The organism is Ramlibacter albus (assembly GCF_014297445.1).
Lineage (GTDB): Bacteria > Pseudomonadota > Gammaproteobacteria > Burkholderiales > Burkholderiaceae_C > Ramlibacter > Ramlibacter albus.
On record NZ_JACORU010000018.1, the window covers coordinates 1 to 55612 of the forward strand.

A 55612-nucleotide genomic window follows, 5' to 3' on the forward strand; every position below is an offset into this window, starting at 1 on the left:
CACCGCGTCGTGCGTTCGTCGCAAGCGACGCCCGCCGCCGTGGACATCTCTGCACCGTTGGCAACCCGCACGGAATCCACTTAAAAATCGGGGAAAGCTGTTCAGACAAGCGGAGCCACTTCTCTGCGTGGGACGGACAGGAGCGGTTGGCTCGGGTGTTGGTGGATCACGCGATGGCAGACGATGCCGGCTCCGTCGAGTACGTTAGTGCGGCGGGGCGCGCGTTCTTCGTCGGCTCAGTGGCGCGCGTATTCACGCCTGGCTGCAAACATGACACGGTGTTAGTGCTGGAGGGCAGCGGAGGCGGCGGTAAATCTAGCTTTTTTCGCGTGCTCGCTGATGCAGTGTTGCCGGGACTGTTCTCTGACTCCGTGGGCGACCTGAGTAATCCTCAGTCTGTCGTGGAGGCGACTGGCGGCCGGTGGATCGTGGAGATTGCCGAACTTGCGGGCATCAGGCGTGCCGCCGACGTAGAGGCACTGAAGGCAAGCATTACACGGCAAGAGGACACAGTGCGCCGGCCCTATGCGCCGCTGCCTGTGACTGTCCCCCGCCGCTTTGTTCTGGCAGCGACAACAAACCGGAGCGAGTACCTGCACGATCCGAGCGGGGCACTGATGCGGCGGTTCTGGCCGGTGCGGACGCTTGCAACAGAGACGAATCCGATCGACTTGGCTAACCTCGCAGCGGCAGCCCCACAGCTGTGGGGCGAGGCGGTGCGCCTCTTTCAAGCTGGCGCACGTTGGTGGATCGATCAGGTCGCGGACGCGACGGCGTTTGCACAGTGGGCGCGTTGCCGTAACGACCGACGCGAGTCGGACCCGATGGAGGATGGAATCATCGAGGCGCTCATGGGGCTTGCGGAGACCTACGCCTCCGACCTACAGGGATTCCCCCTCACAGAGATTGCCAAGAAGGCAAATGACTTCGCAGCTCTGGACGGAAACCCCGCTGCCATATCTCGGCTAGCCTCACTGCTTCGCACACTCGGGCTCGAAAGTCGAAAGGACAGCGCTGGGCGCAAGCGATGGCACTTTACGAGCGCCAGCCTACGCGACTTCTTGGAGCGCCGTGCATCTCTGCGCGAAGCGGCCGGAGCCGTACGGACACGTACGGACCCCCCCGTGCATCCTTTGAAGCAAGCAAAGGAGTGTGTGGGCACACAAGTCGGAACGAGGGAGCCCATACGGATTGGGCGTCCGTACCCCTCCGTCACCATTCCGGGAAAGGTGGATGCAAATGCCTGACGCTTTCTCAGAGCCGGCCCAAGTGCGGCTGGCAGGCGTGCAAACGGTAGCGGCTCTCGCTGAGCGCGAGGGGTGGATGGATGCCGATGAGTACGCTATCAAGTTCGCTGAGGCGCTGTGCAGCAACGGCGTATCGCTGGACGCGCAGAGGGAAAGACTTGCGGCTCTCGTGAACGTTGCGAGCGCCACTGCCGGCGACGAGTTGTCCGCCGAGGAACTCGGGAAGCACTACATCATCCTCGATGCGCTGTTTCGGAGATTGATTGTGGACGCCATGAACGTTGCGGGTGACAGTCGGAAACTGGATGCGAGCGACAAGCTGCTCACGGGAGCACTGAAGGCGCAGAGGGCGGCGCTAGCGTGCCTATCCGCGCTCAAGATGATCCGTGAAAGTGCCACGCTGCAGCCGCCGGTGCGGCCCCGTTCCGCGCGAGCGCTGCCAGCCCCTGACAATGGCAAGCAAACTGATGGCGAGTGACAGCCGCCGAACTGACGCAGTGCGAGCGGCGCTGCAGGTGCACAGGCCGTGGGAGCGGTCCACGGGGCCCCGCTCGGTGCGTGGCAAGCGGCGCGTGTCGTCCAACGGTATCTCCCATGGCGCACAGTCCCTTGCCTTCACGCTGGCATGCCGGTACGCTGACACTCTGACCCTAAAGCTTGATCAGGGAGGAATGCAATGACTCGCACACATACAGCCTTCGTGGTTGTCTCTCTTCTTGCAACCGGCCACACGTTCGCTCGGCCCGTCACGTGCCACGAAGAAGCCGGCACGATGCAGCACATCTGCTACGACCCAGCGAACATCAGGCATAACGGGAACGTGCGAGCCTCTCCGATTCTGATGGGCGGGCCGGCTGGCGTCGAAAGGACCTCGTTCGTGCTCGTCACCGACTGCGAGAAGGGAGTCATCACAATGCAGGACCGCCGAGGGGTAAACGTCGGCGGAGGTCTCACGAACAGCTCCAGCGCGTCCGGCCGCGCTCTCGCGCGGTGGATGTGCGACGAAAAGAAGACTCGCTTCGACAAGAGCCTTCGACAATTCTGAGATGCGCTACTGGATGCGACCGAACATTTCGGGACTGCACCTCATTGCCCGAGCGACCTGGATTGCGCCGCACTTTTTGGGGTGCATAAAAACCGTACCCGTCAAACGCAGTGCGCAGTCGGCGGAGGTAACGGAGAGGTAATTGGCACAATGAGGGGCTTCGAGCTAGAGGTTTCCCCTTTCAAAGTACCCGTTTTTCTGGCGGAGCAGGAGGGATTCGAACCCTCGATACGGTGAAACCGTATACCGGATTTCGAGTCCGGCGCATTCGACCACTCTGCCACCGCTCCTGATTCGGTTCGCGTGGTGCGAAGCCCGGTATTCTAGCGCAGTCAGCCGTCCGCCCGCAGGCCCAGCCGTTCGATCACCTGCTTCCAGCGCTGCCGTTCCTGCTTCAGCCGCGCCGCCGCCTGCTCCGGCGTGTTCGGCACGAACTCCAGGTCCGCGGCCAGCATCTTCTCGCGCACGTCCGGCTGCTGCAGCACGCGGCCGATCGCGGTGTTGAGCTGGCGGATCACTTGCGGCGGCGTGCCCTTGGGCGCCAGCAGCACCTCGCCGAACGAAACTTCGTAGTTGGCGATGCCCGCTTCGGCCATGGTGGGCACATCGGGTGCGATCGGCGAGCGGCGCGCGGAGGTCACCGCCAGCGCCTGCAGCTTGCCGGCCTTGACGTGCGGCATCACGACGGCGGTGGCGAGGAAGCCGCATGGCACCACGCCGGCCATCACGTCCTGCGCCGCCGGGCCGGGCCCGCGATACGGCACATGCGTCATCTGCACGCCGGTCGCGGCGGCAAAGAGCTCCGCGGCGAGATGCCCCGGCACGCCGTGCCCGCCCGACGCATACGACATGCGCTGCGCGCGCGCCAGGGCAACGAGGTCGCCCACGGACTTCACCGGCACCGACGGGTTGCACACGAGCGTCTGCGCCGCATTCGCGAGGTACAGCACGGGCGCGAGGTCGGTGTCCGCGCTGAAGTTCGTCTTGTACAGCGAGGGGTTCGCGGTGACGACCGTGTCGACGGTCGCGAGCAAGGTGTAGCCGTCGGGTGCGGCGCGCGAGACGGCTTCGGCGGCCACATTGCCGCCCGCGCCGGGCTTGTTGTCGACGATGAGGGGCTGCTTGAATTCGGCGGCGAACTTCTCGCCCACCAGCCGCATGATGAAGTCGTTGGGCGTGCCCGGCGGGAAAGCGGGCACCGCCGTCACGGGACGCGTGGGGTAATCGTTCGCAAGCGCCATGGCGCACAGCGCGGTGCAGGCCAACGCAGGTAGCCAACGGGTGAACAAGGCACGCATCGCTTCGCTCCTCGCGGCCGCGGCAGGGGCAGCCGACGGGCCGAGTTGAGCAGATCGCGCCCCCATGCGTAAGATGCACGCGGCATTGCAGCCATAACCGGGAGCTATGTCATGCGGCTCAACCAGGTTCGCGATTTCGTCGCTGTCGTGGATGCCGGCAGCATCTCCGCCGCCGCGCGCGCTCTCGGCGTCTCGCAGCCGGGCCTGACCAAGAGCCTCGGCGCGCTCGAGGCGGAGCTCAACGCACCGCTGCTGCAACGCGGCCCGCGCGGCGTGGGGCTCACGCGCTATGGCCGCGCGTTCTACGCGCGCGCACGCGCCGCGCATACGGAGCTGGAGAAAGCGCGCCAGGAGCTCGTGCACCTGACGGGCGAGCGCACCGGCCAGCTTTCCATCGGCTTCGGGCCGCTGGCCGCGGCGCTTGTGGTGCCCGCCGCGGTGTCGCGCTTCCACCAGCAGTACCCGCGCGTGGAAGTGCGGCTGATCGAGGGCTTCGCGCACGTGCTCATCCCGCTGGTGCGCGACGAGACGCTCGACCTGATGGTGGGGCCGCGCCTGCCGGGTCACCAGGCCGAACCCGCGTTGAAGTTCCGCCCCGTGTTCCACAACGAGCAGATCGTCGTGTCGCGGCGCGGCCACCCGCTCGCGGGCGCCGCGACGGCGCAGCAACTGGCGGAAGCGCATTGGGTGAGCTTCGAACCGCGCCCCGTGCACGATCGCATGCTGGCGGGCCTCGGGCTGGCGGGCGCGCGCGAGATGATCCAGTGCGAGTCGCTGAACGTGCTGGTGGCGCTGCTCGCCACGTCGGACATGCTGGCCATCGCCTCGCGCCGCATCCTGGCGCTGCCGCAGTCCGGCAAGGCCTTGCAGGAGATCCGGATCGCGGAGCGCGTGCCCTCGATGACGACGGGCCTCTACATGCGGGCCGACTCGCCGCCCACGCCGCCGGCCGCCGCAATGTCGAAGCTGCTGCTGGAGATCGGCCGCGGCCTCGCGGCGCGTTAACCCAGCTGGGTGAGCCCGCCCATGTAGGGCCGCAGCGCCTCGGGCACCGTCACGGAGCCGTCGGCGTTCTGGTAGTTCTCCAGCACGGCCACGAGCGTGCGGCCCACGGCGAGACCGGAACCGTTGAGCGTGTGGACGAGCTCGTTCTTGCCCTGCGCGTTCTTGAACCGCGCCTGCAACCGGCGCGCCTGGAAGGCCTCGCAGTTCGACACGGAGCTGATCTCGCGATACGTGTCCTGCGCGGGCAGCCACACCTCGAGGTCATAGGTTTTCGCGGCGCCAAAGCCCATGTCGCCGGTGCACAGCAGCACCACGCGGTACGGCAGGCCCAGCTTCCGCAGCACGGCCTCGGCATTGGTCACCATCTCGTCGAGCGCCTCGTAGCTCTTGTCGGGATGCGTGATGCGCACCATCTCGACTTTGTCGAACTGGTGCTGGCGGATCATGCCGCGGATGTCCTTGCCGCCGCTGCCCGCCTCCGAGCGGAAGCAAGGCGTGTGGGCCGTCAGCTTGAGCGGCAGCTGCGACTCGGCGACCACCTCGCCGCGCACGAAGTTCGTGAGCGTCACTTCGCTCGTGGGGATGAGGTACAGCGCCTTCTTCTCCTCATCGCCCAGGCCGCTTTGCCCGCCCTTGCTCACGGCGAACAGGTCTTCCTCGAACTTCGGCAGCTGGCCCGTGCCGCGCAGCGTGTCCTCGTTGGCGATGTAGGGCGTGTAGCACTCGGTATAACCGTGCTCCTGCGTCTGCACGTCCAGCATGAACTGCGCGAGCGCGCGATGCAGGCGCGCGACCTGGCCCTTCATCACCGTGAAGCGCGCGCCGGCAAGCTTCACGCCCAGCTCGAAGTCCAGGCCCAGCGGCGTGCCGATGTCCACGTGGTCCTTCACCGCGAAATCGAACTTGCGCGGCTCGCCCCACTTGCGCACTTCCACGTTGCCCTTTTCGTCCTCGCCCACGGGCACGCTCTCGTGCGGCAGGTTGGGCACGGCCAGCAGCAGCTTCTCCATCTCGGGCAGGATCTGGTCCAGCCGCGCGGCGGATTGCTCCAGCTCGGTCTTCAGCTTCGCGACCTGCGCCATCACCTCGTCGGCGCTCTGGCCCTTGGCCTTGAGCTGGCCGATCTGCCTGGAGAGGGAGTTGCGCTGCGCCTGCAGCTCTTCGGTGCGGGTCTGGATGGTCTTGCGCTCGGCTTCGAGCGCGCGGAAGGCCGCCACGTCCAGGTACTCCTGGGGCGACCTCCTCGTGTTGAGGCGCGCGACCACCGAGTCGAGGTCCTTGCGCAGCAGGTTGATGTCGAGCATAGGGGCCCATTTTATTCGGGGGGCCGCAGCAGGCGCTCGAGATAGGCCTCCTTCGCCGCGCATCGAGGCGTGCCCCAGCACGGCTTCACCGTCTTTACCGGCACGCCGTCGAGCGACAGCGTGATCTCCCACGGCCGCTTCATCAGCCGCACGTGCACGTACTTGGCGAAGGCTTCGGCGAAGTCGTCGGCGGGGCGCGTGGCGGCGTAAAGCGTCGGGAAGTTCGTGTTCTCCAGCGCGTCGTAGGTGGCCTTCATCTCCGACGCTTCCAGTTTCGCGCCGAGGTAGTACACGAGGCGCTGGCGCTGCGCAAAGTCGTGCCCGCCATAGGGGCGGTAGTCGTTGGCGCGGCGGTCCACCGTCCACGTGAGGTCGAAGAACGGCCACGCGCGGTCCGCATGCGCTTCGCGCGCCGGCTTCCAGAACGGCGGGTGCGCGTCGCTGCCCATCGACAGGACGTGGCCGAGCTCGTGCAGCAGGATGTACTGGATGGCGCCCTTGCGGTCGTCCGCGCCGTCTTCCGCGATGCGCGCCTTCAGCTGCCATGCGGGGGCGGGCTTGAAGGGCGTGTTCTCCTTCCAGGTGGCCCACGCGTTGGCCGTGTGGCGCGCGAGCAGCTCGGCATCCAGCAGCACGAGCCCGCCCGCCGGCGTGCCGTCGGCGTTGAACACGATGTCCGCGAAGCCCGTGCCGCCGAGGTCGCCGACGAGGAAGATGCCGAAGAGCTTCGCGTCGAGCGCCTGCACCACCTGCGGCGGCAACTCGCGCACGGCGTCCTGAAGGTCGCGCATGAAGGCGGCGTCCGCGGCGGGAGCGCGCGGCTTCTCGGGGAAGCCCTGGACGATGTTCTCCAGCAGCATGTACTCGAGCAGCACGTCGGGTGCGGCACGCACGCGCTCGATCAAGGGCCGCGCGCGGTCGGCCGCCCATGTCTGCGCCTTGTGCGCGCGGTGTTCGTGGATCACGCGCACGCGGCAGTCGCGGTCGCCGGGGTTGCAACCGTAGGCCGCGAACGGGTCCTTCTCCTGGGCCTGCGCACACAGGCACGCCAAGCCCAGCAAGACTGCGCAGAGCCGCGACGTGAGGCTCATGGCTGCGGCTGGCGTGCGTAGCTGGCGGTGAGCGCCTCCCAGACGTGCCCGTCCGGCTCGCCCCAGTAGACCATGCGGCCGCCGTAGGCCGTGTTCACCTGCATGTCGGCGGGGCCGTGCGGCAGGCTGCGATAAGGAATCTCGAGTTGCTTCAGGCGCGCGAGGATGACGTCGAACGCTTCGTCGTCCACGCGAAAGCAGTAGTGCAGGACGGGAAAGCCCGTGTCGTGCTGGTCGAAGTCGAGCGTGAGTCCGTCGCTCACGAACACCGGCGAGAACGGGCCGACACCGGTTTCGGCCCAAGGCACGCCCAGGATCTGCGCGAGGCGCTTCGCCGACGCGACACGGTCGCGCGCGGGAACGATGAGGTGGTCGATCTCGATGGGCATGGCGTCAACCCACGCACTTGCTGCGCTCGTACCACCGCGGCAGCAGGGCGAGGAACTCGTCCATTCTGGCAGGGTTGGCGGGCTGCACCACTTCGCCGTCGGGCGCGTTCGTGAAAAATCGCTCGCCGTCGATGGCGAGGTAGCCCACCGGCTTGCCTTGGGCGCGGAAGGTCAGAACCACGGTGCCGCACGAGCTGTGCTCCACCTTCTCCGCGGCCCATGCCGTCTGCCGCAGCGCATTGGCGAGCGTCCACGCACGTTGCACCGCTTGCGCGTCCGTGAGCTCCCCGCCCGGTTCGGGCTTGCCGTACTGCGTGATGACGATGCGGTCGGCGGGCGGCAGCGGCTCCAGCTTGCGCTCGGCGCTGCAGGCGCAGAGCGCTGCAGCGAGCAGCAGCGCGGCCGCTCTCACGGGTCCGCCGGCAGCATCTGCGGGTTCCAGGCGACCTCCCACAGGTGGCCGTCGGGGTCCTGGAAGTACCCAGCGTAGCCGCCCCAGAACGTGTCCTGCGCAGGCTTGGCGATGCGGGCACCGGCGCGTTTCGCTTCTTCCATCACCTCGTCCACCTGCTCTTTCGTGCGCACGTTGTGCGCGAGCGAGAACTCCGTGGCGCTTTGCGGGCCCAAGGCCACGCCCGCGTCTTTCGCGAGGCTGGTGCGTGGCCAGAGTGCCAGCCGCAAGCCGCCGTCGAGGTCGAAGAAGGCGACCGCGCCGTTCTCGAACTCCTTGCCGACGATGCCCTGCGTCGCGAGCCCCAAGCCGTCGCGATAGAACGCCACCGAACGCCCGAGGTCGGACACACCCAGGGTGATGAGCGTGATGCGCGGTTTCATCTACTCGAGCACGAGAACCAACCTCTTGCCCAGTGCAGCGGCAGCGCGGTCGAGTGTCTTGAGCGACGGCCAATGGGTCGGATCCTCCAGCCGTTTCACAGCCGGCCACGAGGTCTCCAGTGCGCGGGCAAGCTCCGACAAGCTGCGTTCCCCGCGTGCAAGGCGCAGCAACATCGCCGCTTGTGTCTTTGCATCCGGCGCGATGTACTGGGCACCCTTCACCTTCTGGCTCGGCGCAGGAACGTCCTTTGCCTCGTCAAGGCGCCAGGCCAGCATCGCCGAGAGCACTTCCCCCGCATTGAAAAGCGCCTCTTCCCTCGTCTGACCTTCCGTGAATGTGTCCGGAAGGTCGACAAACTGCACAAGAAAACTGTCGTCTTCCTGTTGCTCCACGGTGGCGGGGTAGCGGATTTCCACGGTAATGCCTCACTTCACTTCAACTTGAAACCCGACTGGCGCTGGATGAGCGCGAGCAGGCCGACTCCGATGTCTCGCGAGCCATGCACTGGCACCGGCACGGCCTGGGCACCCTTCACCATGATGTGGTGGCTGCCATGGATGCGGTCGAGCTTCCACCCAGCCGCCTTGAGCCTCGCGATGACCTCCTTGCCTGTCATCAAGCTTCATGATAGATCAAAATCGATCTATCTTCCACAGCACATCAGGGCCTCGCAAAGGCGATCGCATCCACGGCTGTGGCGTGGTGGTACCTCAGCTGCCATCCGGCGGGGCTGCGCTGCCAGAGCGAACACCGCTTCGCGGCTCTCGTGCGAGTACCGTCCGGCCCGGATTCGTCGGTGTCGAAGTGCAGCAGCGCGACCGAGTCGCAGACGAGCTCGACCTTGTGGTTGATGGCGCGCACTTCATGGATAGATGCCCGGCCGGACAGGTACTCGAGGACATGCTGCCGCGAGTAGGCGATGCCGGAGCGGCCGATCTCGTGGAAGTCGGGATGCAACACTTCTTCCAGCCGTGCGACCGTGCACAGTTGGCCGGGGTGGTGGATTTGCGCCTCGAGCGCGGCCAGCGTCGTGCACAGGTCCTGCTGTGGTGCCGTGTTGAGCACCGCCTCGATGGCGTGCCCGTCGGGGTCGAAGACGAACGCGGCGAAGTAATGCGGGCCGTAGTGCTCGCGCAACCGGGGCTCGCCGTTGTCGCGGCCGCCATGCGCAAGTGCCGCGGCGTGGAAGTTCACGACAGCTTCGCGGGACGGCGCGGCGAACGCCGCATGGAAACCGTCATCCGAATGAGGTGTTCGCCCGGGGCGCAGCTTCAGCGCCAGCTTGTCGCCACCGCCCGGTGGGCCGTACCCGACGCCCGTGGCCACGGTCCACACGCGCACGAATCCCAGCGGCGCGAGCGCAGCGTCGTAGAAGCGTCCGGCGCGGTCGAGGTCGGCCACGCCGAGCGAGATGTGGTGAAGCGGTGCCATCGATGCCCTCATTGCCCGAACGCGAAACGCACGGCCGCGAGCGACAGCGCGAACAGGTAGCCGTAGCCGAACTTGTCGAGCCGTATCAGTTCCTGGCGCTTGCGCTCGCGCAGCGCCCCCACCAGGCACATCGTCAGGCCCACTGCGACAGGCGCCAGCAGCAGGTAGCCGATGCGGCCCGCATGCGTGCGCATGAACAGCTCGGGGAACACGAGCAGGCTCAAGCCCCCTGCGGCCGCCCCGAGCACGATGTAGCCGATCCAGGCGAAGAGGCGGCTGGGCTTCTCCTGGAAGGGCCGCTTGAAAGCATGAAGGCCGACCTCTGCAAGGAGTTCGATCACCGCGCCAAGAAGGAACTCGCCGAAGAATTCCAGCAGGAGTTCGATGAGGAATTCAGCCATGCGGCAGGGTCACGCGATCCGTCGCACGTCGCCATTGCCCGGCGTTGCACTCTCGTGGAACAGGTCGAACAGGAACTGCTCGATCTCGCCTTCCTCGATGAAGTCCGGCACGACGAAGCCGGCCGGGCTGCGCTTGCCGTCCGCGCCGATCGCGTAGGCCTGCCACTGCGTGCCTTCGCGCTGGATGGCGTAGATGCGGCCGAACACGTTGAAACGCAGCGTGTTCATCGGCGCCCTGCCGGGTCAGCGGCCGCGGCGCTTGTGGCGCAGGAGGAGATAGCCATAGATCGCTGCATTGAGGGTGATGACAACGGCCGCCAGGATCAACTGCACATCGCGCGTCAGGCCGGGTGGGTAGATTATGGGCAACAGGTAGCGCTCGACAAAGCTTTCGCTGTAGCCACCAACGCCACCCAGGGCGCGGAAGTGGTTCTAGCATCGGACACGGCTACGCGCGAAACGCCGCTTCAGCAGCAGTCGCGACGGAGTTCACGCGGCCCGGGTAGGAGAGCCACTTCATCGCCGTGTTCAGGTCGTCGACGAACGATCGCGCCTCCAGCACCCGTCCCTTGCCGAGGTCGAGGTCTCGCGTGGTGTGGGCGTCGCTGACCAGCGTGAGGTCGAAGCCTCTCTCCAGCGCACCGTAGGCCGTGGCGCGGATGCACCAGTTCGTTGCCGCGCCGGCAAGGAAGATCCGGGCCACGTCGAGCTTCTCCAGCAACGCGGGCAGCTCGGTGTCTTCGAAAGCGGAGTTGTGCTGTTTGTAGATCCGCGCTTCCCCGGGTGCCGGCTGCAGTTCGGGCACCCACTCCCATTCGGGAGAGCCGCGCCTGAGATCGTCGTCCTCGTGCTGCACCCAGATGACCGGCACGCCGGCTTCGCGCGCGCGGCGCACAGCCAGCGCCACGTTGTTCACGACACGGTCGCGCTCCCACGCGGTTGCGACCACGCCGACCTGGACATCGACCACCAGAAGAACCGCATTCGTCATCGCGAGTCCTTTCCAAAACCATGGTCCTCGTGCCACTGCGCGAGCGACATGCTCGGGTAGTGGTCGAAGCGCGGGTCGCCCGGATTGCCTTCCACCTTGACCCAAGGCGCCTTGGAGCCGACGAGGCAGTGCACGTTCTCCAGCGGGACCGGCAGCGGGGTGTCGATCGCGCCGGCGTGCGGGTGCACGAGCTCGGGCCACCGCGGGTCCCACACCCACAACGCGCTGCCGCAACCCGTGCAGAAGTAGCGGCGAGCCGGGCTGAGATGCGTGCCCTTGCCTCCTTCTTTCGGCAAGCGCGCGCGATAGATGCCCAGGAACTTCTTGCCCATGACCTTCATGCTGCGCGCGACGCCGCCAAGGTTGATGGCATAGCCGCCAGTACCGGCCGTCTTGCGGCAGACCGTGCAGTAGCAGCGCATGAACGGCACCGGTTCATCCGAGTCGAGGGTGAACTTGACCTTGGCGCAATGGCACGAGCCCTTGAGTTTCATGCGGTCACTCCAGCTTTCGCGCAGCACCATCGATGCGGCGGCACGCCTCCACCAGCTTGTCCAGCGACGTGGCGAACGAGACGCGGAAATACGGCGACAACCCATAGCCCGTGCCCTCCGGCACGGCCACGCCGGATTCGAGCAGGTACGCGCCGACGTCCACATCGGTCTTCAGCTCCTGCCCGTTCGGCGTGCGCCGCCCGATCCAGCCGGCGCAGGAGATGTAGATGTAGAACGCGCCATCGGGCCGGGTGCAAGAGAGGCCGGGGATTGCTTCGAGCAACGGCAACACCTTGTCGCGCCGCAGCTGGAACTCGGTGCAGCGCTGCGCAACGATGTCCTGTGGCCCGTTGAGTGCGGCAACGGCCGCGGCCTGGCTGATGGACGAAGGATTCAAGGAGCACTGCGCCTGCATGCGCGCCATCGCGCGAACGAGGTTGGCGGGTCCCGCGCCGTAGCCGAGACGCCAGCCCGTCATCGCATACGTCTTGGACGCGCCATTGACGATGAGCGTGCGGTCCGCGAGTTGCGGCGCAGCCTGTGCGAAGGAAACGAACGGGCGCCCGTCGAACACGATGTGCTCGTACATGTCGTCCGCCAGGATCCACACGTGTGGATGCCGCTCCAGCACGCCCGCGAGTTCGCGCAGCTCATCGCCCGTGTACACCGCGCCCGTCGGGTTGGAGGGTGAATTGAGCATCAGCCATTTCGTGCGCGGCGTGATCGCCTCTTGCAGCTGCGCGGGCGTTACCTTGAACCCGTTGGCGGGCCCGGTGCGCACCCACACGGGCACGCCCTCGGCGAACTCGGTCATGATCGCGTACGCGACCCACGAAGGCGCGGGGATGATCACTTCGTCGCCTGCGTCGACGGTGGCCATCAGCGCGTTGTACAGCACCTGCTTGCCGCCCGCGCTGGCGGAGATGTTCTCCGGCTTGAACGCGAGCCCGTTCTCGCGCCGGAACTTGGCGACGATCGCCTCCTTCAGCTCCGGCGTGCCGTCCACGGGCGTATAGCGCGTCTGCCCGTCACGCATCGCGCGGTGAGCGGCTTCGATGACGTGGTCCGGCGTCGCGAAATCCGGTTCGCCCTGCGATAGGCCGATGATGTCCACGCCCGCCGCACGCAGCTCGCGCGTGCGCTGCGCGGACGCCGCGGATGCCGAGATGCGGGCCCGCTCGACGCGTGCGGAAAGGAACGCCACCTAGTTCACCACGATGTTGGCTTCGCGGACGACCTTGGACCACTTCGCCCGCTCCCTGGCGATGTGCTCCGCGAAGGCTTCGGGCGTGCCGCCCACCGCCTCGGCGCCCTGCTCAGCGAGCTTCTGCTTCATCTCGGGCGTCGCGAGGATCGTGTTGATCTCGCGGTTGAGACGCGCCACCACTTCGGGCGGCGTGCCGGCAGGCGCCGCGATGCCGCTCCAGGAGAGCGACTCGTAACCGGGCACGCCGGACTCGGCCACCGTCTTCACGTCGGGCAGTGCGGGCGTGCGCTGGGTGCCGGTGACGGCCAGCACACGCAGCTTGCCACCCTTGATGTGGCCGACGGCGCCCGGCATGTTCTCGAACATCATCGACACGCGTCCCGAGATCACGTCCGGCATGGCCTGCCCGCTGCCCTTGTACGGGATGTGCAGCAGCTCGGTGCCAGTCATCAGGCGGAACAGCTCGGCCGACATGTGCGTCGACGAGCCGGAGCCCGACGATGCGAACGATACCTTGGCGGGCGCCGCCTTCGCGGCTGCCACGACGTCCGCCACGCTCTTGAACGGCGAGTCGGTGGGCACGACCAGCACGTTGGTGATCGATGCGATGTAGATCACGGGCTTCAGGTCTTTCGCCGGGTCGTAGCTCAGGTTCTTGTACATCGAGTCGTTGATCGCCATCACGCCGGTGGTGGCCATGAGCAGCGTGTAGCCGTCGGGCGGGGACTTCGCGACGGCGTCGGCACCGATGTTGCCGCCCGCGCCGGGGCGGTTGTCGATGACGACGGGTTGGCCGAGCGCGGTGGCGAGGCGGTCGCCGACCAGCCGCGCGAAGATGTCCGTCGAGCCGCCGGGCGCGAACGGGACGACGATGCGCAACCCCTTCGAGGGCCACGTCTGCGAGTGGGCGGGGAGCGCGGCGGCAAAGAGGGCGATGCCGAGCGCGGCGAGGAGTCGGGGGTACATCTTGGGATCTCCTGGTGCTGATGCGCGGGCCAGTATCCGCGCACCCCCGCCCGCGCGGCAGCGGGGTTGCCCTAGGAGTCGACGCGCACGAACTCCACCGTGCCCGAGTGCTGCGGCACCGACACGAATGCATTCAGCGGCCACGAGTGCAGGCAGGCCAGCGTCGTCGGGCCATTCGGCGCGCCCGATTTCCACGACACCGTCATCGTGTTGCCGGAGCGCACGACCTTCGTGATGGTGGGGATGTAGCAGCGGATGCCGGTGCCGAGCGAAACGCCGACGATCATCGAAGTGCTGAAGTCGTACGTGGGCGAGTCGGTCGTGGTTTGCCCCAGCTGCGGCGCCGGCGACCAGGCGGCGGAAAGCTCCCCCTGGTTGCGGAACACGTAGGTCGCAGGCGCGTAGGCGCCGTTGATGCGCGAGACGGCATCGGTCGAGGCGACCGGCTCGGCATCGGGCCCACCTCCGCCGCAGCCCGCCACCAGGGCAGCGCAGAAAACGAGGGGAGAAAGTACGCGGGTCAATCCTGGGTTCATCGGTCCTCCTTGCCTACTTTGCCATCACCGCGGCGTCCGCGCGCAGTTCGCCCTCGGCGCTCTGCTGCAACGCCCACATGTCCGCATAGCGCCCGCCACGCGCCAGCAGCTGCTGGTGCGTGCCGCGCTCGATGATGCGGCCCAGTTCCATCACGAGGATCTCGTGCGCATCCACCACGGTGGACAAGCGATGCGCGATCACGAGGGTCGTCTTGTGCTCGGCCACGCTCTTGAGCTCCGCCTGGATCGCGCGCTCGTTGGCGCTGTCCAGCGCGCTCGTGGCCTCGTCGAAGATCAGGATGGGCGGGTCCTTGAGCAGCGTGCGAGCAATCGCCACGCGCTGCTTCTCGCCGCCGGAGAGCTTCAAGCCCCGCTCACCCACCATCGTCTGGTAACCGCGCGGCGTGCTCATGATGAAGTCGTGGATGCGGGCCGCACGCGCGGCGTCAACCACTTCGTCGTGCGTGCAGCCGGGTCGGCCGTACGCGATGTTGTATTCGACGGTGTCGTTGAACAGCACCGTGTCCTGCGGCACGATGCCGATGGCCTGCCGCACGCTTGCCTGCGTCACGTCGCGGATGTCGTGGCCGCCGATGGTGACGTGCCCTTGCTGCACGTCGTAGAAGCGGTACAGCAGCCGCGCCAGCGTGGACTTGCCGCTGCCCGACGGGCCCACCACCGCCACCGTCTTGCCGGCGGGGATCTCGAAGGTCACGTCGTGCAGGATCGGCCGCGCGGCCTCGTAAGCGAAATTCACATGCTCGAAGCGCACCGTCGAGTCCGCCACCGGCAGCGGCTGCGCGTCGGGCTTGTCCGCCACCTCGCGCTCCTTCTCCATCAGCGTGAACATCTTGTCCAGGTCCGTGAGGCTCTGCTTGATCTCGCGGTACAGCACGCCGAGGAAGTTCAGCGGGATGTACAGCTGGATCATGAAGGCGTTGACCATCACAAGGTCGCCCAGCGTCATGCGCCCGTCGATCACGCCCTGCGTGGCGCGCCACAGCATGGCGACCAGGCCGATGGCGATCACAAGCTGCTGCCCCGTGTTCAGCAGCGACAGCGTGGTCTGGCTCTTCAGGCGCGCGCGGCGCAGCCGCTCCAGGCTCTCGTCGTAACGTCGCGCCTCGGAGCCCTCGTTGTTGAAGTACTTGACCGTCTCGTAATTCAGCAGCGAGTCGATGGCCTTGGTGTGCGCGGCCGAATCGAATTCGTTGGCCTCGCGGCGGAACTTCGTGCGCCACTCGGTCACGCTCACCGTGTACGTGACGTAGATGACGAGCGCGCCGATGGTGATCCACGCGAACCACGCGTCGAACTTCACCGCCAGGATCGTGAGCACCAGCGTCACCTCGATGATCGTGGGAACGATGCTGTAGAGCGAATATGAAATCAGCGACTCGATGCCGCGCACGCCGCGCTCGATGTCGCGCGTCATGCCGCCGGTCTGCCGCTCCAGGTGGAAGCGCAGGCTCAGCGCATGCAGGTGCTTGAAGGTCTCCAGCGCGATGGCGCGCGCCGCGCCCTGCGTGGCCTTGGCGAAGACCAGCTCGCGCAGCTCGGTGAAGAGGGTCGTCGACAACCGCAGCAGGCCGTAGGCCAGCAACAGACCGGCCGGCACCACCATCATGGCCATGGCCGTGCCGGCCTTGACGTCCATCGCGTCCACCAGCTCCTTGAGCAGCAGCGGCACGCCCACGTTGGCCAGCTTGGCGCCCACCATGAAGGCGAGCGCGGCCACGACGCGCCACTTGTATTGCCACAGGTAGGGGAACAGGCGCTTGAGCGTCGCCCAGTCGGACCGGGGGCCGGTGTGCAGGGGTGCTGGAGGTGATGGGTCGCCGCCGCGGCGCATGGGGGAGAATCCGTGGGTACTGTTTGAGAGGATTGTGCCCATGTCCGCCATCGCCCAGCTGCCCCCGCCCCCATTGCCCTCGGACAAGGAACTGGTTCTCAAGGTCATCCCCATGCCGGCGGACACCAACGGCAACGGCGACATCTTCGGCGGCTGGGTCATGGCGCAGGTGGACCTGGCCGGCTCGGTGATCCCGGCGCGGCACGTGCAGGGGCGAATGGCCACCGTGGCGGTGAACCAGTTCATCTTCAAGCAGCCGGTGCGCGTGGGCGACATCCTGAGCTTCTTCTCGCACGTCACGCGGATCGGCAACACCTCGATCACGGTCGACGTGGAGGTTTACGCGGAGCGCTTTCGCGCGCAGGGGCAGTTCGTCAAGGTGACGCAGGCGTCGCTCACCTACGTCGCCATCGACGACGACGGCAAGCCGCGGCCGATCCCGAAGAGCTGACGCGCCCCCGGGCAAGGGCGCGCGCTCGTTCAGGCGCCCTCGACCCGCACGCCCGCGACGCCGTCGGCCACGGAGAACCGCTGAAAGGGTCGCACGGGTGACGCGGCATCGGCCACGTCGTCCACGGCGCGGAACTCGACGCGGCAACGCTCGCTGGCGATGTCGGCCACGGCGTAGCCGCGGCGGTCCGCGCGCCCCCAGCGCAGGTGCGGGTTGTTGGCCAGCATGCGCTGGACCGTCTCCGCGCGCGGCCCTTCGGACGTGATCGCGCCGCCCACGAACTCGCTCGCCACCGCCGGGCCGCCCGGCTCGCGCACGACGTCGGCCGCCCAGAAGGCGTGCACGTCGCCGCTCGCCACGACCACGTTCGACGGCCGGTGCCGCGCCAGCGCGTCCAGCAGGCGCGTGCGCGCCGCCGGGTAGCCGTCCCAGCCGTCCATCCAGTACGCCGGCGCGTCGCGCGTGCCGCGGTTGGTGGGTGTGAGCAGCGTGGGTTGGCCCAGCACCGTCCATTTCGCGGGACGCGCCTGCAATTGCTGATCGATCCACGCCTCCTGCGCCGCGCCGAAGAAGGTGCGCGCGGCGTCCTGCCTCTGCGCGCAATCCACCAGCGGCTGTGCGCTGGTTCCCGGCAGGCACACGTGCGGCGAGCGGTGCTGCCGGCCGTCGAGCACCAGCAGGTCCACCTGGTCGCCGAAACGGTAGCTCGCGTGGATGGTGGCCATGCCGTTGCGCGGCCGCATGCTCGCGGGCACGGGCATGTGCTCGTACCACGCCTGGTAAGCGGCCGCGCGGACCTTCATGAAGCGCGCCGGCTCCTGCATGCGTTGCGAACGGTCGCCGGTGTAGTCGTTGGCGACTTCATGGTCGTCCCAGGTGACGACCCACGGGAAAGCGGCATGCGCCGCCTGCAGGTGTGCGTCGCCCTTGTAGAGCGCATAACGATCGCGGAACTCGTGGAGTTCGGTCGGGATCCCGGTTTCGTGGCGGCGCACACGCCGGACGCCCCACGACGACTCGTAGATGTAGTCGCCCAGGTGCAGCACGAAGTCCAGCTGCTGCGTGGCCATGTCGCGGTAGGCCGTGAACCAGCCTTGTTCGTAGTGTTGGCACGAAGCGAACGCGAACCGCACCGGTGCGTTGCTGCCGGCGGCGGGCGCGGTCCGGGTGCGGCCGGCGGGGCTGCGCGCACCCAGCGCGGTGAATCGGTACCAGTAGTCACGCGCGGGTTGCAGCCCGGAGAGCTCCACGCGCGCCGAATGCGCCTCGTCGGCCGACGCCCGCACGCTGCCGCTCGCCACGACTTGCCGGAAGCCTTCGTCCGCCGCGAGTTCCCATTGCACCGGCACCGCCGCATCGCCCATGCCGCCGCCTGCGAGCGGCTCCAACGCCAGGCGCGTCCACAACACGACGCCGTCCGGGCGCGGGCAACCCGAGGCCACGCCGAGCGTGAACGGGTTGCGGTCCCGCCGCGGCTGCGCATGCAGCACGAGCGCGGGGCACGCCAGCATCGCCGCGCCGCCCGCGAGCAGCCGCCGCCGTGCGCCGCGCATGCCGCTGCTCATCGCCCGGCGCGGCGCGCCCCCAGGCACAGGTCCGGGCGGTCGGTGGTGATCTGGCGCACCGGCATCTTCATCCAGTGCGCGATCTCGCCGGGCTCGTTGATCACCCACACGCCCAGGCGCTCGCTGCCGAGCGCGCGCAGGCACTGGTTCCACGTGGCGGCAAGCAGCACCTTCTGCACGGCGACGATGCAACCGGGGATGGCGTTGTAGCGCTCCAGCGCGCGCGTGATGCCGCCCAGCATCTCCGCGCTGCGGTGGTCGAGCGAGGCGAGCACGCGGCCTTGCGGCCACTCCCGCCGCACCTGCTCCAGCACCTCGGGCACGAAGCAGGTGAGGATGCTGCGGTCGGCCACGCCGGCGTCGTGCAGCTTGCGCACGAGGCGCGCGATGGCGCCGTCCGGCAATTCGCCGGCCGCATTGGTCTTGATCTCCACGTGCAGTTCCATGCGCGTCGGGCGGAAGAAGTCGAGCACGGCATCGAGTGTAGGCACGCTCTCGCCCGAGGGGGCATCCACCGCGCTCTGGCCGCGGCGCAGCCGCGCGCTCAGGACAGTGACGGCATCGAGGTCCTTCACCGCGCCGCGCGCGTCGGTGGTGCGGTCCAGCAGCGGGTCGTGCAGCACGACGGCCGTGCCGTCGCGTGTTTCGTGCACGTCGAACTCCACCGCGTCCGCGCCGAGTTCGATCAGCTTGCGAAACCCGAAGAGGCTGTTCTCCGGCCACAGTTCCCGCGCGCCGCGGTGTCCCACGATGATCATGCTTGCGTGCTCCTTGTCGGTTTCACTTGCTGCTGTCCACCAGGCCCTTCACGAACGACCGCTGCAGCACCACGACCACCACCACCGGCGGCAGCATCGTCAGCAGCGCGGCCGCCATGGCCACGTTCCACGCGGGCTGCGTGTCGGATTTCGGGATGAGGTGCGTCAGGCCGATCACCGCCGTGCCCATCTCCGGCTCGGTCGTGAAGAGCAGCGGCCACAGGTACTGGTTCCATCCGTACAGGAACAGGATGATCGCCAGCGCCACCATGTTCGAGCGCGACAGCGGCAGCAGCACCGTGAAGAAGAAGTGCATCGGGCTCGCGCCGTCCAGGCGTGCCGCCTCGCACAACTCGTCGGGCACGGTCAGGAAGAACTGGCGGAACAGGAACGTGGCCGAAGCCGAGGCCACCAGCGGCAGGATCAGCCCCGGGTAGGTGTTGACCATGTTCCATTCGAGGTGCACGTCCAGGTGCGCGAGGTCGGCGATCCACTGCAACGGCAGGGCCGCATTGGCGACCGCCTCGTACGTCGGCGAGATGCGGACCTCGATCGGCAGCATCAGCGACACGAAGATCAGCCAGAACGCCGCCATGCGGAACGGGAAGCGGAAGTACGTGATGGCGAACGCCGACAGCATCGACACCGCGATCTTGCCCACGGTGATGCCCACGGCTACCACGAACGAGTTGAAGAAGAGGCGCTGGAAGTTGGCCTTGCTCCAGGCCGTGCCCACGTTCGCGAGGAACTCGCCGCCCGGCAGCCAGGGCAGCGGCACCTGCAGCACCTCCTCGATGGTGAGGGAGCTCGCCACGAACGCCAGCCAGAGCGGCACGCAAACGGCCGCGACGCCCGCCAGCAGGAGGGCGTGGCAAATGCCGTTCAGGATGGGGGTGCGCTCGACCATCTTCAGGAGTCGTAGTTGACCTTGCGCTCGACGTAGCGGAACTGCAGCAGCGTGAGCAGCAGCGCGAACGTCATCAGGATCACCGACTGCGCGGCCGACGAGCCCAGGTCCAGGTTGACGAAGCCGTCGGTGAACACCTTGTAGACCAGCACGTTGGTGGCCCCCGCGGGCCCGCCTTTCGTGACGGCATGCACAATGGCGAACACCTCGAAGAAGCCGTACACGAAGTTCATCACCGCCAGGAAGAACACCGTCGGCCCGAGCAGGGGCAGCCCCACGCTGAAGAACCGCCGCAGCGGTCCCGCGCCGTCCACCGCGGCCGCCTCGATCAGCGACGACGGGATGGCCAGCAGCCCGGCCAGCAGGAAGATGTAGTCATAGCAGATGTGCTTCCACGACGCGGCCAGCACGACGAGCACCATCGCGTCGGTGCCGTTGCGGTTGGGGTCCCACGCCAGCCCCATGTCCTGCATGACGTGGGCGAGCGGCCCCACGGCGGGGTTGAAGAGGAAGGCCCACAGGATGCCCGCGATGACCGGCGCGATCGCGTAGGGCAAGAGGATGATCGCCTTGTACAGCTCGCGCCCGCGGATGATGCGGTCCGATGCGAATGCGAGCACCAGCGCGACGGCGATGGTGAGCACGTTCTGCGCGAGCGTGAACACCACCGTCACCTTCACGGACTCGCGGTACGACTCGCTCGCGAGGAGCTGGCGGAAGTTGTCGAGGCCGGCGAAATGGACGGTGTTGCCGAACGGGTCGGACAGCAGGAAGGCCTGCGTCAGCGCGCGCAGCGACGGGATGAAGAAGAAGAACAGCAGGATGCCCAGCTGCGGCAGCAGCAGCAGCACGGGCAGGCGCACGCCGCGGAAGTGCGCGCGCTTCAGGCCTGCTTCTTCTCCCATGTCGTTACTTTCAGTACTTGCCCTTGTTCAGCTTCTCGTACTGCCGCAGGATCTCGTTGCCGCGCGAGACGGCCGCGTCCATCGCCTCCTGCGGCGTCTTCTTGCCGGCCAGCACGGCCTCGAACTCCTCGCGCTGGGCGAACATGGTCTGCGTGAAGTTGCCGAAGTGGAACCCGGTGGAGTTCTCGGTCGGCGTGCCGCGGCCCAGCTGCAGGATGGCGATCTCGCGGGTCGGGTGGTCCTTGTAGTAGCCCTGGATCTTGGCGATCTGGTAGGCCTTGTCGGTGAGCGGCACGTAGCCCGTCACCTTGTGCCACCAAAGCTGCGTCTCAGGCTTGGCCAGGAAGGCGAGGAAGGCGGCGACGCCTTCGTACTCCTGCGGCTTGCCGCCCTTGAGCACCCACAGCGCCGCGCCGCCGATGGTGCTGTTCTTCGGCTGCCTGCCCTGCTCCCACGGCAGGTAGGTGGCGCTCCAGTCGATCTTGGAATTGCGCTCGATGCTGCCGTGCGCCGCGGTCGAGGCGAAGAACGTGGAGCACCGCCCGGACGTGAAGAGCTGCTCGGGGCTGAAGCCCTGGCCGGCAATCTGCATCAGGCCGTCGTCGACCCATTTCTTGATGCGCGCGACCTGCTGGACCACGCCGGTCTTGTTGTAGACGAACTCGGTGTTCAGGCCCTTGTAGCCGTTGGCCTGCGTGGCATAGGGAAAGTCGTTGATCGCGCTGTAGTTCTCGAACAGGCTCCAGTGGTAGTCCCCCGCCAGGGCCGAGCCGCACTGCGAGATGCCCTTCTGCTTGATCGCATAGAGCTGCTTCTCGAGGTCCTGCCACGTCTGCGCGGGCCCGTTGGGGAAGCCGGCTTTCGCGAAGTGCTCCTTGTTGTACCAGAGGATCGGCGAGGACGAGTTGAAGGGCATCGCCATCAGCTTGCCCTTGTAGCTGTAGAAGCCGGCGACGGGCCGCACGAAGTCGTTCCAGTCCACCTGCTGGCCGCGCTGCGTCATGAAGTCCTGCACCGGCAGCGTGGCGTCGGACAGCAGCATGGTCATGAAGCCGCGCTCGTAGATCTGCACGAGCTGCGGCGCGCGCTTGGCGCGGTACGCGGCGATTGCGGCGTTGATCACCTCGTCGTAGTTGCCCTTGTTGGTGGCCACCACCTGGTACTTGGTCTGCGACGAGTTGAAGTTCTTCACCAGCTCGTCGACGCGCTCGCCGAGCGTGCCGCCCATGGCGTGCCACCACTGCACCTGGATGGGTTGCGCGGCCGCGGGCAGCGCGTTCAGGCCGAGCAGCGCCGCGCAGGCGCCGGCCGTCAGCAAACGTCGGAATGCATTCATGGTCTGTCTCCTTGGGCAAGGTTGCTTGAAATCGCGGGCGTGTGTCGCCACGTCGGGGGTTGAACGGTCCAGAAGCCCTGCGGGCCGCACAGCTCGCCGACGGCGCGGTCGAGCCAGCCCAGGTCTTCCAGCAAGTCGAGCAGCGTGTAGCGGCGCCGGATGAGGCGCGCACGGCGGTAGTCGGCGGCCAGCGTCGCCACGTCGAGGCCGAGGTCGTGCGGATGCGTGGGCGCGCCGAGCGTCGCGAGGCGGCGTTGCATCTCGCGCGCGGGCACGAGGCGCGAGGCCAGAGACTGGCGCAACCCGGGCCACGCCGACATGAAGCGCTGCACGCGCGCGCTGCGGCTGCCGATCGCGCGTTTCGCAGTCATCTCGGTGCGTGCGGCGGCGGCGACTTCGCCGTCGCCCAGCGCTGCGGTGATTTCGCGGTCGAGCGCGGCAGCGTCGTCGTAGTCGGGTGCATGGGCGGACTCGAGTTCCTGCGCGGTGCGCGCCAGCAGCCACTCGTAAAGCGCAAGCATCGCCACGCAGCCGACGCCGACGCACGCGCCGTGCGCCGCTGCTTCGCCGTCCACCTGCAGGCCTTCCATCTCCCACAGGTGCGAGAACTGGTGGTCGCTGCCGCTGGCGGGGCGCGAGTTGCCGTGCGCCTGCATCGCGAAGCCGCTCACGAGCAGGCCGGCGAGCAGCGCGGCCAGCGCCTGCGGGTCGGCCGCGGCCAGGCGTTCCGGCCGTCCCAGCCATTCGGGCAAATGATCCTGCACGAGGTCGAACGGCCCGCGGTTGATCGCTTCCACGCCCAGCGCGTCGGCCAGCACCCAGTCGGCGCCTGCCACCACCTTGCCCGCAAGGTCGCCATAGCCCCAGCCCACCATGCGTGCGGGCGCGGACGCGAGCACCGCGGGGTCGGCGAGGATCGCCACGGGCGGCGGGCATGCGAGCGTGCGCTTGAAGCCGCCCTCCAGCAACGCGGCGCCGGACGCGGCGTAGCCGTCCATCGATGCGGCGGTCGCCACGCAGACATAAGGCCGGCCCGCGATCGCGGCGGCATATTTGACGAGGTCGTTGACGACGCCGGACCCGACGGCCACGGGCGTCGCGCCTGTCTGCGCCAGCCGCGCCGCGACCAGTTGCGCCGCCTCCGCGCGCGGCTTCAGGCGCGGCTCGGCGTCGAACAGCAACGGGCTCGCCGTGCCCTGGCCTTGCGCCTGCAGCGCCTCGTGCACGTCACGGCCCGCGGCCTCCCACGTTTTGCGGTCGGCCACCACGAGCCAGCGCGCCCCCGGTGCCACGCGGGCCGCAACGGCCGGCACCGCCGCCGCGGCGCCCGGCCCCACCACCACTTCACGGGTCACGGCCGCATCGCGAAGCGCGGCTTCCAGGATCGTCATCAAAACAAGTGTATCGCACGGAAAACAAATGTCTAGTAGCATCATCCGCGCGGGGGAAGCACGAATGGACGACGAGGAAGCCGCGGTACGCGCGGCGTGGCTCTATTACATGGAGGGCCTCACGCAGGACCGCGTGGCAGGCCGGCTGGGCACCACGCGCCTGCGCGTGAACCGCCTGCTGGGCGAGGCGCGCACGAGCGGGCTGGTGGGCATCACCATCAACTCGCGGCTGGCAAGCTGCCTGGCCCTGGAGGACGAACTCAAGCGCGCCTGGGGGCTGGCGGATGCGGTGATCGTGCCGACGCCGCAGGACGCGGCGCAGTTGCCGCTGCAGCTCGGGCGCGCCACCGGCGAGTTCCTCTCGCGGCACCTGGAGACGCACCGCGTGCGCCGCATCGGCGTGGGCTGGGGCGCGACGCTGCGCGAGACCATCCGCTTCGTGAAGGCGGGCCAATGGCCGCAGCTGCACGTGAGCTCGATGATGGGCGGGCTGACGCATGGCCTGGAGATCAACACGTTCGAGACCGCCAGCGCGCTCGCGGCGCGGCTGGGCGCGAGCTGCAGCTACCTCGCGGCGCCGCTGTATGCGGGCTCGCCGAAGTCGCGCGACCTGCTGGTGGCGCAGGACGTGTTCAAGGAGTCGTTCGCGGGGATGGCGGCCAACGACGTCGCGCTGCTGAGCGTGGGCGATTTGAGCGACAAGTCGCTGCTGATCCGGTACGGGCTGCCGCGGGACGTGACCGTGGCGAGCCTGAAGCGCGCGCATGCGGTCGGCGACATCCTCGGGCGGTTCATCGACGCGGACGGCCGGCCGGTGGACCACCCCCTCAGCCAGCGTGCGATCTCGCCGCCGCTGGAGACGCTGGCGAAGATACCGACGGTGATCGTCACCTCCGGGGGCGACAACAAGGCGGGCGTGATCGCGGCGGTGCTGCGCGGGAAACTGGCGTCGGTGCTGGTGTGCGACGAGAAGACGGCGGCGGGGGCGTTGAAGCTGGCTGGCGGGTAGGCAGACATGGATGCCGGGTCGAGCCCGGCATGACAGCTCTCAGAACTTCCCGTGGCGTCCCTCGCCCGACGCGAAGCGCGTCGCGCCCTGCAAACCGTCCGCGATGCGGTGCTTGCTGCGCTGCCACTCCGTCACCAGCGCGCGCTGGAACGGCTGGTCCCATTGCTCGTAGGCGTTCATGCGGTCGGCGAGCATCGTGGCCTGCGGAAACTTCGTGAGCTGCTGCGCGAGCTCGAGGGCGGCCTCGCGCACCGAGCCCTTGGGCACGACGCGGTTCGCAAGGCCCATCTGCAACGCCTCGGCCGACTCCACCTTGCGGCCCGTGAGGATCAGGTCGAGCGCGCGTGAGAGCCCGACCAGCCGCGGCAACCGCACCGTGCCGCCGTCGATCAGTGGCACGCCGAAGCGGCGGCAGTAGACGCCGAAATACGCGTCTTCCTCCATCACGCGCATGTCGCACCACAGGGCCAGCTCCATGCCGCCGGCCACGGCGGCGCCGCTCACTGCTGCAATGACGGGCTTGGAAAGCAGCAGGCGCGAGGGGCCCATCGGCCCCAGCGGGTTCTCGTCGAGTTCGTCGAAGTCCAGCTGCGAAATGGCCGGCACGCCGCCCTCGCTTTGCGCCATGCGCGCACCATATTGCAGGTCCCAGCCGGCGCAGAAGTGCCCGTTTGCGCCGTGGAACACCGCCACGCGCGCATCGGCGTCCGCGTCGAACGCGAGGAACGCCCGGTACAAGGCCCGCGCGGTCTCCGCGTCCACGGCATTGCGCACATCGGGGCGGTCGAGTGTCACGACCGTGACCGCGCCGAGCTTGTCCACCGTCACGGCTGGCGTTTCCATGCCCGGCATTACACCCGAAACCACCGCCACCGGTCGAGTTCGCGACAGCCATTACGGGGCAACCCTGTATTTGATCCGGCCCCTCGCCGATATAACGAAAGCCCCCTACTTCGAGGCAACGCGTGCAATTCCTCCAACTGTTGATCAGCGGCGTGGCGCAGGGCTGCATCTACGGCCTGATCGCGCTGGGCTTCGTGCTGATCTACAAGGCCACCGAGACGGTGAGCTTCGCGCAGGGCGAACTCATGATGCTCGGCTCGTTCTTCGGCTTGGCGGCCATGACGATGATGGGCTTCCCCTTCTGGGTGGCGGTGATCAGCGCCATCGCCGCCATGGCGCTGTTCGGGCTGCTGCTGGAAACGATCGTCATCCGCCCGATCCTGGGGCAGCCGGCTTTCTCGATCGTGATGCTCACGGTGGGCATCGGCTACGTGGCGCGCGGCCTCATCACGATGATCCCGGGCATCGGCACCGACACGCACACGCTGCCCGTGCCGTACAAGGACCAGGTGTGGAACGCCGGCGGCCTCGTGCTCAACGTGGAGCAGATGGTGGTGATCGGGGCGACCACGGCCTTGTGCGCGCTGCTCTATGTCGTCTTCAAGTACAGCAAGGTCGGCATCGCGATGCAGGCCGCGTCGCAGAACCAGCTGGCGGCCTATTACATGGGCATCCCGGTGAAGCGGCTCAACAGCGTCGTGTGGGGGCTCGCCGCATCCGTCGCGGCAATCGCCGGGCTGCTGCTGGCGCCGATCACGTTCGTGCACGCGAACATGGGCTTCATCGGGTTGAAGGCTTTCCCCGCGGCGGTGGTGGGTGGCTTCGGCAGCTTGCCCGGCGCGATCGTCGGCGGGCTGGTGATCGGCACCGTGGAATCGCTCTCGGGCTTCTACCTGCCTGAAGGGTTCAAGGACGTTGCCGCGTACGTGGTCGTGTTGATCATGCTGATGGTCAAGCCCAACGGTCTCTTCGGCGAGAAGCTCCGGAAGAAGGTATGAGATTCATCTTCAAGACCGACTACGACCAGGACATCCGCCTGGCCAAGCATGGTGGCCACGTCTTCTGGTACGGCCTGCTCGGTGTGGTGCTGCTGGCCGCGCCCTGGGTGTTCGGGCAGTACGCGCTGTCGCAGCTCACGTTCGTGCTGATCTACTCCATCGTCGGGCTGGGGCTGATGCTGCTGGCCGGCTTCACGGGGCTCTTCTCGCTCGGGCACGCGGCTTTCCTCGGCGTGGGCGCGTACACGCAGGCGTACTTCACGTCCAAGGGCATGCCGTTCCCGCTGGCGATGGTGGTCGCGACGGTGCTGTCTGCGGCAGTGGGCATCGTGGTGGGGCTGCCGGCGCTGCGCGTCAAGGGCATCTACCTCGGCATGGCCACGCTGGCGTTCGGCTTCATCGTGGAGGAAGTGCTGGCGCGCTGGGAGTCGGTGACCAAGGGCAATGCCGGCATGAGCGTGAGCAAGCCCTCGATGTTCGGCTGGAGCCTGTCCAGCGACACCGAGTTCTACTACCTGTGCCTTGTGGTCACGGCAGCCGCCACGCTCGCGATCCTCAACCTGCTGCGCTCGCCGACGGGCCGCGCCTTCGTCGCGATCCGCGACAGCGAGATCTCCGCGCAGAGCATGGGCATCCACCTCGCGCGCTACAAGACGCTGTCGTTCGCGCTCTCCGCCGCGCTCGCGGGGCTGGGCGGCTCGCTCTACGCGCACAAGCTGTCCTTCATCTCGCCGGACCAGTTCAACATCCTGCAGTCGATCGACCTGCTGCTGATGGTGGTCATCGGCGGGCTCGGCTCGGTGCACGGCGCCTTCCTGGGCGCGATCTTCATCATCTCGATGCCGCAGCTGATCGCGGTGGTGAAGGACTACCTGCCACCCACCATCGGCCAGGCCGCGGGCCTGCAGGCCGTGGTGTACGGCAGCGTGCTCATCGCCTTCGTGATGTTCGAGCCGATGGGCATCTACGGCCGCTGGCTGAAGATGCGCACCTACCTGCAGCTCTTCCCGTTCTACCGCAAGGGCTTGTTCAAGCGGCAGAAGTCCTTCCAGAAATCGGACCGGTTGAAATGACGACCCCCACGCTTGCCACTTCGTGTGCTGCGCTGCCCCCCGAGGGGGCTCGGGGCTGCCTTGGGGCGGCCCTGCGGAGCCCCGCATGAACGACCCCCTGCTCACCGCGAAGAACATCAGCGTGCGCTTCGGCGGCGTGCTGGCCGTCAACGACGTCAGCTTCGACGTGAAGCGCGGCGAGGTGTTCACCCTCATCGGCCCCAACGGCGCGGGCAAGACGACGGTGTTCAACCTCATCAGCCGCATCTACAACCCCACGCAGGGCAGCATCACATACGAGGGCGAAGAGCTCACGGCCCTGCCACCGCACCGTATCGCGCGCGTGGGCATCGCCCGCACCTTCCAGAACATCGAGCTGTTCGAGCACGCCACCGTGCTGCACAACCTGCTGATCGGCCGCCATACGCACCGCAGCACGGGGCTGTTCGCCGAGATGTTCTTCACCGGCAAGGTGCGCGCGGCCGAACGCGCGCACCGCGAGAAGGTGGAACAGGTGATCGACCTGCTGAACCTGCAGAAGGCACGCGACCTGCTCGTGGCCGGCCTGCCGTACGGCGTGCGCAAGGTGGTGGAGCTGGCGCGGGCACTGTGCACGGAGCCCAAGCTGCTGCTGCTGGACGAGCCCTCCTCCGGCCTGAACGTGGAAGAGACCGACGACATGGCGTTCTGGATCCAGGACATCAAGCACGAGCTGGGCGTCACCGTGCTGATGGTGGAGCACGACATGACGCTGGTCTCCAAGGTGAGCGACCGCGTGCTCGCCATGAACCAGGGCGAGGTGATCGCAATGGGCACGCCGCGCGAAGTGCAGTCGCACCCGGCGGTGATCGAGGCTTACCTCGGCACCGTCGACGACGTGTCGTCGCTGCGCAGGGAGTTGGCGGCATGACGACGAACCCTCCCGCGGTGTCGGACCAGCCGGTTCTGAAGCTGCTCAACGTCGAGAGCGCCTACGGCCCGATCAAGGCCATCCGCGGCGTGAGCCTGCAGGTGCGGCGCGGCGAGATCGCCACCGTGCTGGGTTCCAACGGCGCGGGCAAGACCACCATCCTCAAGACGATCAGCGGCATCATCGACCCGCGCAAGGGCAGCATCGAGTTCAAGGGCGAGGAGATCACCGCCAACGACCCGGCGCACATCGTGCAGCAGGGGCTGGTGCACGTGCCCGAGGGGCGCGAGGTGTTCCCGCTGCTGTCGGTGCACGACAACCTGCTGATGGGCGCCTACACGCGCAAGGACCGCGACGGTGTCGCGCAGGACATGGAGGCGGTGTACCGCTACTTCCCCATCCTGAAGGAGCGCGCCTCGCAGGACGCCGGCCTGCTCTCCGGCGGGCAGCAGCAGATGCTGGCGATCTCGCGCGCCATCATGGCCGCCCCCGACCTGATCCTCCTCGACGAACCGAGCCTCGGCTTGAGTCCCAAGCTCACGAAGGAAATCTTCGAGATCGTGGTGCGCATCAACCGCGAGCGCGGCACCACCATCCTGCTCGTGGAGCAGAACGCCAACATGGCGCTCAACGCCAGCGACTACGGCTACGTGCTGGAGAACGGCCGCATCGTGATGGAAGACACCTGCGCGCGGCTGCGCGAGAAGGAAGACATCAAGGAGTTCTACCTGGGCATGAAGGAGGCGGGCGTGCGCGGCGACCGCCGCTGGAAGAAGAAGAAGACGTGGAGGTAGCGCGATGAGTAACCTTTGGGAAGCGGGCGAGATCACCAACACGGCGGGCGAGCAGGGCGTGCCGGGCGACACGGTGCCCAAGATGTTCTGGAACGGCGTGGGCAAGCGCGGCGCGAAGGTATGCATGCGCCAGAAGGTGCTGGGCATCTGGCGCAGCTGGAGCTGGGACGATGTGGGCACGATCGTGTCCGAGGTTGCAGGCGGCCTGATGGCGCTGGGCTTCAACGAGCGCGAGACAGCGTCGATCCTCTCCAACACGCGCGCGGAGTGGGCCTGGGCGGACCTCGCGATCCTCTCGTGCAACGGCGTGACGAACGGCATCTATCCCACCGACGCCGCTTCGCAGGTGCACTACCTGTGCGAGGACTCCGGCACGCACTTCCTGTTCGTGGAAGACGAGGAGCAGCTCGACAAGGCGCTGGAGATCCGCGAGCAGCTGCCGCAACTGCGCAAGGTGATCGTCTTCGACATGAAGGGCCTGCGCGACCTCGACGACCCCGACGTCCTCAGCCTCGAGAAGCTGCGCGAGCTGGGGCGCGAGTTCAATGCGAAGAACCCCGGCGAGATGAAGCGGCGTGTGGAGGCGAGCAAGCCACAGAACCTGGCGCTGCTGGTCTACACCTCCGGCACCACGGGCAAGCCCAAGGGCGCGATGCACAGCCACGCGGGCATCGTGTACCAGCTGGCCGCCTACCCCGACCTGATCCCGGCGGAAGAAGGCGGCGACCGCATGTGCTTCCTGCCGCTGTGCCACATCGCCGAGCGCATGTTCGGCGAGTACGTGCCGCTGTACGTGGGCATCACCATCAACTTCGTCGAGAACCCCGAGACGGTGCCCGAGGACGTGCGTGAGATCCAGCCGACGGTGCTGTTCGCCGTGCCGCGCGTGTGGGAGAAGTTCTATTCGGGCGTGATGATCGGCATCAAGGAAGCGAGCCGGTTGCAGCAGGCGGCCTACGCGTGGGGCATCAGCGTGGGCCTGCAGATCGCGGAGAAGACGCTTGCGGGTGAGCCGGTGGATGGGTTCCTGAAATTCAAGTTCCGCGTTGCGCGAGCGATTGCGCTCGATAACGTGCGCAAGCTGGTCGGCATCAACCGCGCGCGTTTCCTGCTCACGGGCGCCGCGCCGATCTCACCCGACCTCGTGAAGTGGTACATGGCGCTGGGCGTGCCGATGCTGGAAGCGTGGGGCATGACCGAGACCTGCGGCGGCAGCACCTGCGTGCCGCCCACCAAGCTGAAGATCGGCAGCATCGGCCCTGCGGGCAACCACAACCAGATGCGCATCGACCCCGAGACGGGCGAGATCCAGGTGAAGGGGCCCAACATCTTCATGGGGTACTTGAACCAGCCCGAGAAGACGAAGGAGACCTTCACCGAGGACGGCTGGCTGCGCACCGGCGACGTGGGCGCGGTGGACGCGGACGGCTTCTACCGCATCACCGACCGCATGAAGGACATCATCATCACGGCGGGCGGCAAGAACATCACGCCGAGCGAATTCGAGAACGAGCTGAAGTTCTCGCCGTACATCACCGACGCGGTGGTCATCGGCGACCGGCGCCCGTACCTCACGGTCATCATCATGATCGACCAGGAGAACGTCGAGAAGTTCGCGCAGGACCACGACGTGCCCTTCTCCAACTATGCGAGCCTTACGCGCGCCCCGGAGGTGCAGGCGCTGATCCAGCAGGAGATCGACAGGGTGAACAAGAAGTTCGCCCGCGTGGAGCAGGTCAAGAAGTTCTTCCTGCTCGACACGCAGCTCTCCGCGGAAGACGAGGAGCTGACGCCGACGATGAAGCTGAAACGGCAACTCGTCCAGAAGAAATACCTGCCGCAGATTGAAGCGATGTATTCGTAGCTACCCTAGGTCCGTCGCATCCGCGACCAGCAGTCGCGTAAGTGAATGTGACGGCCGGCGCATCCCGAAAGAATCCGGGCTCCCCCCGACATCCATTCCTTCCGGAGACGTCATGAAGCTGAAACTCGCCTTCCTTGCAGTACTGGCCAGCTGCGGCCTCGCCCACGCCCAGAGCCCCGCGCCGGGCGTGACCAAGAACGAGATCGTGCTGGGCACCATCCAGGACCTCTCCGGCCCGCTCGCCGCCTACGGCAAGCAGATCCGCATGGGCATGCAGATGCGCGTGGAAGAGGCTAACGAGCTCGGCGGCGTGGGCGGCCGCAAGATCAAGCTGCTCGTCGAGGACGACGGCTACGACCCGCGCAAGGCCGTGCTCGCCGCGCAGAAGATGATGGCGCAGGACAACGGTATCTTCGCGATGGTGGGCCACCTGGGCACCGCGCAGAACATCGCGGCGCTGCCTTCGCAGATGGAGAAGAACGTCATCAACTTCTTCCCCATCGCGGCCGCGCGCGAAATGTACGAGCCGCTGCACAAGCTCAAGTTCGCCAACGCGTCCACCTACTACGACCAGATGCGCATCGGCGCCGTGCGCATGGTGAAGGACCGCAACATCGCGCGCGCCTGCATCATCTACCAGGACGACGACTTCGGCCTCGAAGTGCTCAAGGGCACCGAGGACGGCCTGAAGACCATCGGCAAGCAGCTCACCGAGAAGACCAGCTACAAGCGCGGCGCCACCGACTTCTCCTCGCAGGTCGCGAAGATGAAGGCGGCCAACTGCGAGCTGGTGGTGCTGGGCACCATCATCCGCGAGACCGTGGGCACGATGGCCGAAGCGAAGAAGAACGGCTTCAACCCCGTGTTCCTCGGCTCGAGCGCCGTCTACACCGACCTCATCCCGAAACTGGGCGGCAAGCTCGCGGACGGCCTGTACGCCACGATGACGGCGCAGCACCCGTACCTCGACGCCGCCGAGCAGCCGGTGCGCTTCTGGGCCAACAAGTACAAGACCAAGTACAACGAGGAGCCGACGGTGTTCTCCGTGTACGGCTACGGCGCGATGGACGCGTTCGTGAAGACCGCCTTCAAGACCGGCCCGCAGCTGACGACCGATACCTTCGTCAGGACGCTGGAGGGCATGACCTTCAACCGCGACATGTTCGGTACCGCCGAACTCACGTTTAGCGCCACCAAGCACCTGGGCAACCAGTTCTCCCGCCTGTCGCAGGTGCAGGACGGCCGCTGGAAGGTGGTGTCCGACTACGTCGCCTTCTCCGGCCTCAAGCCGGTGCAGAAGAAGGACGGCAAGTGGGTGGTCGAATCCGAGTTCTTCCGGGACGGCGCGAGTCACTAAGGGTTAAACCTTCCTTGACACTGCGGGCCGCCCGCGAAGAATGCCCTGTGCCTCATTGCACAAGGAGTGTTCGCGAATGAAAACACGGCTCGCCCTCTTCGCCACCCTCGCCTTCGCAGCGGGGGCCCTCCACGCCCAGTCGCAGGGCGTCACCAAGAACGAGATCCTGATCGGCAGCATCCAGGACCTGTCGGGTCCGGTTGCCGCCTACGGCAAGCACTACCGGCAGGGCATGCTGCTGCGCGTGGACGAGCTCAACGAGCAGCAAGGCGGCATCAACGGCCGCAAGCTGCGCGTGCTGGTCGAGGACAACGGCTACGACCCCAAGCGCGCGGTGCTGGCGACGCAGAAACTCGTGAACCAGGACAAGGTATTCGCGATCGTGGGGCACATCGGCACGGCGATGAACAACGCGTCGATGCCGATCCAGTTCGAGAAGAACGTCATCAACTTCTTCCCGCTCACGGCGGCGCGCGAGATGTACGAGCCCTTCCACAAGCTCAAGTTCTCCGCGGGTACCAGCTATTACGACCAGGTGCGCACGACGCTGCCCAAGCTGGCCAAGGAGAAGAACGCGAAGAAGGTCTGCGCGCTTTACCAGGACGACGACTTCGGCCTCGAAGTGCTGCGCGGCGCGGAGGACGGTGCGAAGGCCGCCGGCATGACCGTGGCGGAGAAGACCACCTACAAGCGCGGTGCCACCGACTTCTCGTCGCAGGTGGCCAGGCTCAAGTCGTCCAACTGCGACATGGTGGTGCTGGGCACCATCATCCGCGAGACCATCGGCACCATCGCCGAAGGGCGCAAGACCGGCTACAACCCCACGTGGCTGGGCACCAGCGCCGCGTACACCGACCTCATCCACAAGCTGGGCGGCAAGGCGGTGGAAGGTCTGTACGCCGGCATGTCGGTGCAGCACCCGTACCTCGATGAAGCCTCGCAGCCCATCCGCTTCTGGGCGCAGAAGTACGTGACCAAGTACGGCGAGGAGCCCAGCGTGTTCTCGGTGTACGGCTACACCTCGACCGACGCGTTCATCCGTGCCGCGCAGAAGGCCGGCACCAATCTCACCACGGAGAGCTTCATCAAGGCGATGGAGTCCATCGTGTTGCCGCCGGACATGTTCGGCTCGGCGGAAGGCAAGTTCGGGCCCAACAAGCACTTCGGCACCGACCAGAGCCGGCTGTCGCAGATCGTGGATGGGAAGTGGAAGGTGATTGCTGATTACGGCAAGCACTGAAAAACAACAGCCGATACTTCTGTCTCGGGCGGGTGACTGAGCTCACCCGCCACGAGTGAATCAAGCGCTTCTTGCCGCAAACCGGCGGGGCCGCCTGTTAGAACTAACAGTGCACAGCTCGCCCCAATGAAGTTAACGTCCCACCCGGATCGAAACCGAGGGGGGACCTACCGATGCCGACGATGCTTCTGGCGCGCATTCGCGCGTTCATGAGCAGTACCGTGGCTGCGCTTCTTGCAGTTGCGTTTTTCTTCTTGCCTTCGCTGCCGGCGCATGCGTCCGGGCAAGTGGAGATTCTTTCGAAGTGCCCCGCGTCCTGGTGGGCGGCGTCGCAGCGGTTCACCGCGAGTTGCACCAAGGAAGCCGCGTGCATCAAGTACAGCGGCACGCGCACCTTCCAAGGCATCTACGTGGCGATGTCGGGCAACCAGTACTGCGAGTACACCGACGGGTACAGGGTGACCCTGAGCGGCCTGTACCCGGAGCGCGGCGACATCTCCTGCCCGGCGAACGCGACGCTCAGCTACACGACCTGGGGGCAGTACCCCGTGTGCACCTGCGACGACCCGTACTTCACGGTCGACGGGATCAGTTGCACGACGCCTACGCCGCGCACCGTTGCATCGAACGGTGGAAGGACCGTCAAGGTCGGCGACGGGCCGGTGGTCTTCGCGGCCAAGGTGATGCAGGGCACGCCCAAGGCTGGGGTGATGGTGCTGCTGTACCCGCATGCGGGCAACTTCGGCGGCTTCACCTTCGAGAGTACGCCGTATACGGATGCGAACGGGGAGGTGCGCATCAAGTATTCGTCGACGTGGGACCTGGTGGGCGCGACACGCGAGGCGGTGCTGTCCATCGCCTGTGAAGGCTGCACGAACCGCGCTTTGGTCAAGATGACGGTACTCGGCAGGCCTGCCTTGCAGGCGCAGATGTGCCACCGCACCGAATTCCCGATCGAGCTCACGAGCGGGACGAAACTGCTGGAAGAAGCCGACTTGCAGGATGCAGCGCTGCATCCGCTGGAGTTCACGCGGCACTATGCGAGCCGCTGGGACGAGCTGCCTGCGGCGGGCCTTGGAACGCACTGGAGCCATAACCACGCGCACCGCGTGGCGCTGGGAACCGAGTGGCGCACGGTCCTCTTCGGTGACGGGACATCGAGCCGTTTCCGCAATGCAGCCGTCCCTGCCGGCGCAGTCGCGAACTGGTCCTGCCCCTCCGGCGTGGACTGCCCGCCGCCAGCTGTAGTGACCTCAGCGCCTGCCACTTGGCAGGCCGACGGCAACGCGGACTCGATGACCGACGAGGGCGATCGCATCGTCGTGAGGCGCCTGCACGACGGAACCGTTTACGAGTTCGAGAAGGCCACTGGGCGCCTGCTGGTGATGCGTGGCAGCAACGGCTGGGCCTATACCTACGGTTATACGGGCGGCCAGCTTGCGCGCGTGAGCAATGCGTTTGGCAGGTCGATGACGTTCGACTGGGATGCGGCCGGGCGGCTCGTTCGTGTCGTCGGGGCGGACGGCAACAGCGTGTCTTTCGGCTTCGACAGCGCCGCACGCCTGGCGCAGGCGACGCACAGTATGGGCACGAGCCGGGCGTACCTCTATGAGGACACCCGCTGGCCGAACGCTGTGACAGGTCTCGTGGACGAGCGCAGCCAACGGTGGGGCAACTACGCGTACGACGCGAGCGGCCGGGCAGCGGTGAGTGAACTGGCGAGCGGCGTGCACCGGCGCAGCGTGGCCTATGGCGAGCAGTCCACTGCCGTCAGCGATGCGCTCGGCACCACGCGCACCTACCAGTACTCGCGGATGACAGGCGCGGCCAGCGGTTTGGCGCTCACGCAGTCGAGCACGCTGGGCGTCGCAGGCGAGAGCGTTGCGCAGCGCACGCTGGACGTCAACAGCCTTGTGGTGAGCGAAACCGACTTCCTCGGCATCACGACCCTCTTCACCTGGGATGGGACGCGCCGCCTGCAGACGGCGCAGACCCGCGCTGCCAACCGGCCCGAAGCGCAGACGACGCAGACCGAGTGGCATCCGACGCTGCGTCGGCCTGTGCGCGTAACGGAGCCGGGTCGCACGTCAGAGTCGACTTGGGACGCCCTGGGCAACCTGCTCACTCGTACCGTGACCGACACCGCAACAGGCGAAGTGCGCACGTGGCGCTGGACCTACGCCGCGAACAACCTGCCCACGTCCATGACCGACTCGGAAGGCGCCACCTGGCAGTACGCGTACGACAGCTTGGGCAACCGCATTCGCGAGAAAGACCCGCTCGGGCTGGAAACGGTCTACACGCATGACGCGGGCGGCCGCGTGCTGACACAGACCGACCCCAGCGGCCTCGTCACGCGCTACACCTATGACGGTCGCGGCCGATTGCTCACTCAGGTGCGCGGCAGCGACTCAAGCAGCTTCACATACACACTCACGGGGCAACTCGCCAGCGCCACGCTGCCGAACGGCTACCAGGTGCAGTACACGTACGACGCCGCGCAGCGCCTCGTGGGTGCCACGGACAACCAGGGTGGCGTCATCGCGTATACCTTGGATGCCGAAGGCAATGCCGTGCGGCAGGACGTCAAGGATGCCGCTGGCAACATTGCGCTGACGACCTCACGCGTCATCAATGCGCTGAACCAGGTGGTTGCCATCCAAGGCGCCGCCGGTCAAAACACCCAGCTGTCTTACGACGCCAATGGCGAGCGCGTTGCGCAGACCGACCCGCTGAACCAGACGACGCGGCAGTCGCTCGACGGCCTGCGCCGGATCTCCTCCACGACATTTGCAGACAACGAGTCGGCCTTGCAGTCGTGGAACGCGCTGGACCAGCTCACCGAGGTGACCGACCCGAAGAAGGTCAAGACCTCGTACGCCGTGAACGCGTTCGGCGAAGTCACGCGCGAGAGCAGCCCGGACATCGGCACGGTCACCTTGAAGCGGGATCGCCGGGGCGACGTGGTCGAAAGCCGCGACGCGAAAGGACAGGTCACCCAGATTGAGCGCGATGTGCTCGGGCGTCCCGTTGTGATCCGCTACCACGCGCGCAGCACGGTGCGCATCACTTACGACACCGCTGGCTTCATCTCCAAGATCGAAGACAGCTCGGGCCGCACCTTGTACACGCGGGACTTGCATGGCCGCGTGCTGGACAAGACGACCTTCACAAACGACAACCCCAGCAATCCGAGCTCCTACCGAGTTGCCTACAGCTACACGAACGGTGACCTCACCGGGATGGTGTACCCCAGCGGCCTGAAGGTGATGTTCAAGCGCACGGCCGGGCGCATCACCGGTATCGACGTGCTGGAGCCTGGCAAGAGCAAGGCGTGGGTGACCCTCGTCAGCAACCTGAAGCACACGCCGCTCGGCCAGCCGAAATCGTGGGACTGGTTCAACGGCGCGAAGGCGAACCGCACCTTCGACCAGGACAGTCGCATGACCTCCAACGAGTTCGCGCGCTACTCGTACGACGCGGCCGGAAGGATGGTCGGAATCACCCAGGACTTGTGGGCGAGCCGCAGCGTGGTCGTCGGCACGACAACCGTCTCCGAGCTGTACACCGTGCCAATCACGTGGACGGCAGGCTACGACCGGCGTAACCGGCTCACGAGCTTCGAGCGCGCGGGCGCGAAGAGTGTCTACACCTACGACCCCAACTCGAACCGGCTCACCGCGATCGAGACGCAGGGCAGCGACGTGGACCTCGAAGGCACGTTTGATGCGCCGAACCTCGCCCAAAGCGCGAACCAGACGCTGAAGATCGACCCGGGCAGCAACAGGTTGCTCGGGTTCAGGCAGACGCTGACGAAGATGCTGAACGATCAAATTCTTTCCGCGACGGACTCGACGGTCAATTACAGCGTCGACGAGAACGGGGCAATGACCAACGATGGGCTGCGCAACTTCGTTTACGACGACGTGGGTCGCCTCGCGCAAGTTCAGATTCAGAAAAACGGAGAGGCTGCCGCTGTTCGATACCTCTACAACGGGCTTGGACAGCGTGTGTTCAAGAGTGAGCCTGAGGTGGTGCAAACGCTTCCGAGTGAGGATGCGCTCGGCAACACGTTTGTGAACTGGTTGCGCAAGAACTTCGGGTGGTTGTTCGCCAGAGGTAATGGCGCCAAGTCCACGCTCGGCAAGTCGTTCGTTTACGGAGACGGCGCAATCCCGAGTTGGGCGGTGGTCGGCGAGTACGACAACGGGACCGCTGAATCAAGGGGCAATACAGAGTACATCTGGCTCCCAACGGCCGAGGGCGCCATGCCAGTGGGCTTCTACAAGAACGGAAAGCTGTACGCAGTTCACACTGATCATCTCGGAACCCCGCGGCAGGTCAGGGATGCGACCCGTCTAGTGGTCTGGCAGTGGTCGTACAGTGGATTCGGCGCCAACACGCCTGCCGGAATACTCGCCTTTACAGTCGGAAGCGGGCTGCGGGCTACGCTGCCTGCTGTCGAACTCAATCTAAGGTTCGACGGCCAGTATTTCGATTCAGAGTCCGGACTCATCGCAAACGACTTTCGTCCCTATGACGCTCGAGTCCGGGGCGGGTACATCCAACCTGACCCCGTGGGGCTCGATGGCGGACTGAATCGCTACCCGTACGCGGGATCAAATCCGCACGAATTCAATGACCCCCTTGGGCTCACACGACGGGGCGGCTCGCTCCAGTCGTATCAGCAGAACCTTCTCAACGCACAAGCGCGCGTCCTGATTCGAGAGTTGGGCAGCTATGGCTACTCCTACACTTCGATCTCTGCACCAAACAGTGGCTACTCGGCACAAAATATCGCGCAGCTATCCACCATCCTCCGAACACTTCAATCGGCGCAGCAGTGTCGCAGGTACGGTGTCAATGCGCCTCCGGTGAGAATTCAGGGCCAATGGACGAATCGGGATCTCCTGGACGGCTTGCGCGGCGTGCCGCCCCGGAGTCTGGGTCGGCCGGACCTCCATCACGCAGACCAGATGCCAGGCTCCGCGATTCACGAGGTCTTGCCATCGGTCCATCGGGGGAACACGACGCTGCACCCGAACACGTTCAACCAAGGAGTAACCCCTGAAATGCGCAACCAGGACCGGCAACTTCATTGGTGGTACAGGGCGCAGGAACAAGGCGCGCATCAAAAATTCCCCGGAATGCTCTACGATTAGCACATGAACTTGCAAGAGTTCCGAACCTTCGACGCTGAGGCCCGACGCGCCAAACCCAAGCTATTCATGCTGCCGGCTTCTGAGCCGCGGGCAAGCGATGCCGATATCGTGCTTGTCGAGTCCGAGATCGGTGTGCGCCTGCCGGAAAGTTACCGAGAGTTTCTCAAGGAGTTCGGCGGCGGAGACTTTGGGCTTGTGACAGTTCTGTCCGCGAATTCGGACAGTGAGTGGTACCTGCCATTCAAGATGAGCGAGTACGGCTCGTATCTGCCAGGAGGCGTGATACCGTTTTGTGATGACTTCACCGGTGGGCTCTATGTCTTCAAGCATGACGGAGTCCGTGGTCAAGAGCGGGTGCACTATTGGACCCACGAGACGGGCGTGACAGAGACCGAGTTCGACAACGTCTTCGGTTTTCTGGCTCGGTTTGGTTACGGCGATAGCTAAGCGCAAGATGACGAAGATTCCGAAAAGTTTCGAAGCCGTTTTGCGACTGCAGGGCCCCAAACGATTCGAGCACTTCGTGAAGGTCGTCGCTGATCGCGAGCAGGCTTGGGGACTCTTTCAAGACGGGTGGGCACTCGCGGCTGACGATGAAGGCTTCTCAGTGTTTCCGCTTTGGCCGGCTGCCGAGTATGCAGAACTTTGCGCGAGAGATGAGTGGAGGAACTATGCCCCCAAGCCTGTATCTGTCGAGGTTCTGATGGGAGAGCTCCTCCCACGTCTCGAGAGGGAAAAGGTACTGCCTGGCGTCTTCTACACCCCTGAGAACAAGGGTGTGACGATCAGGTCGGAAGAGCTTGCGGCGGCGCTCGAAGCAGAGTTGTCGAAGTATTAGAAGTGCACTGAGTTCCTCTTCCCGAGCTTGGCAGCGGCACTGTGCGTGCTCCAAACCCGAAGGCGCAGCCCGCCGTGGCACCCCTCGTGTAACCTCCGGGCCAATGACCGGCCCCAACCCCCTCAAAGACCCCGAACTCGAATTCAAGTCGCTGCTGGTCCTTGTCCTGGCCGCGACCCTGCTTTTCGCGCTCATCCTCTGGCCCTTCTTCGGCGCCGTCTGCTGGGCCGTATTCATCGCCATCGTGTTCTGGCCACTGCAGCAGCGCGTGCTGCGCAACGCGCGGGGCCGCCGCAGCATGGCCGCGCTGGCGACGCTGATGATCGTGCTCATCATCGTGATCCTGCCGCTGTCGCTGGTGGCCGCCACGGTCGCGGATGAGGCATCGGTAGTGGTGGCCAAGCTGCGCTCGGGCGAGCTCAACCCGGCCGAGTACTTCGCCCGCATCGTGCAGGCGCTGCCTGCATGGGCACAGGCCATCGTGCAACGGTTGGGCATCACGGAGTTCGGCCTGCTGCAGCAGAAGGTGCTGGCGGCGCTGGGTACGAGCGGGCAGGCGCTGACGGCGCGGGCGTTCAGCATCGGGCAGGTCACGCTGGACTTCCTCGTGGGCTTCTTCGTGATGCTGTATGTGCTGTTCTTCATGCTGCGCGACGGCGACACGCTGTCGCAGGCAATCGCCAAACGCATGCCACTGCGGCAGGAACACACGGACCGGCTGCTCACGCAGTTCGCCACGGTCGTGCGCGCGACCGTGAAGGGCAACGTGCTGGTCGCGCTGGTGCAGGGTGCGCTCGGCGCGCTGGCCTTCCTCGTGCTGGGCGTGACGGGTGCCGTGCTCTGGGGCGCGGTGATGGCGCTGCTGTCGCTGCTGCCTGCCGTAGGTGCCGCACTCGTGTGGGGGCCCGTGGCGCTCTACTTCGTCGTCACCGGTTCCCTGGTCAAGGGCATCGGCCTCACCGTGTGGGGCGTGCTGGTGATCGGCCTCGTGGACAACGTGCTGCGGCCCATCCTGGTCGGCAAGGACACCCGCATGCCCGACTACCTGGTACTCATCGCCACTCTGGGCGGCCTGGCGGTGTTCGGGTTGAACGGGTTCGTGATCGGGCCGGTGATCGCGGCCGTGTTCCTGGTCAGCTGGGACATGCTGGCCAGCGCACGCCAGGAACGAATTTAGCAAACAGTCGTTTGTTATACTGCGCGGCATGGCCACCGCGCGCTCACCCCATGCCGACAGCCGCCTGCCCCGCGTGCTCGACGAAGCCGCGCGCCTGTTCCGCACGAAGGGCTACGAGGCCACGTCGGTGCGCGACATCGCCAAGGCGGCGGGCATCCTGCCCGGCTCGCTGTACTCGCACTTCGCCACCAAGGAAGACCTGCTCGCCGCCGTGTACCTGCGCGGTGTGGAGCAGGTGACCGTGGCGGTGCAAGCCGCCATCGACAGGCATGACGACCCGTGGGACCGGCTGGAGGCAGCGTGCATCGCGCACCTCGAAGCCATCCTGCGCGACGACGACTACGCCCAGGTGGTGGTGCGCGTGCGCCCGTCCGACGGCGGCAGCGCGCAACCGCGCCTCGTGGAACTGCGCAACCGCTACGAGTCGCTGTGGGTGGACCTGGTGAAGGCCCTGCCGCTCGCACGCGGCACAGACCGTGGTGCGTATCGGCTGATGCTGGTCGGCGCATTGAACTACTCGCAGACTTGGTACCGCGCGGATGGCCGCCTGAACCCGCGCGCCCTCGCCCGCAAATTCATTGGCTTGCTCAAGCAGTCGCAGGAGGAAATGTCATGACCCCCACGCTCCACACTACGTGTTCCGCTGCCCCCAGAGGGGGCGTCGGCCTCCTTCGGGCGGCCGTGCGGAGGCCGGCATGATCCCGAAAGTCCTCGTCACCAAGATCGGCTTCGACGGCCACGACCGCGGCAGCCGCATCGTCGCGGCCGGCCTGCGCGACGCCGGCATGGAAGTGATCTACACGCCGCCGTGGCAGGAGATCGCCGCGGTGGTGAAGCTGGCGATGGAGGAAGACGTCGACGTGATTGGCATCTCCTCGCTCGCCACCGACCACCTGATCGTGCCCAAGCTGATGACCGCGCTCACGCAGGCCGGCATCGGCGACGTGGGCGTGGTGGTGGGCGGCATCGTGCCGGACGCCGACGAGCAGATGCTGCTGGAGGCCGGCGTGGCGCGCGTGTTCCACCCCGGCTCGACGATGGCCGAGATCGCCGCCTTCGTGCGCGAGCTGGCGCAGCAGGTGCGCGCGCAGCGGCAGGACGCGTGAAGGAGGCCTACCGATGAACAAGCCGACCGAGCCCAAGCTGTTCTCGTATGCGGCGGCGTACGAGGCATGGCAGCGCGAGTATTCGCAGGCGCTGCCGAACGACCGGCAGGTGACCAACCGCTCGGGAATCCCCATCCAGCCGCTCTACACCGGCGCCGGCGCCGAAGCACTCGGGCTGCCCGGCCAGCCACCCTACACGCGCGGCATCTACGCCACCATGCACCGCGGCCGCACGTGGACGCAACGGCAGCTGATCGGCCTGGGCACGCCCGCCGAATACAACCAGCGGCTGCGCCGCATCCTGGACCAGGGCGCGACGGCGATCTCGCTCATCCCGTGCAACTCGGTGTACCGCGGCTACGACATGGACGAGAGCCACATCGAGCTGCTGGGCACTTGCGGCACGGTGATCAACACGGCGGACCACATGGACGAGTCGCTCGCCGGCGTGGACCTCGCGCGCACGTCCTGCGCGCAGAACGACCCCTCGCCGTTCACGCTGCTGGCCTTCATGCTTGTAGCCGCGAAAAGGCGCGGCGTGGACTGGCGCGACGTGAGCGGCACCTCCAACCAGAGCGACTACCTCTCGCACTACGTCGCCAACCACATGTTCTTCCGCCTCGCGCTGCCGGGCGCGCGGCGCGTGCTGGGCGACCACATCGAGTTCTGCAACCAGCACGTGCCGAAGTGGAACCCGATGTCGGTGGTGGGCCAGCACATGCAGCAGGCCGGCGCGACGCCCGCGGAGGCGGTGGCCTTCACGCTCTCGACCGCCATCCAGAATGCGCGCGACTGCATCGACCGCGGCATGGCGCCCGACGATTTCCTGCCGCGGTTCACCTTTTTCTTCGACATCTCCATTTCTTTCTTCGAGGAGGTGGCGAAGTTCCGCGCTGCGCGGCGCATCTGGGCACGCGTGTCCCGCGAGACGCTGGGCGCGAAGGACCCGAAGTCGTGGCGCCTCAAGTTCCACGCGCAGACCTCGGGCGTGGACCTCACGCGGCAGCAGCCGCTGAACAACATCGCGCGCACCACGGTGCAGGCCATGGCCGGCATCTTCGGCGGGCTGCAATCGCTGCACACGGATGCGTACGACGAAGCGCTGTCGGTGCCCAGCGAGTACGGCGCGCGCATCGCGATCGCCACGCAGAACATCCTGCGCGAGGAGGCGCACCTCACCGACGTGATCGACCCGCTGGGCGGCAGCTATTACGTGGAGACGCTCACGGACCAGATGGAGGCCGAGATCCTGCGCGTGATGAAGGTCGTGGAGGACGCGGGCGGCATGTACAAGGCCGTCGAAAGCGGTCTCGTGCAGCGCATGATCGGCGAGTCGGCCGCGCGCTTCCAGCGCAAGGTGGACAGCGGCGAGCAGACCGTGGTGGGCGTGAATCGCTACCAGGTGGAAGAGGACGCGAGCGCGCGGCCGATCAACGTGCGGCCGGAGCGCGAGGCGATGGAGGCTTTCATCGGCTCGTTCCGGCAATACAAGGCGCAACGTTCGCAGGGCGATGTGCAGCGCGCGCTGGATGCCTTGGCGCGGGCCGCGAACTCGAAGGACGAGAACGTGTTCGGCCGGGTGATCGACGCGGCCGAGGCCGGGTGCACGCACGGCGAAATCTGCGGGCTGCTGCGCCGCGAGCTCGGGTTCGGGCACGTCCAGGGGATCGTGTGAGCGTCGACCGGCTGGCCCTCGCGCGCACGCTCAGCCGCATCGAGCGCGGTGACGCCGTCGCTTTCGATACGCAGTCGCTGGGGCGCGCGCATGTCGTCGGCATCACGGGCGCACCGGGTGCCGGGAAGTCGACGCTCGTCAATCTGCTGCTCGGCGAATGGCTCTCTCGCGGACGGAAGACCGGCGTACTCGCCGTCGACCCTTCGAGCCCGATCACCGGCGGTGCCGTGCTGGGCGACCGCGTGCGCATGGGCGAGCATGGGGCGCATGGCGACGTGTTCATCCGCTCGGTCGCTTCGCGCGGACATCTCGGCGGGCTGGCCCAAGGCACTCGCACGATGGTGGATGCGCTCGACGCCGCCGGCTTCGACGTCGTGCTCGTGGAGACGGTGGGCGCCGGCCAATCCGAAGTCGAGATCGTCGAAGTGGCGGACACGCGCATCGTCGCGTGCCCGCCGGGGCTGGGCGACGACGTGCAGTCCATCAAGGCGGGCATCCTCGAGATCGCGGACATCCTGGTGGTGACCAAATCCGACTTGCCGAGCGCGGACCGCACGATGCGCGACTTGCGGGACATGCTCCACCTGCGCGCTGCGGCGCCTGAAGGCGCCTGGAAAGTGCCGGTGCTCGGCACCAGCACGCAGGACAAGCTCGGCGTGCCCGAGCTGGCGGACCGCATCGCCGCGCATGCGCAGGCAGCGGGGCGCGGGCGCAGGCTGACCGCCGTGGACCCGGTCGCGGGCCACGTGCACGCACTCTGGGCACGCGACCCGTTCGCGCAAAGCCTCGGCGTGCGCCTGCGCGGAGCGGGGAGCGGCACGGCGACTGTGGCGCTCACGCTGCAGCCTTCGCACATCAATTTCAACGGCACGTGCCACGGCGGCGTCACCTTCTCGCTGGCGGACACCGCCTTCGGGCTGGCCTCCAACTCGCACGGCGTCATCGCGGCCGGCATCGACGCGCACATCACCTACCAGAACCCCGCTACGACCGGCGACACCCTTGTGGCCCGCGCCGTGGAAGTGTCGCGATCGAAAAAGCTGGCCGTCTACCGCGTGGACGTCACCCGCGAAAGCGACGGCGCTGCGCTGTGCAGCTTCACGGGCACCGTGTACCGCACCGAGCGCCCGAACTGATCTAACTCAATATCCGCCGGCCGCGCCCTGCCCAGAATGGGCGCATGGTCCGGCTTGCCCTTGCCTTCATCGCCACCTGCCTGCTCGCCGGCCATGCGCTGGCGGCGGACGTCCACGTCCTGGTGAGCGTGGCCTTCAAGCCCGTTGTCGTTGCCGTGGCGCCTGGCTTCGAGAAGCGCACCGGGCACAAGGTGAAGTTCGTGGAGGACGACGACTTCGACCTGGCCCTTCTGCCGGAGGTCGAGCTGGAGCGGCTGGGCAAGGACGGGGTTGTGGCCGACGGGTCGATCACCCGCCTCGCGCGCGAGTCGCGCGTGTTCTACGCGGGCGCGCTGTCCACCAATGCGGTGAACTCGAATGCGGCCTTGTCGCTGCTGATCCTGCTGTCCAGCGAAGAGACGCAGGCGATCCTCAAGAGCAAAGGGCTGTCGGCGCCCTGAGCCGGTTCAGGACACGATGTAAGCCGCGGCCCCCGTCGCGAGCAGTTCACCGTCGGCGCCGTGGAACTCCATCCGCGTGTTCGCCACGCGAGAACCCAGGCGCATCACCTGCGCCTTCAACTCGAAGCGCTCGCCGATCGCGGCGCGCAGGTAGTCGACGCGCAGGTCGATGGTGCCCAGCCGCCCGAAGCGGTGCAGGCGCTGCTCGGGCGTTTCGTCCATGTGCTTGGCGCCGATGGCGGCCATGCAGGCGAGGCCCGCCATCGCGTCGAGCCCCGCGCTGATCACGCCGCCGTGCAGCCGGTTGTAGGCGAAATGGCCGACCAGCTCCTGCTTCATGTCGATGTGGCCGGTGACGCCCTCCGGGTGCAACCTGTCGATCTTCAGGCCCAGCACGGTGTTGAAGACGACGCGCTCCTCGAAGATCTTCTTGAGGCCTGCGACGAACTCCGGCTCGAAGAACTGCTTGCCGCTCATAGCGCCAGCTGCCTCGCGGCAAGCTCCTTCATGATCTCTTCGGCGCCGCCGCCGATCATCATCACCTTCACCTCGCGGTAGATGCGCTCGCACTTGGTCCCGCGCATGAAGCCCATGCCGCCGAGGATCTGCACGGCCTGGTCGGCACAGAACTGCATCGTCTGCGTCGAGTGGTTCTTCAGCATGCACACGTCGGCCACCAGATTGGGGTCGGATTCCAGTTTCCCGCCTTCGGCGCGCTCACTCACATCGGCAAGCCACGCCTCGGTGGAGCGGATGCGCATCTGCATGTCGACGAGCTTGTGGCGAATGACCTGTTTCTCGACGAGAGCCGTGCCGAAGGTCTTGCGTTGCCGCGACCAGTCCAGCGCCTCGTCGTAGCAGCACTGCGCGAAGCCCAGCGCCATCGCCGACATCGCGAGCCGCTCGCCGTTGAAGTTGGTCATGATGATCTTGAAGCCTGCGCCCTCTTCGGCCAGCAGGTACTTCGCGGGCACGCGCACGTTGTCGAAGCGGATGTGCGCCGTGTCGGATGCGAGCCAGCCCATCTTGTCCAGGCGCGTGCGCGAGATGCCGGGCGCGTCGCCGGGCACGAGGATCATCGAAATGCCCGACGCGCCCTTGCTCTCACCCGTGCGCACCGCCACCGTGAGCCAGTCGGCGCGCACGCCCGACGTGATGAAGGTCTTCTCGCCGTTCAGGACATAGTGGTCGCCTTCGCGGCGCGCGGTGGTCCGCAGGCTGGCGACGTCCGAGCCACCACCGGGCTCCGTGATGCACAGCGCCGCGATCTTCTCGCCGCGCAGCACGGGCGGAATAGCCTCGCGCTTCACCTCGTCACGCCCGTAGCGCAGCACGGGCGGCAGCCCGATGTTGTGCGACTGCAGGCTGGCCATCACGCCGCCGCTGCCGCCGAAACGCGCGAGCGTGACCGAGACCGCGGTGCGCAAGGCATGCGAAACGGGCGTGCCGCCGTACGCCTCCGGGTAGCCGAGCCCCTGCAGGCCGAGGGCTGCCGCCTCGCGGTACAGCTCGCGTGGGAATTCACCGGCCTCGTCCCACTTCGTGGCATTCGGCGCGATGCGCTCCAGCGCGAAGCGCTTCACGGCGGCAGTGATCGCCTCGATGTCGGCGCGCGCATCGTCGTTCATGCCGCGGCCTCGAAGCTCACGAGCACCTGCGAGGTCGCGGCCTGCTGGCCGGCCTTCACGTGGATGGCCTTGACGACGCCGTCGCGCGCGGCCGAGAGGGCATGTTCCAGCTTCATGGATTCGATGACCAGCAGTGTGTCGCCTTTCGCGACGCGCGTGCCTGCTTCGGCCTTGATCGCGATCACCTTTCCGTTGAATGGGGCACGCAGTTCGTTCGACCCGGCGCCGCCTGCTGCGCCACGCGATGGGTCGAACGACGCGTCCTCGACGAAGAGGTCCACGGGGCCAGCCTGCACGTGCCAGCGGCCATCGGCCACGCGCATCGCTTGTGCATCGCCCGCCGCCAGCTGCGACTCGCTCAGTCGCACATCGACGAGCTGGTCGCGGTGCCGCAGCCGGGCCGGGCGTACGAAAGGGCTGGCGAGGTGGGACGCCGCACCGCGCGGGAATACGACAGCCGCTGCGCATTGCGGCAACACCCGCGATTCCTCACGCGCGATCGCCGCGCGGATCTCGTCGCCATGGCCTACAAGGAAGGGAATCAGCGCACGCCCCTCGCGGAAGACCGGGTGCCGCAAGCACGCCGCCAGGAATTGCCGGTTGTTCGGCAAGCCCAGCAGCACCGTGCGGTCCAGCGCCTGCGCGAGCCTGTCGATCGCCTGGTTGCGCGTCGGCGCGTGGGCGACGAGCTTGCCCAGCATCGAGTCGTAGTACGGCGGCACGTCGAGCCCTGCTTCGATCGCATGGTCGAACCGCACGCTGCCGGGCTCCCGAAACCGCATCACTCGGCCGGTGTGCGGGATGAACTGCTCGTCTTCGGCGCACAGCCGCACCTCGATCGCATGCCCGTTGAAGGCGACTTGCTCCTGCGCGAGCGGCAACGGTTCGCCGCGCGCGATGCGAAGCTGCCATTCGACGAGGTCCAGGCCCGTCACGGCCTCGGTGACCGGGTGCTCCACCTGCAGGCGTGTGTTCATCTCCATCAGGAAGAAGTCGCCGCCCTCCACGAGGAATTCGACCGTGCCCGCGCCCACGTAGCCTGCCGACTGGGCCAGCTCCACCGCGCAGCGGCCCATGCGTTCGCGCATGGCTGCATCGACAGCAGGGCTCGGCGTCTCCTCGATGATCTTCTGGTGGCGGCGCTGAACGGAACAGTCCCGCTCGCCGAGGTGGATGCAGTGCCCGTGCGAATCGGCGAACACCTGCACTTCGACGTGGCGCGGGGCGAGCAACGCGCGTTCGAGCAGGAGCTCGCCGGAGCCGAACGCCGACTGCGCTTCCGACCGGGCGCTTTGCAACGCGCTTGGGAGCTGCGCGGGCTCTTGCACGAGCCGCATGCCGCGGCCGCCGCCACCTGCTGCCGCCTTCACCATGACCGGAAAGCCGATGCGCCTGGCCTCCGCCGCGAAACGCTCGTCGGACTGGTCCTCGCCCTGGTAACCGTGCAGGCAAGGAACACCGCGCGCTTGCGCGAGCTGCTTCGCGCGCGACTTGCTGCCCAACGCGCGGATCGCACTCGCCGGCGGCCCCACCCACGTGAGCCCCGCATCCACCACGGCCTGCGCGAACTCGGCGTTCTCGCTCAGGAATCCATACCCGGGGTGTACGGCATCCGCACCCGTCTCGCGTGCAGCGGCCAGCAACTTGTCGATGCGCAAATAGGTGTCGGCCGACGCATCGCCATGCAGCGGCACCGCCACCGTCGCCTCGCGAACGTGCAGCGCACGCGCATCGGCATCCGAATACACCGCCACCGTCTCGATCCCGAGCCGGTGCGCCGTGCGGATCACACGCCGCGCGATCTCGCCGCGGTTGGCGATGAGCAGCCGCTTCATTCGCGCGTGGGCCGCTTGGCGATGCCCATGGTCTTGGCGAGGATGCCGAGCATCACTTCGTCCGCGCCGCCGCCGATGGAAGCGAGCCGGCCGTCGCGGTACATCCGCGAGACGCGGTTCTCCCAGGTGAAGCCCATGCCGCCCCAGAACTGCAGGCAGGTGTCCGGCACTTCGCGGTTCAGGCGGCCGGCCTTGAGCTTGGCCATGGAGGCGAGCTCCAGCACGTCCTCGCCCTTCACGTACAGGTCGCAGGCGCGGTAGGTGAGCGCGCGCAGCGCCTCCACTTCGGTCTTCAGCTCCGCGAGCTTGAACTGCACCCACTGCTGGTCCGCGAGCGAAGCGCCGAACATCTTGCGCTCCTGCGCCCAGTCGATGGTGAGCTGGATGCAGTGGTTCAACGTATGCAGCGAGCGCGCGGCGGCCCACAGGCGCTCCTCCTGGAACTGCTGCATCTGGTAGATGAAGCCCTGCCCCTCGGCGCCGATGCGGTAACGCTGCGGCACGCGGACCTCGTCGAAGTAGATCAGGCCCGTGTCGGACGAGTGCATGCCGATCTTGCGGATCTTCTTCGCCACCTCGATGCCCTTGGTGAGCTTGCCTTTGGGGCCGTCGCGCATCGGCACGATGACGAGCGACTTGTTCTTGTGCACCGGGCCTTCGCCCGTGTTGACCAGCATGCACATCCAGTCGGCCTGCAGGCTGTTGGTGATCCACATCTTCTGGCCGGTGATGATGTAGTCGTCGCCGTCCTTCACCGCCTTGCTCTTGATGCCGGAGACGTCGCTGCCCGCGGCCGGCTCGCTCACGCCGATGCAGGCGACCATGTCGCCCGCGATGGCCGGGGCGAGAAACTGCCGTTTCAGCTCGTCGCTGCCGAATCGTGCGAGCGCGGGCGTCGCCATGTCGGTTTGCACGCCGATGGCCATGGGGACGCCGCCGCAGTTGATGTGGCCCAGCGCCTCGGCCATCGCCATCGACCAGGAGTAGTCGAGCCCGGCGCCGCCGTATTCCTCGGGCTTGCACAGGCCCAGCAGCCCCAGCTGGCCCAGGCGCTTGAAGACCTGGTGCGCGGGGAACATCTCGGCCTCTTCCCACTCGTCGACGTGCGGGTTGACCTCTTCCTCGATGAAGCGCTTGAGCGTCTTCTGCATCTCCAGGTGTTCGTGGGTGTATTCCATTACATCCTCGCTACGCCAAATTGCATGGCATTGGTTTGCTTCAACTCCGCTTCGCGGATCGTGTCCAGGCAGAACGCGAGCACCGCGCGGGTGTCGCGCGGGTCGATCACGCCGTCGTCCAGCAGCAGGCCGGACGTGTAGAACGCGTCGGCCTGCGCCTCGAACATCGAGACGATCTTGTCGAACTGCTTCTTCGATTGCTCGGGGTCCGGCGTGATGCCTTTGCGCGCGAGGCCGGCCTCGGTGACGATCTGCATCGTGCGAGCGGCCTGCTCGCCACCCATCACGGCCGTCTTGGCGCTCGGCCACGAGAACAGGAAGCGCGGCGCGTAGCCGCGGCCGCACATGCCGTAGTTGCCGGCACCGAACGATGCACCGCACTGGATGGTGAGCTGCGGCACGGTGGCGTTTGTCACCGCCTGGATCATCTTGCTGCCGTGCTTGATCATGCCGCCCTGCTCGCTCTCCTTGCCCACCATGTAGCCGGTGGTGTTCTGCAGGTAGATGATCGGCTGGCCGAGCTGGCACATGTACTGGATGAAGTGCGTGGCCTTGTTGGCGCCGGCCACGTCGATCGGGCCGTTGTTGGTGATGAAGCCGACGCTGTGGCCCGCGATCGCGCCTTGCGAGCAGACGGTCTGCGCGCCGTAGAGCGGCTTGAATTCGAGATGCGTCTGGTCGACGAGGCACGCGATGACGTCGCGCATGTCGACCGGCTCGCGCAGGTTGAGCGGCATCACGCCCAATAAATTGGAATCTGACCCCAATTTCTTGTTGTCATGCCGGGCTTGGCCCGGCATCCATGACAGCCTGCAAACGACGTCGCGGGCGATGCCCAGGGCGTGCCGGTCGTCCTCGGCGAGGTACTCGCCGAGGCCCGAGACGGCGGTGTGCATCTCCGCGCCGCCGAGCTCTTCTTCGGTCGCAACCTCTCCGGTGGCGGCCTTGAGCAAAGGCGGGCCGGCGAGGAAGGCGCGGGAGCGGCCACGCACCATGATCACGATATCGCTCAGGCCCGGCATGTACGCGCCGCCGGCAGTTCCGGAGCCATGCTGAACGCTGATCACCGGGATGCCCGCGGCCGACAGCCGCGCGAGGTTGCGGAACAGCCCGCCGCCACGCACGAAGGTCTGCACCGTGTAGCGCATCAGGTTGGCGCCGGCGCTCTCGACGAGGTGGATGAAGGGCAGCTTGTTCTGCAGGGCGATCTCCTGCATGCGCAGCATCTTGTCCAGGCCCATCGGCTGCACGGCGCCCGCGTCGATGCCGGAGTCGTCCGCGACGATCATGCAGCGCGTGCCGGACACGAACCCGATGCCGGCGATGCTGCCGCCGCCGGGCACGGATTGCGGCTCCTCCTTCGTGTCCTGCAGGTAGCCGGCCAGCGTGCCCAGCGGCAGGTAGGGCGCGCCGGGGTCGAGCAGCAAGGCGACACGCTCGCGCGGCAGCAGCTGGCCGCGCTTGTCGAAGACGGGCTTGGCCTCGGCCGACTTCGCCGCTGCGCGCTCTTCCAAGGCACGCAGCTGCGCGATGCGCGCGAGCATGGCCTCGCTGCGGCCCCCTGCGCTCACTCGAACACCTTCGGCATCTTGTAGCGATGGAAGCCGTCGAAAGGCTTCACCGCCTCGCGCTGCCGCGCGTCCTCGGGCGCTGAGATTTGTCCCCAGCCCATGCGAACCTGCGGCCGCGCGCCGTCCACGCGCAGCACGGTGCCGCTGATGAAGGAAGCAGCGGGAGTCAGCAGGAAAACGATGGCCGCCGAGGTCTCCGCCTCGTTGCCGAAGCGCCCCAGCGGCACCGTCTTGTGCATCTCGCGCAGGCGAGGGCCTGCCTCGGGCGGGTAGTGGTCCATGCCGCTCGAGGCGATGTAGCCCGGCGCGACGGCGTTCACGCGCACGCCGCTGCGCGCCCACTCCAGCGCCGCAGTCTCGGTGAAGCTCACCATGCCCGCGCGCGCGGCGCCGCTGTGGCCCATGCCGGGCATCGAGCCCCACATGTCGGCCACGATGTTCACGATGGCGCCGCCGTGCTGCTGCATCGATTGCAGGTAGCACTCGCGCGCCATCAGGAAGCCACCGGTGAGGTTGGTGTTGACCACGGCCGACCAGCCCTTTGCGCTGATCGACTCCAGCGGCGTCATGTACTGCCCGCCCGCGTTGTTGACGAGGCCGTCGATGCGGCCGTGCGCGACCGTGATGGCCTGCACCACGTCCTTCACCGCTTCTTCCTCGCGGATGTCGCACGCGTGGAAGCTCGCGCGGCCACCGTCCGCGGCGATCTCGCCGGCAACGTCGTGCAGCTTGTCGAGCTTGCGGCCGATCAGCACGACGTGCGCGCCGAGCGACGCGAGCTCGTGCGCCGTGCACCGCCCGATGCCGGAGCCGCCGCCGGTGACCACCACCACCTTGTGCGCGAACAGACCCGGCGCGAACACCGATCGATAAGTCAAGCCTTGCCTCCGATGAAAAGCGCGACGGCGGCATCCGCCAGCTCGTCGAGCGTGGAACCCTTGCGGCGGTCGTACCACTGGGCCGACCAGTTGAGCGCGCCGAAGATCAGCAGGCGCGAGAGCTTCACGTCCGCTTTCAGCAGCCCCTTCTCGTGCAGCGCCTCGAGCACCGGAACCCACGGCGCTTCGTATTCGGCCTGGAGATCGGCCAGCACCGTGCGCTGGCGCGGCGTGATCGAGCGCGCTTCGTAGAGCATCACGGGGATGAAGTCGCTGCCCGGCCCGAGCAGAACGTCGAAATGGTTGCGGATGAGCGTGCGCAGGTGCGCCACGGGGTCCTGCGGTGCGGAGCGCTCGATGGCAATGCGCTGCCGCTCGATGGCCGTGCGCATGCCCTCGACCATCACGGCGTGCAGCAGCGCCTGCTTGCTTTCGAAATGGTAGAAGGGCGAGCCGCTTTGCATGCCTGCGGCCGCCGCGATGTCGCGGGTGCTCGTCGCGTGGAAGCCCTTGCGGCGGAACAGCTTGGCGGCGGCGTGCAGCACCTCGCGGCGGCGGTTGCCGTCGTCCCGTTCGTCCACCGTCTTGCGTGGGCGGCCGCGTGGCCGCTTGGGTGGGGTGGCGGTCTCGGCTTCGGCATGCATGCGCCGCACGTTAGCAGGCGCGGCGAATTATGGCAAGCGGTTGCTTGGTGAAATTCGAGGCTGTCATGCCGGGCTTGACCCGGCATCCATGGTGGCGCGTCACGATGGATGCCGGATCGAGTCCGGCATGACACGTCTGCCTACCTGGCCGCCGCGACGATCTCCTTGACCATCGCCTGCGCCGCCACGGAGAGCGCCTTGCCTTTGCGCCGCGCAAGCAGGATCGGCCGGCGCAACTGCGCGTCGCGCACGGGCACGCACGCCAGCCCCGCCCGCTCGAAGTGGAACAACGTGAGCTCCGGGACGACGCTGATGCCGATGCCCTGCGCCACGAGCGCCGCAACGGTGGCGAGATGCTCCACCTCCAGCGCATCCGCCGCAGCGCTCACGCCGGCGCCCTCGAGGTGCTGCCGCACGCTGCTGTTGCGGGCGAGATGCACGAAGGCCTCACCCTGCAACTGCGAGAGCGCAACCGAGCGCTTGCGCGCCAACGGATGCTCCGGCTTGCACGCAAGATAGAACCGCTCGCTCTTGAGTTCCGTCACGTCGAACTCGCGCAGATCACCGCCCGCGGTGATCGCGATATCCACGCGGCCCTCACGCAGCATCGCGAGCCCGCCGGTCGCCAGCACATCGAACAGTTCGACGCGGATGCTCGGGTGCGCCTGGCGATACCGCGCGATCGCAAGCGGCATCCACATCGCCGCCACCGAGGGCAGCGCCGCCACCGCCACCTTGCCGATACGCCGCGTCGCCAGATCCTGCAGGTGCGCCAGCGCATGCTGCAGGTCCTGCTGGATGCGGCGCACTTCCTCGGCGAACACTTCGCCCTCGGGCGTGAGCGTGACGTGGCGCGTGCTGCGCTCGAACAGCGCGACGCCGGCCACGGCCTCGATCCGCGCGATCTTCTGGCTGAACGCGCTTTGCGACAGGTGGCAGCGCTCGGCCGCGCGCGTGAAATGCTGCGCCTGCGCGAGGGCCAGGAAGGCCTCGAGGTCGCGGGAGGAGAGATTGATCGAGGCCATCGATGAAACGATCCGACAAATCCATTTTACAGATGGCCGCCCCGGGCGCACGATGGCAGCCATGACGCAACCCCTGCTTCGCATCGGCTGCGGCGCCGGCTTCTCCGGCGACCGCTGGGACGCGGCCGTGCCGGTGGTGCGCACGCTGCGCGCCGCGGGCGGCCCGGCCGTGCTGATGTTCGAGACGCTGGCCGAGCGCACGCTCGCGCTGGCGCAACTGCAGCGGCGCAACAAGCCCGACAGTGGCTGGGAGCCGACGCTCGAGCGGTTCGTCACCCCCGTGCTGCGCGACTGCGTGGAAGCGAGGATCCCCATCGTGGGCAATTTCGGCGCGGCGAATCCGCGTGGCGCTGCCCGGCTCTTGCAGCAACTCGCAGCGTCGCTCGGCCTGCCTGCACTGAAGGTCGCCGTCGTCGAAGGCGACGACCTGCTGGCCGCACTGGAGCCGCAGCGCCTTCGTGAATTGCTGCCCCCCACGCTCCAGGGCCGCGAGCTCGTGAGCGCCAACGCGTACCTCGGCGCGCGCGAGATCGCCGATGCGCTGCGTGCGGGCGCGCAGGTCGTCGTGACCGGCCGTGTCGCCGACCCCGCGCTTGCCCTCGGCCCCATGCTGGCCCACTTCGACTGGGCCGACGACGACTGGGACCGCCTCGCCTGCGGCACGATGGCCGGGCACCTGCTCGAATGCGGCGCCCAGGTCACCGGCGGCTACTTCGCCGACCCGGGCGTGAAGGACGTCCCCGGCCTCGCGAATGCGGGGTTCCCCATCGTCGAGATGCACGCCGACGGCAATTTCGTCGTGACGAAGGCCGCCGACACCGGCGGCTGCGTCGACCGCCGCACCGTCATCGAGCAACTGCTGTACGAGATCCACGACCCCGCGGCGTACCTCACGCCCGACGTCGTGGCCGACATCTCGCAGGCCGAGGTGATGGAGATCGGCCAGGACCGCGTCCGCATCGAAGGCGTCCGCGGCCATGCGCGCCCGCCGACGCTGAAGGCCACCGTCTGCTACGAGGGCGGGTGGCTGGGCGAAGGCGAGATCTCCTACGCGGGGCCGAATGCATCGGCGCGCGCCAAGCTGGCGGGCGACGTGGTTCGCAGCCGCGTCAAGCAGCTCGGCATCGAAGCCAGGCTGCGCGCAGACCTCATCGGCGTCGCCAGCATCTTTGCCGACGACGACGCCCAATGGTGGTCCGGCCGCGAACTCGCCGCGCGCGACGACGTCCGCCTGCGCATCGCCGCGGCGACCGCAAGCAAGGCCGATGCCGAAGCCGTGAACCGCGAAGTGCTCGCGCTCTACACCTGCGGCCCCGCGGGCGGCGGCGGCGTGCGCACGAGCGTCACGTCGCGCCTTGCCAGCGACTCCTGCTACGTCCCGCGCGAATGGCTGCAACCGCGCTGGAGCTTCGCATGACCGTGCTGCTGCACACACTCGCGCACGCGCGCACCGGCGACAAGGGCAACCGCTCGTCCATCTCGCTCATCGCCTACGACCCGAAGCACTGGCCCCTGCTGGTGGAGCAGGTGACCGAAACTCGCGTGATGGAACTCTTCGCCTTCCGCCGGCCCACCGCCGTGCGGCGCTACCTGCTGCCGAAACTGCACGCGATGAATTTCGTCATCGACGACGTGCTGGACGGCGGCGTGAACGGATCGCTCAACCTCGACAGCCATGGCAAGGCGCTGTCGGGACTCTTGCTTTCGATGCAACTGGAGACAAACCCATGATTCGCCGTACCCTGCTCGCCGCGCTGCTGCTGCCTCTCGCAGCCGCCGCGCAAACCTACCCCGACAAGCCGATCACGTTCATCGTGCCTTTCGCCGCCGGCAGCGCCACCGACCAG

56 protein-coding genes, 1 tRNA gene and 1 pseudogene (1 of these 58 cut by a window edge) are annotated in these 55612 nt (G+C 67.1%); 24 read left to right on the forward strand and 34 right to left on the reverse strand.

The genetic code is table 11. From position 1 onward, the window contains the following. Together H8R02_RS28590 and H8R02_RS28595 are read left to right on the forward strand one after the other, a co-directional pair. On the forward strand, window positions 1-1247 hold a 1247-nt coding region (locus H8R02_RS28590), incomplete at its 5' end, for a virulence-associated E family protein (RefSeq protein WP_222622686.1). Next, entirely contained in the window at window positions 1240-1725 is a 486-nt protein-coding gene (locus H8R02_RS28595) for a hypothetical protein (RefSeq protein WP_187085221.1), read from the forward strand. The genes H8R02_RS28590 and H8R02_RS28595, both read left to right, overlap by 8 nt. Window positions 1726-2491: 766 nt before the next feature. Here the strand turns inward: H8R02_RS28595 and H8R02_RS28600 are convergent. Next, window positions 2492-2582: transfer RNA gene (locus tag H8R02_RS28600), tRNA-Ser, on the reverse strand. A gap of 42 nt (window positions 2583-2624) precedes the next feature. Continuing rightward, window positions 2625-3590 carry a Bug family tripartite tricarboxylate transporter substrate binding protein gene (locus tag H8R02_RS28605; protein ID WP_187085223.1) on the reverse strand — a complete coding sequence of 322 codons (966 nt, stop codon included), beginning with the start codon at window positions 3588-3590 and terminating at the stop codon, window positions 2625-2627. 111 nt (window positions 3591-3701) lie between these two features. Here H8R02_RS28605 and H8R02_RS28610 point away from each other — a divergent pair, with 111 nt between their 5' ends. Further along, window positions 3702-4595: a LysR substrate-binding domain-containing protein gene (locus tag H8R02_RS28610; RefSeq protein WP_187085225.1), complete on the forward strand. Its 894-nt coding sequence runs from the start codon at window positions 3702-3704 to the stop codon at window positions 4593-4595. Here the strand turns inward: H8R02_RS28610 and serS are convergent. The 17 genes and pseudogenes from serS to H8R02_RS28695 form a co-directional block, all read right to left on the reverse strand. After that, window positions 4592-5899: a serine--tRNA ligase gene (gene serS / locus H8R02_RS28615; protein ID WP_187085227.1), complete on the reverse strand. Its 1308-nt coding sequence runs from the start codon at window positions 5897-5899 to the stop codon at window positions 4592-4594. The genes H8R02_RS28610 and serS overlap by 4 nt on opposite strands. Before the next feature lie 11 nt (window positions 5900-5910). Next, a complete protein-coding gene (locus H8R02_RS28620) occupies window positions 5911-6990 on the reverse strand; it encodes a hypothetical protein (protein ID WP_187085229.1) in 1080 nt (359 codons plus the stop codon). Beyond that, window positions 6987-7379 carry a VOC family protein gene (locus tag H8R02_RS28625; protein WP_187085231.1) on the reverse strand — a complete coding sequence of 131 codons (393 nt, stop codon included), beginning with the start codon at window positions 7377-7379 and terminating at the stop codon, window positions 6987-6989. The genes H8R02_RS28620 and H8R02_RS28625 overlap by 4 nt, the downstream gene beginning before the upstream one ends. A 4-nt stretch (window positions 7380-7383) precedes the next feature. Next, the gene (locus H8R02_RS28630) at window positions 7384-7791 is read right to left on the reverse strand and encodes a hypothetical protein (RefSeq protein WP_187085234.1); all 408 of its coding nucleotides are present in this window, start codon (window positions 7789-7791) and stop codon (window positions 7384-7386) included. Next, the gene (locus H8R02_RS28635) at window positions 7788-8213 is read right to left on the reverse strand and encodes a VOC family protein (protein WP_187085235.1); all 426 of its coding nucleotides are present in this window, start codon (window positions 8211-8213) and stop codon (window positions 7788-7790) included. Before H8R02_RS28635 ends, H8R02_RS28630 begins: the two co-directional genes overlap by 4 nt. Then, complete coding sequence (locus H8R02_RS28640; RefSeq protein ID WP_187085237.1) at window positions 8214-8630, reverse strand: type II toxin-antitoxin system HicB family antitoxin; 417 nt, start codon at window positions 8628-8630, stop codon at window positions 8214-8216. It lies immediately after the preceding gene. Between the two features lie 14 nt (window positions 8631-8644). After that, on the reverse strand, window positions 8645-8830 hold the full coding sequence (locus H8R02_RS28645) for a type II toxin-antitoxin system HicA family toxin (protein WP_187085239.1): 186 nt from the start codon (window positions 8828-8830) through the stop codon (window positions 8645-8647). 44 nt (window positions 8831-8874) lie between these two features. Next, window positions 8875-9645 carry a VOC family protein gene (locus tag H8R02_RS28650; RefSeq protein ID WP_187085240.1) on the reverse strand — a complete coding sequence of 257 codons (771 nt, stop codon included), beginning with the start codon at window positions 9643-9645 and terminating at the stop codon, window positions 8875-8877. 8 nt (window positions 9646-9653) lie between these two features. Further along, window positions 9654-10046 (reverse strand): hypothetical protein, encoded by a 393-nt coding sequence (locus tag H8R02_RS28655; protein ID WP_187085242.1) that lies wholly within the window; start codon window positions 10044-10046, stop codon window positions 9654-9656. Between the two features lie 9 nt (window positions 10047-10055). Continuing rightward, complete coding sequence (locus tag H8R02_RS28660; protein WP_187085244.1) at window positions 10056-10274, reverse strand: DUF7661 family protein; 219 nt, start codon at window positions 10272-10274, stop codon at window positions 10056-10058. A gap of 15 nt (window positions 10275-10289) precedes the next feature. Beyond that, window positions 10290-10466, reverse strand: a pseudogene (locus tag H8R02_RS28665) (DUF2784 family protein); the annotation flags it as partial. 28 nt (window positions 10467-10494) lie between these two features. Continuing rightward, a complete protein-coding gene (locus H8R02_RS28670) occupies window positions 10495-11037 on the reverse strand; it encodes a cysteine hydrolase family protein (protein ID WP_187085246.1) in 543 nt (180 codons plus the stop codon). Further along, on the reverse strand, window positions 11034-11531 hold the full coding sequence (locus tag H8R02_RS28675; RefSeq protein ID WP_187085248.1) for a GFA family protein: 498 nt from the start codon (window positions 11529-11531) through the stop codon (window positions 11034-11036). The genes H8R02_RS28670 and H8R02_RS28675 overlap by 4 nt, the downstream gene beginning before the upstream one ends. A gap of 4 nt (window positions 11532-11535) precedes the next feature. Next, window positions 11536-12735: a pyridoxal phosphate-dependent aminotransferase gene (locus H8R02_RS28680; protein WP_187085250.1), complete on the reverse strand. Its 1200-nt coding sequence runs from the start codon at window positions 12733-12735 to the stop codon at window positions 11536-11538. Further along, window positions 12736-13704 (reverse strand): Bug family tripartite tricarboxylate transporter substrate binding protein, encoded by a 969-nt coding sequence (locus tag H8R02_RS28685; RefSeq protein ID WP_187085252.1) that lies wholly within the window; start codon window positions 13702-13704, stop codon window positions 12736-12738. Between the two features lie 71 nt (window positions 13705-13775). Further along, window positions 13776-14240 (reverse strand): hypothetical protein, encoded by a 465-nt coding sequence (locus H8R02_RS28690; RefSeq protein ID WP_187085254.1) that lies wholly within the window; start codon window positions 14238-14240, stop codon window positions 13776-13778. Between the two features lie 13 nt (window positions 14241-14253). Next, complete coding sequence (locus tag H8R02_RS28695) at window positions 14254-16092, reverse strand: ABCB family ABC transporter ATP-binding protein/permease (protein WP_187085256.1); 1839 nt, start codon at window positions 16090-16092, stop codon at window positions 14254-14256. Between the two features lie 40 nt (window positions 16093-16132). On the opposite strand from H8R02_RS28695, the gene H8R02_RS28700 reads away from it, so the two are divergent. Continuing rightward, window positions 16133-16543: an acyl-CoA thioesterase gene (locus tag H8R02_RS28700; protein ID WP_187085258.1), complete on the forward strand. Its 411-nt coding sequence runs from the start codon at window positions 16133-16135 to the stop codon at window positions 16541-16543. Between the two features lie 29 nt (window positions 16544-16572). Here H8R02_RS28700 and H8R02_RS28705 read toward each other — a convergent pair whose 3' ends face one another. From H8R02_RS28705 to H8R02_RS28730, 6 genes are read right to left on the reverse strand one after another with little or no spacing between them, the layout of a single operon-like run. After that, window positions 16573-18096: an alkaline phosphatase D family protein gene (locus tag H8R02_RS28705; protein WP_187085260.1), complete on the reverse strand. Its 1524-nt coding sequence runs from the start codon at window positions 18094-18096 to the stop codon at window positions 16573-16575. Between the two features lie 8 nt (window positions 18097-18104). Continuing rightward, a complete protein-coding gene (locus H8R02_RS28710) occupies window positions 18105-18866 on the reverse strand; it encodes a glycerophosphodiester phosphodiesterase family protein (protein WP_187085261.1) in 762 nt (253 codons plus the stop codon). Window positions 18867-18888: 22 nt separating this feature from the next. Next, the gene (gene ugpE / locus H8R02_RS28715; protein WP_187085263.1) at window positions 18889-19773 is read right to left on the reverse strand and encodes a sn-glycerol-3-phosphate ABC transporter permease UgpE; all 885 of its coding nucleotides are present in this window, start codon (window positions 19771-19773) and stop codon (window positions 18889-18891) included. A 2-nt stretch (window positions 19774-19775) separates the two neighbouring features. Next, on the reverse strand, window positions 19776-20678 hold the full coding sequence (locus H8R02_RS28720; RefSeq protein WP_187085265.1) for an ABC transporter permease subunit: 903 nt from the start codon (window positions 20676-20678) through the stop codon (window positions 19776-19778). A 10-nt stretch (window positions 20679-20688) separates the two neighbouring features. Further along, window positions 20689-22014 carry an extracellular solute-binding protein gene (locus tag H8R02_RS28725; RefSeq protein WP_187085267.1) on the reverse strand — a complete coding sequence of 442 codons (1326 nt, stop codon included), beginning with the start codon at window positions 22012-22014 and terminating at the stop codon, window positions 20689-20691. Then, entirely contained in the window at window positions 22011-23405 is a 1395-nt protein-coding gene (locus H8R02_RS28730; RefSeq protein ID WP_187085268.1) for an iron-containing alcohol dehydrogenase, read from the reverse strand. The genes H8R02_RS28725 and H8R02_RS28730 overlap by 4 nt, the downstream gene beginning before the upstream one ends. A gap of 28 nt (window positions 23406-23433) precedes the next feature. Here H8R02_RS28730 and H8R02_RS28735 point away from each other — a divergent pair, with 28 nt between their 5' ends. Next, window positions 23434-24414, forward strand: a complete 981-nt coding sequence (locus H8R02_RS28735; RefSeq protein WP_187085269.1) for a sugar-binding transcriptional regulator — start codon at window positions 23434-23436, stop codon at window positions 24412-24414. A 39-nt stretch (window positions 24415-24453) separates the two neighbouring features. On the opposite strand, the gene H8R02_RS28740 is transcribed toward H8R02_RS28735, so the two are convergent. After that, a complete protein-coding gene (locus H8R02_RS28740; RefSeq protein ID WP_187085270.1) occupies window positions 24454-25257 on the reverse strand; it encodes a crotonase/enoyl-CoA hydratase family protein in 804 nt (267 codons plus the stop codon). 122 nt (window positions 25258-25379) lie between these two features. Between H8R02_RS28740 and H8R02_RS28745 the strand changes: the two genes are divergently transcribed. The 16 genes from H8R02_RS28745 to H8R02_RS28820 all read left to right on the forward strand — a co-directional run bounded on the left by H8R02_RS28745 (window position 25380) and on the right by H8R02_RS28820 (window position 45006). Further along, window positions 25380-26255 carry a branched-chain amino acid ABC transporter permease gene (locus H8R02_RS28745; RefSeq protein WP_187085271.1) on the forward strand — a complete coding sequence of 292 codons (876 nt, stop codon included), beginning with the start codon at window positions 25380-25382 and terminating at the stop codon, window positions 26253-26255. Continuing rightward, window positions 26252-27328 carry a branched-chain amino acid ABC transporter permease gene (locus tag H8R02_RS28750; protein WP_187085272.1) on the forward strand — a complete coding sequence of 359 codons (1077 nt, stop codon included), beginning with the start codon at window positions 26252-26254 and terminating at the stop codon, window positions 27326-27328. Before H8R02_RS28745 ends, H8R02_RS28750 begins: the two co-directional genes overlap by 4 nt. A gap of 85 nt (window positions 27329-27413) precedes the next feature. After that, a complete protein-coding gene (locus H8R02_RS28755; protein ID WP_187085273.1) occupies window positions 27414-28217 on the forward strand; it encodes an ABC transporter ATP-binding protein in 804 nt (267 codons plus the stop codon). After that, window positions 28214-29011 (forward strand): ABC transporter ATP-binding protein, encoded by a 798-nt coding sequence (locus H8R02_RS28760; protein ID WP_187085274.1) that lies wholly within the window; start codon window positions 28214-28216, stop codon window positions 29009-29011. Before H8R02_RS28755 ends, H8R02_RS28760 begins: the two co-directional genes overlap by 4 nt. A gap of 4 nt (window positions 29012-29015) precedes the next feature. Further along, the gene (locus H8R02_RS28765; RefSeq protein ID WP_187085275.1) at window positions 29016-30875 is read left to right on the forward strand and encodes an AMP-dependent synthetase/ligase; all 1860 of its coding nucleotides are present in this window, start codon (window positions 29016-29018) and stop codon (window positions 30873-30875) included. Window positions 30876-30987: 112 nt separating this feature from the next. Next, on the forward strand, window positions 30988-32232 hold the full coding sequence (locus H8R02_RS28770) for an ABC transporter substrate-binding protein (RefSeq protein WP_187085276.1): 1245 nt from the start codon (window positions 30988-30990) through the stop codon (window positions 32230-32232). Between the two features lie 76 nt (window positions 32233-32308). Next, entirely contained in the window at window positions 32309-33472 is a 1164-nt protein-coding gene (locus tag H8R02_RS28775) for an ABC transporter substrate-binding protein (RefSeq protein WP_187085277.1), read from the forward strand. A 173-nt stretch (window positions 33473-33645) separates the two neighbouring features. After that, window positions 33646-38634, forward strand: a complete 4989-nt coding sequence (locus H8R02_RS28780; protein WP_187085278.1) for an RHS repeat-associated core domain-containing protein — start codon at window positions 33646-33648, stop codon at window positions 38632-38634. 3 nt (window positions 38635-38637) lie between these two features. After that, on the forward strand, window positions 38638-39081 hold the full coding sequence (locus tag H8R02_RS28785; protein ID WP_187085279.1) for an SMI1/KNR4 family protein: 444 nt from the start codon (window positions 38638-38640) through the stop codon (window positions 39079-39081). A 7-nt stretch (window positions 39082-39088) separates the two neighbouring features. Beyond that, the gene (locus H8R02_RS28790; protein WP_187085280.1) at window positions 39089-39472 is read left to right on the forward strand and encodes a DUF2750 domain-containing protein; all 384 of its coding nucleotides are present in this window, start codon (window positions 39089-39091) and stop codon (window positions 39470-39472) included. A gap of 103 nt (window positions 39473-39575) precedes the next feature. Then, window positions 39576-40649 (forward strand): AI-2E family transporter, encoded by a 1074-nt coding sequence (locus H8R02_RS28795; RefSeq protein ID WP_187085281.1) that lies wholly within the window; start codon window positions 39576-39578, stop codon window positions 40647-40649. Window positions 40650-40677: 28 nt separating this feature from the next. Further along, window positions 40678-41265 (forward strand): TetR/AcrR family transcriptional regulator, encoded by a 588-nt coding sequence (locus H8R02_RS28800; protein WP_187085282.1) that lies wholly within the window; start codon window positions 40678-40680, stop codon window positions 41263-41265. A 79-nt stretch (window positions 41266-41344) separates the two neighbouring features. Beyond that, a complete protein-coding gene (locus H8R02_RS28805; protein WP_187085283.1) occupies window positions 41345-41755 on the forward strand; it encodes a cobalamin B12-binding domain-containing protein in 411 nt (136 codons plus the stop codon). 13 nt (window positions 41756-41768) lie between these two features. Next, window positions 41769-43430: an acyl-CoA mutase large subunit family protein gene (locus H8R02_RS28810; RefSeq protein ID WP_187085284.1), complete on the forward strand. Its 1662-nt coding sequence runs from the start codon at window positions 41769-41771 to the stop codon at window positions 43428-43430. After that, window positions 43427-44566 carry a methylmalonyl Co-A mutase-associated GTPase MeaB gene (meaB, locus tag H8R02_RS28815; RefSeq protein WP_222622687.1) on the forward strand — a complete coding sequence of 380 codons (1140 nt, stop codon included), beginning with the start codon at window positions 43427-43429 and terminating at the stop codon, window positions 44564-44566. Before H8R02_RS28810 ends, meaB begins: the two co-directional genes overlap by 4 nt. 44 nt (window positions 44567-44610) lie before the next feature. Further along, window positions 44611-45006, forward strand: coding sequence for a hypothetical protein (locus H8R02_RS28820; RefSeq protein WP_187085286.1), 396 nt, complete (start codon window positions 44611-44613; stop codon window positions 45004-45006). Between the two features lie 6 nt (window positions 45007-45012). Here the strand turns inward: H8R02_RS28820 and H8R02_RS28825 are convergent, their stop codons facing one another. From H8R02_RS28825 to H8R02_RS28860, 8 genes are all read right to left on the reverse strand, one after another. After that, window positions 45013-45483 (reverse strand): thioesterase family protein, encoded by a 471-nt coding sequence (locus tag H8R02_RS28825; protein ID WP_187085287.1) that lies wholly within the window; start codon window positions 45481-45483, stop codon window positions 45013-45015. Then, window positions 45480-46634 (reverse strand): acyl-CoA dehydrogenase family protein, encoded by a 1155-nt coding sequence (locus H8R02_RS28830; RefSeq protein WP_187085288.1) that lies wholly within the window; start codon window positions 46632-46634, stop codon window positions 45480-45482. Before H8R02_RS28830 ends, H8R02_RS28825 begins: the two co-directional genes overlap by 4 nt. Beyond that, window positions 46631-48469 carry an acetyl/propionyl/methylcrotonyl-CoA carboxylase subunit alpha gene (locus H8R02_RS28835; protein WP_187085290.1) on the reverse strand — a complete coding sequence of 613 codons (1839 nt, stop codon included), beginning with the start codon at window positions 48467-48469 and terminating at the stop codon, window positions 46631-46633. The genes H8R02_RS28830 and H8R02_RS28835 overlap by 4 nt, the downstream gene beginning before the upstream one ends. Beyond that, window positions 48466-49647: an acyl-CoA dehydrogenase family protein gene (locus H8R02_RS28840; RefSeq protein ID WP_187085292.1), complete on the reverse strand. Its 1182-nt coding sequence runs from the start codon at window positions 49645-49647 to the stop codon at window positions 48466-48468. The genes H8R02_RS28835 and H8R02_RS28840 overlap by 4 nt, the downstream gene beginning before the upstream one ends. Beyond that, window positions 49647-51191 (reverse strand): acyl-CoA carboxylase subunit beta, encoded by a 1545-nt coding sequence (locus H8R02_RS28845; RefSeq protein WP_187085385.1) that lies wholly within the window; start codon window positions 51189-51191, stop codon window positions 49647-49649. Before H8R02_RS28845 ends, H8R02_RS28840 begins: the two co-directional genes overlap by 1 nt. A 23-nt stretch (window positions 51192-51214) precedes the next feature. Then, entirely contained in the window at window positions 51215-52096 is an 882-nt protein-coding gene (locus H8R02_RS28850) for an SDR family oxidoreductase (protein ID WP_187085294.1), read from the reverse strand. Beyond that, window positions 52093-52740 (reverse strand): TetR/AcrR family transcriptional regulator, encoded by a 648-nt coding sequence (locus H8R02_RS28855; RefSeq protein ID WP_187085296.1) that lies wholly within the window; start codon window positions 52738-52740, stop codon window positions 52093-52095. The genes H8R02_RS28850 and H8R02_RS28855 overlap by 4 nt, the downstream gene beginning before the upstream one ends. A gap of 140 nt (window positions 52741-52880) precedes the next feature. Beyond that, on the reverse strand, window positions 52881-53765 hold the full coding sequence (locus H8R02_RS28860) for a LysR family transcriptional regulator (RefSeq protein WP_187085298.1): 885 nt from the start codon (window positions 53763-53765) through the stop codon (window positions 52881-52883). A 61-nt stretch (window positions 53766-53826) separates the two neighbouring features. Here H8R02_RS28860 and H8R02_RS28865 point away from each other — a divergent pair, with 61 nt between their 5' ends. The 3 genes in view from H8R02_RS28865 to H8R02_RS28875 are tightly spaced (each overlapping or abutting the next) and all read left to right on the forward strand, a layout consistent with a single transcriptional unit that may run on beyond the window. Continuing rightward, the gene (locus H8R02_RS28865) at window positions 53827-55182 is read left to right on the forward strand and encodes an acyclic terpene utilization AtuA family protein (protein ID WP_187085300.1); all 1356 of its coding nucleotides are present in this window, start codon (window positions 53827-53829) and stop codon (window positions 55180-55182) included. Then, window positions 55179-55496, forward strand: a complete 318-nt coding sequence (locus H8R02_RS28870; RefSeq protein ID WP_187085302.1) for an AtuA-related protein — start codon at window positions 55179-55181, stop codon at window positions 55494-55496. Before H8R02_RS28865 ends, H8R02_RS28870 begins: the two co-directional genes overlap by 4 nt. Then, window positions 55493-55612, forward strand: partial view of a Bug family tripartite tricarboxylate transporter substrate binding protein gene (locus tag H8R02_RS28875; RefSeq protein ID WP_187085304.1) — the 5' portion only. Its footprint extends 831 nt past the window's final position; 120 of the gene's 951 nt are visible here — the first part of the coding sequence; its start codon is at window positions 55493-55495; the stop codon falls past the right edge of the window. Before H8R02_RS28870 ends, H8R02_RS28875 begins: the two co-directional genes overlap by 4 nt.

Bases quoted from the DNA above. Each gene is read 5' to 3' on its own strand.
- H8R02_RS28760 (WP_187085274.1), top strand. From the start codon at position 28,214: ATGACGACGAACCCTCCCGCGGTGTCGGACCAGCCGGTTCTGAAGCTG.
- H8R02_RS28790 (WP_187085280.1), top strand. From the start codon at position 39,089: ATGACGAAGATTCCGAAAAGTTTCGAAGCCGTTTTGCGACTGCAGGGC.
- H8R02_RS28685 (WP_187085252.1), bottom strand. From the start codon at position 13,704: ATGTACCCCCGACTCCTCGCCGCGCTCGGCATCGCCCTCTTTGCCGCC.
- H8R02_RS28620 (WP_187085229.1), bottom strand. From the start codon at position 6,990: ATGAGCCTCACGTCGCGGCTCTGCGCAGTCTTGCTGGGCTTGGCGTGC.
- H8R02_RS28805 (WP_187085283.1), top strand. From the start codon at position 41,345: ATGATCCCGAAAGTCCTCGTCACCAAGATCGGCTTCGACGGCCACGAC.
- H8R02_RS28690 (WP_187085254.1), bottom strand. From the start codon at position 14,240: ATGAACCCAGGATTGACCCGCGTACTTTCTCCCCTCGTTTTCTGCGCT.
- H8R02_RS28750 (WP_187085272.1), top strand. From the start codon at position 26,252: ATGAGATTCATCTTCAAGACCGACTACGACCAGGACATCCGCCTGGCC.
- H8R02_RS28775 (WP_187085277.1), top strand. From the start codon at position 32,309: ATGAAAACACGGCTCGCCCTCTTCGCCACCCTCGCCTTCGCAGCGGGG.
- H8R02_RS28730 (WP_187085268.1), bottom strand. From the start codon at position 23,405: ATGACGATCCTGGAAGCCGCGCTTCGCGATGCGGCCGTGACCCGTGAA.
- H8R02_RS28860 (WP_187085298.1), bottom strand. From the start codon at position 53,765: ATGGCCTCGATCAATCTCTCCTCCCGCGACCTCGAGGCCTTCCTGGCC.
- H8R02_RS28780 (WP_187085278.1), top strand. From the start codon at position 33,646: ATGCCGACGATGCTTCTGGCGCGCATTCGCGCGTTCATGAGCAGTACC.
- H8R02_RS28635 (WP_187085235.1), bottom strand. From the start codon at position 8,213: ATGAAACCGCGCATCACGCTCATCACCCTGGGTGTGTCCGACCTCGGG.
- H8R02_RS28865 (WP_187085300.1), top strand. From the start codon at position 53,827: ATGACGCAACCCCTGCTTCGCATCGGCTGCGGCGCCGGCTTCTCCGGC.
- H8R02_RS28700 (WP_187085258.1), top strand. From the start codon at position 16,133: ATGTCCGCCATCGCCCAGCTGCCCCCGCCCCCATTGCCCTCGGACAAG.
- H8R02_RS28755 (WP_187085273.1), top strand. From the start codon at position 27,414: ATGAACGACCCCCTGCTCACCGCGAAGAACATCAGCGTGCGCTTCGGC.
- H8R02_RS28695 (WP_187085256.1), bottom strand. From the start codon at position 16,092: ATGCGCCGCGGCGGCGACCCATCACCTCCAGCACCCCTGCACACCGGC.
- H8R02_RS28710 (WP_187085261.1), bottom strand. From the start codon at position 18,866: ATGATCATCGTGGGACACCGCGGCGCGCGGGAACTGTGGCCGGAGAAC.
- H8R02_RS28765 (WP_187085275.1), top strand. From the start codon at position 29,016: ATGAGTAACCTTTGGGAAGCGGGCGAGATCACCAACACGGCGGGCGAG.
- ugpE (WP_187085263.1), bottom strand. From the start codon at position 19,773: ATGGTCGAGCGCACCCCCATCCTGAACGGCATTTGCCACGCCCTCCTG.
- H8R02_RS28625 (WP_187085231.1), bottom strand. From the start codon at position 7,379: ATGCCCATCGAGATCGACCACCTCATCGTTCCCGCGCGCGACCGTGTC.
- H8R02_RS28650 (WP_187085240.1), bottom strand. From the start codon at position 9,645: ATGGCACCGCTTCACCACATCTCGCTCGGCGTGGCCGACCTCGACCGC.
- H8R02_RS28655 (WP_187085242.1), bottom strand. From the start codon at position 10,046: ATGGCTGAATTCCTCATCGAACTCCTGCTGGAATTCTTCGGCGAGTTC.
- H8R02_RS28870 (WP_187085302.1), top strand. From the start codon at position 55,179: ATGACCGTGCTGCTGCACACACTCGCGCACGCGCGCACCGGCGACAAG.
- H8R02_RS28595 (WP_187085221.1), top strand. From the start codon at position 1,240: ATGCCTGACGCTTTCTCAGAGCCGGCCCAAGTGCGGCTGGCAGGCGTG.
- H8R02_RS28740 (WP_187085270.1), bottom strand. From the start codon at position 25,257: ATGGAAACGCCAGCCGTGACGGTGGACAAGCTCGGCGCGGTCACGGTC.
- H8R02_RS28810 (WP_187085284.1), top strand. From the start codon at position 41,769: ATGAACAAGCCGACCGAGCCCAAGCTGTTCTCGTATGCGGCGGCGTAC.
- H8R02_RS28645 (WP_187085239.1), bottom strand. From the start codon at position 8,830: ATGACAGGCAAGGAGGTCATCGCGAGGCTCAAGGCGGCTGGGTGGAAG.
- H8R02_RS28725 (WP_187085267.1), bottom strand. From the start codon at position 22,014: ATGAATGCATTCCGACGTTTGCTGACGGCCGGCGCCTGCGCGGCGCTG.
- H8R02_RS28825 (WP_187085287.1), bottom strand. From the start codon at position 45,483: ATGAGCGGCAAGCAGTTCTTCGAGCCGGAGTTCGTCGCAGGCCTCAAG.
- H8R02_RS28785 (WP_187085279.1), top strand. From the start codon at position 38,638: ATGAACTTGCAAGAGTTCCGAACCTTCGACGCTGAGGCCCGACGCGCC.
- H8R02_RS28705 (WP_187085260.1), bottom strand. From the start codon at position 18,096: ATGCGCGGCGCACGGCGGCGGCTGCTCGCGGGCGGCGCGGCGATGCTG.
- H8R02_RS28720 (WP_187085265.1), bottom strand. From the start codon at position 20,678: ATGGGAGAAGAAGCAGGCCTGAAGCGCGCGCACTTCCGCGGCGTGCGC.
- H8R02_RS28770 (WP_187085276.1), top strand. From the start codon at position 30,988: ATGAAGCTGAAACTCGCCTTCCTTGCAGTACTGGCCAGCTGCGGCCTC.
- H8R02_RS28820 (WP_187085286.1), top strand. From the start codon at position 44,611: ATGGTCCGGCTTGCCCTTGCCTTCATCGCCACCTGCCTGCTCGCCGGC.
- H8R02_RS28795 (WP_187085281.1), top strand. From the start codon at position 39,576: ATGACCGGCCCCAACCCCCTCAAAGACCCCGAACTCGAATTCAAGTCG.
- H8R02_RS28800 (WP_187085282.1), top strand. From the start codon at position 40,678: ATGGCCACCGCGCGCTCACCCCATGCCGACAGCCGCCTGCCCCGCGTG.
- H8R02_RS28735 (WP_187085269.1), top strand. From the start codon at position 23,434: ATGTCTAGTAGCATCATCCGCGCGGGGGAAGCACGAATGGACGACGAG.
- H8R02_RS28830 (WP_187085288.1), bottom strand. From the start codon at position 46,634: ATGAACGACGATGCGCGCGCCGACATCGAGGCGATCACTGCCGCCGTG.
- H8R02_RS28675 (WP_187085248.1), bottom strand. From the start codon at position 11,531: ATGAAACTCAAGGGCTCGTGCCATTGCGCCAAGGTCAAGTTCACCCTC.
- serS (WP_187085227.1), bottom strand. From the start codon at position 5,899: ATGCTCGACATCAACCTGCTGCGCAAGGACCTCGACTCGGTGGTCGCG.
- H8R02_RS28845 (WP_187085385.1), bottom strand. From the start codon at position 51,191: ATGCTCGCGCGCATCGCGCAGCTGCGTGCCTTGGAAGAGCGCGCAGCG.
- H8R02_RS28610 (WP_187085225.1), top strand. From the start codon at position 3,702: ATGCGGCTCAACCAGGTTCGCGATTTCGTCGCTGTCGTGGATGCCGGC.
- H8R02_RS28605 (WP_187085223.1), bottom strand. From the start codon at position 3,590: ATGCGTGCCTTGTTCACCCGTTGGCTACCTGCGTTGGCCTGCACCGCG.
- H8R02_RS28660 (WP_187085244.1), bottom strand. From the start codon at position 10,274: ATGAACACGCTGCGTTTCAACGTGTTCGGCCGCATCTACGCCATCCAG.
- H8R02_RS28840 (WP_187085292.1), bottom strand. From the start codon at position 49,647: ATGGAATACACCCACGAACACCTGGAGATGCAGAAGACGCTCAAGCGC.
- H8R02_RS28835 (WP_187085290.1), bottom strand. From the start codon at position 48,469: ATGAAGCGGCTGCTCATCGCCAACCGCGGCGAGATCGCGCGGCGTGTG.
- H8R02_RS28855 (WP_187085296.1), bottom strand. From the start codon at position 52,740: ATGCATGCCGAAGCCGAGACCGCCACCCCACCCAAGCGGCCACGCGGC.
- H8R02_RS28670 (WP_187085246.1), bottom strand. From the start codon at position 11,037: ATGACGAATGCGGTTCTTCTGGTGGTCGATGTCCAGGTCGGCGTGGTC.